We start from the raw sequence: 57671 nt of genomic DNA on the forward strand, positions 1-57671 counted from the left end.
ATATCCTTTTGCAAAAGCAGAAGTTGTAGAAGCTGCATTCACAAAATAATCAGTCGCTGTATTATATTCTGTGATGAATGAAGGAGTAGCACCAGGATACATAGCCGTTAAATTCTGTGAAGCTACCGGTGAAGACCAGAATGCATACTTATCCTGTACGCTTGTTCCGTTTTTCAAAACTTTGAATGTTCCGGTATGATTCAACACCCCAGAATCTTTGATCACTAAATTTCCTCCGTCTTCTACGGTTACATCTGCTGCATTAACAGTGTTTGTTCCATTGATTTCCAAAACACCGCCGTTTTTGATCGTGATGTTATTGGCGGTAAAGGCAGGATTTGATGTTGTTGTGTAAATCCCATTAATAATTACATTAGTTTCATTATTTGGAATTCCATTACTCCAAGAAGACGACCAAATTGTTGTTGAGAAAGACAATCCTTCAACTGTTATGTCATCAATAAAGCTTGTTCCGCCACTTGCTACTGAACCATTATTTATACTTATATCAGATGAATTTAAAATTCTAATAAATACTTGGGACTTATTATTAATTAGTGAAACGGTATCAAAATCAAATATTCTAACAGATCCAGCGACTGTAGATGAATTGTTCCAAGAATCATTTACTATTGAATAATTTCCTCCAGCTAAGTCAGTAAAAGAAATTCCATCCGTACTATACTGCAATTTAAAATCTCTAGGTCCTGTATTACTTCCTCTTTGACTTATTTTTAATCTAATATTTTTATAGCCAGTTGTAGCAAATTTTATCTGCCAATAATCTCCATTATTCCAATTTGGAACTGTTGCTGCCTTGGACGACCCATTTCCTGTACCAGTACTCCAACTACTGCTTGATGAATGATACCCTGAAAAAACTGATCCTGTTGTAAGAAGTCCGAAATTGGCTGAAACCGGATTAACATTAGGGGTATTACCAGTTCCTGTAATTGTTGTATTTTCAAAATCCCAACCAACGATGGCTACTGGAGCATTATTTATAGTTATTATTCCAGAAACTATTGTTGGAAAATTACCTGAAACTGCTGAAATTGTATAATTGTCCGCAATATCAAATTTTATATCATTAAATGTTGCAACACCATTTATAAAGTTTACACTTGAAGTTGTTCCAGACATAGTTCCCGTACCTGCTAATTTGTTTATCGTGACAAAGCCTGAATAATTTGTATCAATTGTATTATTAGGTGTTCTAGCCTGAACACTAAAAGTTCCCAAATTACTGTTTACAAATCCACTAGATGGAACATTTACAAAAACAATTTGTGTAGCAGGAATTAATGTTGTAAAAGTTTGTTCCGTTCCATATATGTAAATTCCATTTGCATCTTTTACATATGCTCTATAAAAATAAGTCGTTCCTGCTGTTAAAGAAGACAAATTAATATTAAAGGAGCCTGTTGTTACTGTTGTTCCTATAACGATTGGAGCACCATAAGAACCAGAAAAAGTTCCATAAACAAAACCTCTTTCAACCGTAGCAGGACAAGTTCCCAATGTTGCTAGATTTCCATTAAGTGTCACAGTATTATACGAAATTGCAGTTGCACTGTTTGTTGTGATTACTGCATTTGAAGTAGAATTTATTGTTACTGGATATCCTACTGTAGAAGCCCCTGACCAGCAAGTTCCATTATATGCCCTTACGTAATAAGTACCCGAAGATGTTACATCCAAAGCATTATTAGCAGGAAAACTCAAAGAGGTCCCTGCTAGACTTGTTTGCCAATATAAATTAGCGGCATTTTCACCAACTGAGGGATTATAAGTCAAAACGGTTGAATTACATGCTGGAGTAATACCTGAAATTGAACCTCCAGGATTTGAAGGTGCTACGCAATTTGATGTTCCTACTAATATAAGGTCATCAAGTCTGTGTGTAGCACTTGTTCCGGTCGATGTTATTCTAATTCTTATTGAAGTTTTATTATCATAATTCGAGCCTAATGTCGTTTGTGCTAAATTTGTAAAACTACCATTTCCAGAATTTAAACTTGTAATATTTGAAAATGTTGATCCACCTGCTGGATCACCAGTTACAGACCATATACTGCCAGATTGTGATGATCTACCACTAAAAGATATTTTTACATTTGTGTAGCCTATAGTTGAAATTGTCAATTCAAAATACTTATTCGTAGAACTGCCAAATGCTACTGCATTACCAGTCACTCCTGCAAAATACGAAACTGCACTTGAAGCAGTCAAATTCGGTGAACCAATGCTCCCTGATTCCGGAAGCAAATTATCTTCAAATTTATAATTAACGAGTGTCGTCTGCCCCCAACTCCAAACCGAGAAAAGAGCCATCAAAAATGCATATAACATTTTTGATTTCGTGTGTAATTTTAATTTCATATATAACTAATTTATTTTTCAGCAAAGCTAAAAAATATTTTCATTTGTTAATGAAACTTAAAATTACATATATATTAATTTTCAATTACCTGCAAAATAAGGTCGTATTCAAAGCCTTTACTTAAAAGATATTTAATAGTTTTTGATTTTTTTTGATAATCTTTCAATCCTTTTAGTTTACCTGCATAGTTTTCGTAGATCTTATTTATTATGTTTATATAATCATTTTCATCAATTTCATCAAAACAGGTAGAGATTAGTTTATCCGTAATGCCTTTTTGTTTTAAATGGATCTTAATTTTTGTCTTTCCCCAATTTTTCATGTAAAATTTTCCGCGGATATAACTTCGTGTAAATCTTTCTTCATTCAGATAATTTTCTTTCATCAGGTATAGAAGAATTTCATCTTTTGCTTCGGGAATTAAAACAAATTCACGCATCTTCTGCTCAACTTCAGAATGGCAACGATCCTGATAAACGCAGTAGTTTACCAGTTTCTGTTTAATTTCTTCAAAAGTGAATAATTTTTTTTCAGGATTCATTTTTTAGTTGATAGTTAAAATTACAATTTGCAAAAAAGAGGCACAAATATTTGCACCTCTTTTTATTTTAAATTAATGCCAAAAGCAAATTGCTGTTAGCTGAAAGCAATTCTTAATAATTAAACAAAGCTTTACCTTCCATTAAAGTATTAACTTTTTTTCTAACTTCGGCAATGAGTTCTTCATTTTTGATATTGTCTATTACTTCAGAAATTAGATCCGCAATCGTCTCCATATCATTTTCTTTAAGACCTCTTGTGGTAATTGCGGCAGTTCCCAATCTGATTCCGGAAGTGGTGAAAGGAGATTTATCATCAAAAGGAACCATATTTTTGTTGCACGTAATATCTGCTTTTACCAGAGCTTTTTCAGTTTCTTTTCCGTTAACCCCTTTATTTCTAAGGTCAACCAACATCAAGTGATTGTCTGTCCCGCCACTCACAATGTCAAATCCGTTAGAAATCATTGCTTTAGCCAAAGCCTGTGCGTTAGATTTCACCTGTTTTGCGTATGTTAAGAATTTATCGTCAATGGCTTCACCAAAAGCAACTGCTTTTGCTCCGATTACATGTTCCAGCGGACCACCCTGAATTCCCGGGAAAACAGCGCCATCTAAAACCTGGCTCATCATTTTTACTTCACCTTTTGGCGTTTTATGTCCGTAAGTATTTTCAAAATCTTTCCCCATCATGATCATTCCGCCTCTTGGTCCTCTCAATGTTTTGTGAGTTGTAGTACTTACAATATGGCAGTGCTCAAAAGGATTATTCAGAAGCCCTTTAGCAATTAAACCCGCAGGATGTGCAATATCTGCCCAAAGAGTTGCCCCGATTTCATCTGCCACTTCTCTGAATTTAGCATAATCTAAATCTCTGGAATACGCCGAGAAACCTGCAATCATCATTTTGGGCTTTTCTCTTAAAGCAGTTTCTCTCATCTGATCATAATCAATAAGACCTGTTTCCTGCTGAACGCCGTAAGAAACTACATCATATTGAATTCCGGAAAAATTAACCGCAGAACCATGAGTAAGGTGACCTCCCATTGAAAGATCCATTCCCATGATTTTGTCTCCCGGCTTCAAAACAGCAAGATAAATTGCTGCGTTTGCCTGAGAGCCGGAATGCGGCTGAACATTCACATAATCAACACCGAAAAGCTGTTTTGCTCTTTCGATTGCTAAAGTTTCAACCTCATCTACCACTTCGCAACCTCCGTAATATCTTTTTCCGGGATAGCCTTCTGCATATTTGTTGGTCAAAACACTTCCCATCGCTTTCATTACATTTTCAGAAACAAAATTTTCCGAAGCAATAAGTTCTAATCCGTGAGACTGTCTCGCTCTTTCTTTTTCGATAAGGTCAAAAATAATGTCCATTTATTTTTAGATTTAAAATTTCAAGTCCAAATATACGGAATTTCCTACACGATTTCAACAATGATAGGGATGATAAATGCTGTTATTTAATAAAATTTTTTCTTCAGAAATAAGCTGAACTTTACCAGAAGAATCAACACAGGAACCTCTACCAAAGGACCAATGACCCCCACAAAAGCCTGGGCTGAATTGATCCCGAAAACTGAAATCGCTACTGCAATTGCCAGCTCAAAATTGTTTCCGGTTGCAGTAAAAGAAATGGATGCGTTTTTATCGTAAGGCACTTTCATTGATTTATTGATGAAAAAACTCACAAAAAACATCAGGACGAAATAAATAATTAACGGAATAGCAACTTTTACCACGTCCATCGGTAATTCTATGATCTTTTCGCCTTTCAGACTGAACATTAAAACAATCGTGAATAATAGAGAATATAAAGTAATTGGTGAAATTTTCGGAATAAACTTACGGTTATACCATTCAATACCTTTTGTTTTTATTAAAAAAAATCTGGTTAAGAATCCTCCTAAAAAGGGAATTCCAAGATAAATCAAAACGCTTTCTGTAACATCCCGCATCGGCACCGAAACACTGAATTTTCCAAAGCCTAATTTTTGCGGCAGTACATTAATGAACAACCAAACTAAAAAACTGTAAGAAAAAATCTGGAAAATGCTGTTCATGGCGACCAGAAGTGCAGCATATTCACGGTTTCCTTTTGCTAAATCATTCCAGACAATCACCATTGCAATGCATCTTGCCAATCCGATTAAAATCAGTCCAACCATATAATCCGGTTCGTCCCGCAGGAAAATTAGGGCAAGAATGAACATTAAAACCGGACCAATAATCCAGTTGAGGATCAAAGAAATTGAAAGTACTTTTTTATCCTTAAATGCTTTTGGCAGCAACGAATAATCTACTTTTGCAAGCGGAGGATACATCATCAGAATCAAACCAATCGCCAAAGGAATATTGGTACTTCCTACAGAAAGTGAATTTGTTATAGCCGAAATATTTGGAATAAAATAACCTAAAGCTACGCCAATTGCCATTGCTAGGAAAATCCAAAGGGTAAGAAAGCGGTCGAGGAATTTTAGTTTCATTGATTATATGATTTGAAGATTTGTTGATTATACGATTTAATCACTATATCATCATATCATCAGCAAATCGTATCATCGAAAAAATATACAAACATTCCATTGCAATTTGGTTGCTTCGTTCAGTGTATTTTTCGTCCTGAAGAATGGAATTGTCGTAAGATTTCGGGTCGAAATATGTTGTTCCAATTCGCAAATCGCAACCCGGAATAAACGGACAGTTTTCATCGGCATCGCCACAAGTCATTACCGCTACAAAGTTTTCTTTAGGAAGGCTTTCATCCTCAATGGTTTTGGAAAAACAAAGATTGAATTTTCCGTCACCAAAATGTACTTCGTATTTCGGATTGTTGGTTTCGTCTGTTTTTTTCACATCAAAACCTGAATAAATTAAAGCATTGATTGCATTCTGATTGAAAGCTGTCGCTTCTGTTCCTGCGGAAAAAGTATTAACATTAAAACCAAAAAAATTAGCCGCAACTTTTGCCCAAACCTGTCCCAGATGACTTCTGCGGGAGTTGTGCGTACAAACATAGACTAAATTAATCTCCTTGTTCTCATTAATTTTCCTCTGAATATGATCAGCTAATTTTTCAAGCAAAGCTTTTCTTTCCGGATTGATTTCTTTAAAATTTTTACTGAGAATTTCGCAGCGGTCTTCTATTTTCTGAAGCATTTTCGTATACTTTTTAAATTAACAACATCCGCCACCGGGTGTGCAGGAATTAGCGGCATTTACTGTAAGTTCAGATAAATTTCTTTTTGGTTTTTCCGCAGGAATTCCGCACGCATCCTGAGCGAGACAAGCGGTGGTTTTATTTTTCAGAACAAAATGTTTTCCATTAAATTCTAAATCATATTTTCCAATGGTATCCGATTGATATTCTACTTCGATTTCAGCATCTTCGATACACAATTTCTCTTCAGAAAGCTGTATGATGTTCAGCAATTTTGCAGGTTTTAAGCGATGTTCAAAATCATCGGCATTCCAAAGCTGGAAATTCACTGTTTTTTCTTTGCGGATCACGCCACCGCAATCAATAAAGTTTTTGGTAATTTGTCCCACTTCCGTAACGTGGAAATGTTCAGGAATCATTGTCCCATTTTCCAGCTGAAATTCCACATTTTTTAATGTAGGAAGAATTTCTTTAATTTCTGTAAGAGTCATATTTTATGATGTTTTATAATTTAATATTGCAATATTGCGATTTATTTAGTCAAAAAAATATCTAACAACATTTTGATTTGGAAACCGTCTCAATAATTTTTGAGAAATATGCATTGAGAATTTCAATTGTTTTTTCATCAATACAGTAGCAGACAGAATTTCCTTCAATATTTCCTTTGATGATTCCTGCATTTTTGAGTTCTTTCAAATGTTGAGAAACTGTCGGCTGAGCCAGAGGGAGTTCATTTACAATATCTCCACAAATGCATTCATTTACTTTCAGTAGATATTCAATAATAGCTATTCTTGCGGGATGACCTAAGGCTTTTGCTATATTTGCCATTTTATTTTGCTGCTCCGTGAAATGCTCTGTTTTTGTAGCGCCCATTATCTTAACTTAATATTGCAATATTACGATATTAAATTTTGAGAAAAAAGTATTTTATAGTTTTTTCCAGAATATCAGACAAAAGTTTTTTATTATTCTTTATATTTTATTGATATTTAGTGTATTATTGGTTTGATTTTTTACGCAAAGCTTTATTTTAAAATCATTTTATTTTTGAGATACAAAGGCAAATAAATTGCTTTTCAGGCGTGAAAACATTGTTTTTTTTAAATTGATGATTCATCCTTTACTCTTTATATATAACGCAAAGTTTTATTTTTCAAACCATTTTATTTTAAGATGCAAAGGCAAATAAATTGCTTCGCAAAGCGTGAAAATTTAGCAATTTTCTTAATTATTCGTCATTACTTTATAGGTTGGATCTTCAATGATATTGACATCAATTACACTCTCTGCATTTTTGAGCAATTGTCTGCAATCCGGGCTCAAATGTTTTAAATGGACTGTTTTTCCTGCTTTATGGTATTTCTCGGTGACTTTATTCAGTATTTCAATGGCAGACATATCTGCCACTTTACTTTCTTTGAAATCTATAATAACTTCCTGCGGATCACCTGCTACATCAAACTTATCTGCAAACGCTGAAGCAGAACCAAAGAATAATGGTCCATAAATTTCATAATGCTTTACACCTTTTTCATCTGTAAATTTTCTGGCACGAATACGTTTAGCACTTTCCCAAGCAAACACTAAGGCGGAAATTACAACACCAATCAGCACAGCCAAAGCTAAATTGTGCAGAACGATGGTAATAAGTGCTACCAGAATTCCTACAAAAATATCGTGACGAGGCATCTTGTTTATGATTCTAAAACTAACCCACTCAAAAGTTCCGATAGAAACCATCATCATGACACCTACCAAAGCCGCCATAGGAATCTGCTCAATAACAGAGCCTCCTATTAAAATAACAAGCAATATAGTTAGTGCACCTATGATTGCAGAAAGCCTGGCTCTTGCTCCTGCTCCAATATTTACCAACGTCTGGGCAACCATTGCACAGCCTCCCATTCCTCCGAAAAAACCGTTGGCAATGTTAGCCATACCTTGTGCTGCAGCTTCACGATTAGACTGACCTTTGGTATTGGTAATTTCATCAACCATATTAAGCGTGAGAAGACTTTCTATCAATCCAACTCCTGCCATTACTAAAGCGTAAGGGAAAATAATTTTGAAAGTTTCCAGATTAAAAGGGATTTGAGGAATATGAAAAGAAGGTAAAGATCCGCTTACAGATGCAATATCAATCACTTTTTTTGTATCTATATTCAAAAAATAAACAATCCCGGAAACTACAATGATAGCAACCAAAGAAGCCGGAACAGCTTTGGTAAATTTAGGAAGAACAAAGACAATGGCAATTGTAAGCATCGTTAATCCAGCCATGAGGTACAGTGCATTTCCCTGCATCCAGACTTCAGTACCATTTTGAAAAATTTTGAACTGCGCAATCTGAGCCATAAAAATAATTACCGCAAGGCCATTGAGAAAGCCATACATTACCGGTTGTGGAATTAATCTTACAAATTTGCCTAACTTAAATATACCAACAAGCAACTGAAAGAACCCTGCTAAAATGACTGCAGCAAAAAGATATTCAACTCCGTGTGCAGCAGCCAATGCAATAAGCACAACAACAGTCGCTCCTGCTCCTCCCGAAACCATTCCCGGTCGTCCGCCCAGAACGGCGGTAATTAATCCCATTAAAAAAGCCGCATAAAGTCCGGTTAAAGGGGAAAGTCCTGCCAATATAGCAAATGATAAACTTTCAGGAATCATGGTCATAGCGACTGTTAATCCTGCTAAAATTTCATTTTTGTAATTAATCTTCTGTTTGAAATCAAACAAGTTGATTATTTTTTGCATAATGTATAAATTGTAGAATTTGAAATATTCCCGATCGAAATAATCAGGCACGATTGATAGCCAATAAGTAATTGGTAAAATAACAGTTTGACCTTAGATCAAGGCGGTGTAACTTGGGAAGATGTTTGTACCGTATTTTTCATAGAGCTGCAAAGCTACAAATTTTTAATAAATAGAGAAAACTTGTCGCGCCAGAGTAAAAATGATATTTAAAGACTTTATATAGTAATCAATCAAATCTCAAAATTTTCTTGTTTAAGATTAAAAAAAATCCCTATATTGAAAAATGTAAATTTGTATCATCAGAAAATAGTTAATCTGAAATTATGGGAAAGAAAAAATATAAAAAACAATTAATCAGTACCCTGAAGTCACTGGAAAATACGGAACATTACATTTTGGAAAGTATGACCAATCTGATGCTGTTTGGGGAATTGAAGAAAAGCAAGATTGAATTTAAAAACGGAGACACTTTTAGTTTCAAAGACAATATCTTTGATTACAGTGAAGATAAAAACATCAGAAAACTGGCAAAACTTCGCAGAAAAATGCTCAAAACGATGAATAAGCTGGTTAATAAAAATAAATTTAAAGATAAAGAGATTAAGTTTTTAAGCTGATTCAGAACTTAAATTATAATAATAATAAAGTCCCATATTTGGGACTTTTAATTTTTAATCAACATAATCTGTTACTGATTATTCTTAAATAGTTGAATGGTATAATCTAATAATTCTGTTCCTCCAGCATTTCCGTGACCGGGAATAATAATCTTCGCATCAGAAAACTTTGTTTTAATTTTTTCTACAGTTTCAGACCAGTTTTTTACATTGGCATCTCCAAGATATCCTTTAGTAGTGTTCATTTCTTTAATAAGACAACCGCCAAACATTACCTTTTCTTTCGGAAAATATCCTATGATATTATCTTTGGTATGACCTTCTCCCAAAAATTCAGCATACACATGTTGATTTCCAACATTTAATACCATTTGTCCGTTGAAGCCATTTTGAGGTATGTTAAAGTCATTTTTTTTGGTTAATTCAATGGTTTTATTATTAGCATAAGAAGGAATTTTGTTTTTATCAAACTCTTTCAGACCTCCCACACAATCATCATGAAAGTGGGTAGCGATCACGGCGTTTATTTTACAATGAAGCTTATCTTTAATCCAAAAAATAAGTTCAGAGGAGCTCTTATCATCTACCGGAGTATCAAAAACTATGGTTTCTTCCTTGTCTTGCACAATCATTCCGTTGCATTCAACTCTTCCGAATGACTCGGTGTTGAGATAGGAAATATGCTGGTAAACATGATTTGATAACTGAATGATTTTTAAATTTTCAGATTGATAAACAATCTTGTTTCCCTGAAAGCTGGATTTTTGCGAATGACAGCTTAACAAAATAAATGCTGAAATTAAAATCCCTAAGATTGGCTTCATAAAAATTATTATTGAACTAATATAAAAAATTTAAACAAGAAGTAAAGTAACCATCAAACTCATATCAAAAAAAATCCTGATCAATTCAGGATTTTTTTTAAAATTATAATTACTTACCAGATTTTTCTTTCAGTTCTTCTTTGTCTTTATCGGAAGGATTCCACACTTTTACCTCTGCATTTTTATCAATTCCTGAGAGAACCTGCACATTGATACCGTCACTGGCTCCGAGTTTTACATATACTTTTTTAAATTTTCCATCAGCCTGCTTTACTTCTACAAAAGGTTTGTCTTTTCCGTTGCTTTTCTCGTACTGGATAAGAGATTCATCCAAAAGAAGAGCATTTTTCTGAGAGCTTAAAACAATTTCTCCGTTGGCAGAAAATCCTGCTCTGATGTATTCATTATTAGGATTAAATACGTCACCCTCCACAGGAAATTTGATGGTTCCGTTGTTGTCTTTCCCTTTTGGAGCTATCATCGTAAGCTTTCCGGGAAAAGATTTATTCTGCAACGCTCCGATCACTATGTTCATATCCATTCCCTGTTTTAGTTTTCCGGCCTGAGCTTCATCAATCTCTCCCTGAAAAATTAAAGAGTTAAGATCTGCAATAGAGCAAATGGTTGTTCCCGCATTGAAAGAGTTCGCCTCAATTACCTGGCTTCCGACTTTCACCGGAACTTCTAGAACGGTTCCTGAAGCTTTGGAGCGGATCTGAGTGGTTGCTAAACCCTGCAATTCCGGAATAGCACCCGTTTTAGCGATTTGCAAGGCTTTTTGTGCCGTTATCAACTGTTGATTGGCGTTTTTCAAAGCCTGCTGTTGTGTGTATAACTGCTGCTGTGCTGTTAAATATTCCTGTTTTGAAATAACTCCCTGCTTAAAAAGTTTTTCAGACATAGTAAACTGCGTCTGCATATTAGAAACATTCATTTTGGCATTATTGATCTGAAGCTGCGCATTCTGCACATTTTGCTGCGCATTATTTACCTCTGCGATATTCGGAACAATTCTTACGGTTGCGATAAGCTGTCCTGCTTCTACACGATCACCTTCATCTACAAGAATTTTATCAATAATTCCTGCTATATTGGGTTTGATCTCAATTTCTTCCTTAGGAATAATCTTTCCGGTTGCCATTACTTTATCTTCCATATTCTGGACGGTTGGCTTTCGGGTAAGAAAAGTTACACTTTCTTTTGAGTTGGATTTTACGAGGTAGCTGATTCCGGCAAATAATGCAACAGCAAAAATAAGCCCGAGCAGAATGTAAATTGCTTTTTTCCAGGTAAACTTCTTTTTCATATGTTTAATAGTCTATTTTTATTTACAATTTAGAGATTTATATAATCTTATTTAATACTTATTCACTTCTTAATGCTTCAATCGGTCGGATCTTTACTGCTCTCTGTGCCGGAATCATTCCGATAATGAGTCCCAGTAAAATCATCACACCCATTGCTGAAAATACATCACCGTAATTTACTGTGGGATTGTAAAAAGGAAACGCATCCTGATTTTTTGTGGATATATCTATAATCATCAGCAAAATAATTCCGAACATAAACCCAATCAAACCTGAGACGAGAGTAATCACAACACTTTCCAGCAGAATCTGATTTCTTACTTCAGAAGGTTTGGCTCCTAAAGCACGGCGGATTCCAATTTCTTTGGTACGTTCTTTCACGGTGATAAGTAAGATATTAGAGATCGCAATAACTCCGGCAATGATCGTTAATGTTCCTACAATGATTGTTAACAGCTGCATTCCTGTAAGAAAACCGGTCATTTTTTCAAACATTTTCCCTAAATTGAATGTTCCGAATGCATTGGTATCTTCCGGAGAGACACTGTTCTTACTTTTAAGCTCATCTTTTGCCTGATCTTCCACAATTGCCAAATCTGCATCGGGCTTACTTACGATCGCAAAAAAGTCTACGCGGTCACCATCATTAAACATTTTGGTAAAAGTTGAAAGCGGGATGAAAGCGGTGGTATCATTGTTATTCGGACCTCCGGCTTTGGCTACTTTATAAACTCCTATAACGTTGAAAAATATTCCTTTAATGTTGATTGACTTTCCGATAGGATTTTCATTTTTCTTGGCATCGAAAAAGTTTTTGTAAATACCTTCTCCGATGACTGTCACGTTTTTGTTTCCTGAAATATCGGCATCGTTGAGGTAACGTCCGAAAATCAGTTTCTTTTCTGAAATTTTATTTCCTACAGGATAATCTCCGGTTAAGGTATAAACTGCAGTTTTTCCGTTTCTGCTCATCTGCTCGCCCGGATTTCCAAAACTTCCTCTGGAATTCTGAGGAGATATATAATCTATCTGCGGAATTTTTCTTTCCAGCAAATCCATATCCGGCAAATGAAGCGACATTTGTCTGCCTTTTGGAAAACCATTGTAAGGAATTGATGTATTTTGCGCCCAAAGAAATATAGAATTGGTCGCAAAACCTGAAAAAAGCTTATCGAAACCATTTTCCATTCCTTTTGCAGCACCCAAAAGACTCACATACAAAAACATTCCCCAACCCACACCAATCATGGTGAGAAAGGTACGAAGCTTATTATTCTTGAGTGAATAATAAATTTCCTGCCATGTATCTTTTCTGAATATGATGTTCATTTTCTAAATATCAATTTTTATTTACAACGTGAATTTGATTTTTTCCTGAATTTATATTACGACTGCCCACTTCTAATCATGTATAGATTCTTTGAGTATAGCGGATATTCAAAATTATCATTTCAAACTTAAAATTCACTATTTACCATTCACTATTGTCATTCCGTTCTCAATGCTTCAATCGGTCTGATTTTAGAAGCCCTGTAAGCCGGAATAAACCCTGCAATCAATCCCGAAATAACGAGACAGATAAATGCTGCAAAAATCAACCCCCATCCTACACTAGGATCTTTAATGAAATATTTCTCAAGACCGTCGCCTATCAGTTCCAGTGTCAAAACTCCAATTCCTACTCCAATAAAACCTGAAATAACTGTTATGACAATACTTTCCTGCATAATGAGCCCTACAATACTTCTCGGTTTGGCTCCTATTGCTTTTCTTACTCCAATTTCTTTGGTTCGTTCTTTTACGATATATACCATGATATTGCTGATCCCAATAATTCCCGCCAGCAAAGTTCCCATTCCGATAAAACCGACAATCATCGTAATCACAAAAAGGAAAGTGAAAGAATCTTTAAGTCCTTCTGCACGGTTGTTGACAAAAATTGCGTTTTCGTCATCCGGAGATACTTTTTTTCTTGCTTTCAGCTCTTTTTCCAGATTTTTACCGTATTCGATAGCCTGTTCAGGTTTCATATTTTCATCATACGCAATGTAAATACTGCTTATCGTATCAGAACCTTTTTTGATCTGCTGTAAAGTGGAAACCGGTAAGCTGATCATCCGCTCATCCCAGTCTCCTCCGTCGTCTGCAAAAACCCCTATTACTTTGAAGATACTGCCATTGATTTCGACTTCTTTTCCTATAGGATCACCATTTTTTATCAAATCCCGCTGAACCATTCTTCCGATTACCGCCACATATTGATTATTGGCGATATCTCTTTTTGAAATAAATCTTCCGTTTACCAGTTTTCGGTTTTCAATAAATGATTCTTCATCGTTTGCTCCCGATATCTGATAATTACCGCTTTCTTTCCCATATTTCACCAAAAAATTAGTAGAATATCTCGGTGTGGAATACTGTACCTTATCAGGCTGAGAACCAATGATGGCTTCATAATCAGAATTATTCAGGGTTATATCTCTATTTGCCTGCAAACCACCGTAAGCAATATTGGTACGTCCTGTAAAAATTGAGATCAGATTTTGTGCATCTCTTGTAAATCCTTCCTGAAAAGCATTCTGAAGACCGTTTCCGATCCCGAAAAGCACAATGAAAATATACAGTCCCAATGCTACAGTAAAACCAGAAAGTACCGTCCGCAAAATATTGCTACGGATAGAACTGAAGATTTCCTGCCAACGATCTAAGTCAAACATATTTTTTGGTTTGATGCGGAAAGCTGGATGATTGAGGTCGCCAATCTCGCCGCTGATTTTTCATTTTTTTAAATATAAACTGTAATTGTTTCCAACAATTCTTAAATCAATACATCATTCATTCTTCATGATTGATCCAACCTTACAAAACAATCTGCTCAATAAACTCATCACTCTCAATGATTCCGTCGCGGAGTATTACATTTCTTTTGGTTTGTGCAGCTACATCCGGCTCGTGTGTAACAACAATGATTGTTTTTCCTTCATTATTAATATCCTGAAGGAGCTTCATGATATCATGCGTCGTTTTGGAATCTAACGCTCCGGTTGGCTCATCAGCAAGAATGACTTTCGGATCTGTAATTAATGCTCTTGCAATGGCAACCCTTTGCTTTTGTCCACCCGAAAGCTCATTGGGAAGATGATTTGCCCATTGTCCCAATCCTACTTTTTCAAGATATTCTAAAGCTTTCTGATTTCGCTCTTTTCTGGGAACATTCTGATAATACAAAGGAAGTGCAACATTTTCCACGGCTGTTTTATACCCGATCAGGTTAAAAGACTGGAAAACAAATCCTAAAAATTTGGATCTGTACTCTGCGGCTTTTACCTCGTTGAGATGCTCAATAGGAATTCCGTCCAGTTCGTAAATTCCGGAATCTTTTTCGTCCAAAATTCCGATAATATTCAGCAAAGTAGATTTTCCCGAACCCGAGCTTCCCATGATAGAGACAAACTCACCCTCGGAAATATTAAGATTTATCCCTTTGAGAACGTGCAGTTTACTCTTTCCTGTATCGTATGACTTATGTAAATCCTGAATTACTAACATTAAGCTAAGACTGTTTTAATTTTTAATAAGTAGCTTCACAAGAGAATTTGTTACAATATTTCAAATTTCTTTTGTTTTTAATCTGTTTAATATTTAAAACTTTGATAATCATTTATTTAAATTAAATTGTTTAACTAAAATCATACCTAGACAATTATTTTAATATGTTAAATCGCTCTGATCCAATACCAAAGGGAGTTTCATGTAAATGTGGAAAACTTTTAGGGTTAAAAGTCAGCCAATTAGTCTTTAGCTCTTTCAAAATAGAGGTTGGTTTTCTAACTTTGTACGTAGTTTGTGATATGAATAACAAATTCGTAATGAATGCAAAGCCAAAAAGCTAACATTCAGATAAACAATAAGTTATTAAATAACGCAATTTTCTAAGCATAATGACCGCCGGTTTTAGTAAATAAAAAATTAAATTTTTAATATGGGAATTTTCGATAAAAGAGTTAGTTATAAGCCATTTGAATACCCTGAAGTTCTGCAGTTTGTAGAAGCGATTAACAAATCTTTCTGGGTACACTCGGAAGTAGATTTTACAGCAGATGTTCAGGATTTTCACTCTCAGCTGGAGCCACACGAAAAAAATGCAGTAAAAAATGCACTTTTGGCAATTGCTCAGATCGAAGTTTCCGTAAAATCTTTCTGGGGAAACCTGTATAACCACCTTCCAAAGCCTGAACTGAATGGTTTGGGAGCTACATTTGCAGAATGTGAATTCCGTCATTCGGAAGCCTACTCAAGATTGCTGGAAGTTTTGGGTTATAATGAAGAATTCCTTCACGTGGTAGAAGTTCCTGCCCTGAAAAAAAGAATTGAATTTTTGTCTAATGTTCTGAAGCATGCTAATTCTGCAACACCGAAAGAGTATGTTTCATCGCTTTTATTATTTAGTATTCTGATTGAAAATGTGTCTTTATTTTCTCAGTTTGCGATTATTCTTTCGTTCACGAGATTTAAAGGATACATGAAAAATGTTTCCAACATTATTGCATGGACTTCAGTGGATGAGCAGATTCACGCCAACGGCGGAATTTATCTCATCAATAAAATCCGTGAGGAACAGCCTGATCTATTAACGGATTCTGACATCGAAGATATTTATACTTTAGTTGATCAGTCGGTAGAACTGGAAGGAGAAATCCTAAGCTGGATTTTTGAGCTGGGTGAACTGGATAAATTCTCGAAAGAAGATTTGATCAACTTCATGAAATACCGAGTTGACGACAGTTTGAAGAAAATCGGTATGGAACCGAGATATAAAATTTCTCCTGAAGAATACCGTCCGTTGATGTGGTTTGAAGAAGAAGTTTTCGCCAATTCTATGGATGATTTCTTCGCCAAAAGACCGGTAGATTATACTAAGCATGATAAGAGTATTACGGCGAATGATTTGTTTTAAAAAAGGAAAAAAAATAGTAATACATTCTTGATTTAAATAATATGGAAAATTCACTTATATTTCAAACATCACCAGAAGTAACTTTAGCTACGAACAGATTTATAAATGTACCTGTGATTTTAAAGTATGAAGATACAAATTTAATAGAGATTATAAAGGATCAAGCTATTGGGTTTACCACACAAATACCAATCTACCATTCGGATGGAACTTATCTAGCAAAAGTGATAGGAAACAGAATTTACTCAACGAAAGATGGTGAAAAAGCAGGATTGAAAATTGAAAAGCATCAAAATTTGTGGGTATGTACAATGGATAATAAAACCGTATTTGAAATTCAACAGAATCAAGGAGATGCATTCAAAACTACTGCTGAATTGTATACTCCAGAGGGTTATTTTGTAAAATGTTCAGACTCCCCATCTCCCAATCTTTTTGATTTAACAGGTAGTGAATTGAGATTCCCTGGAATAGTAATGTCTGGAAACACTTTTTCAGGATGTAAAGTTGGTATTTGGCTAAAAAAGAATGGAGGTTTTCTGATTGGTGTAAATTAATCTTGTCTATCAAGAAGTTTAGTCATTTTACAACGAAAAAAACTTCAATAAGCTTTTAAGATCTAGCACCAAACAGTTAGTATTAGAGATGTCATGCTGAGCTTGTCGAAGCATCTCTACAAAAAGTAGAGACTCCTCGTTCCTCGGAATGACAAACTGTAAAATTCAATAGGAACGGGCTTTAGCCCGTTTTAAATAAAAGAAAATCCATTGGCTTCAGCCAAAACTTAGGAATTGAGTTTCTGAAATGGGATTATTGCGAAAAAAACCTTGTCAAAGTTTGGAACCTTGACAAGGTTGATTAGAAAACCAAAATTGCAGGAATAAAAAGATTACATCATTCTCTGCAATAACGAGATTCAGAAGTAAAGAAAGCAAATCGTCATTTTAGCCCTGATTGAGCGGCATGTCTGAGCTCTTTTTCTTTGCAAAAGAAAAAAGCGAGCAGCGAAAGCAGGTACACAAATGAAAAGAAAGACTAAATTTTCTGCTCCTAAAAAATAACAAAACAATGCATTGGCATTTTACAATATAAAAAATGGAAGAACAAAACAACAATATCTGGTGGCTCAACGAAGAATCTGAGCAAATGCTGAACAGAGGCTATCTTCTGAAAGGCGAAACGGTAGACGGTGCCATTGAAAGAATTACCACCGCAGCAGCAAAAAAATTATACAAACCCGAACTGCAGCCAGCTTTCAAAGAAATGATCACGAAAGGATGGATTAGTTTTTCTTCTCCTGTTTGGGCAAACATGGGAACGCAGAGAGGTCTTCCAATCTCTTGTTTCAATGTTCATATTCCGGACAGCATCGAAGGAATTACCCACAAAATGGGTGAAGTCATCATGCAGACAAAAATCGGGGGCGGAACTTCGGGATATTTCGGGGAACTCAGAAACAGAGGAACAGCAGTTACCGACAACGGAAAATCTTCAGGAGCAGTTTCGTTTATGAAGCTTTTTGATACTGCAATGGATGTGGTTTCTCAGGGTGGCGTAAGAAGAGGTGCTTTTGCAGCATATCTTGATATTGACCACGGTGATATCGAAGAATTTTTATCCATCAAAGACATTGGAAGCCCGATTCAGAATTTGTTTACGGGAATTTGCGTTCCGGATTACTGGATGCAGGATATGATTGACGGTGATATGGATAAGCGTAAAGTCTGGGCAAGAGTTTTGGAAAGCCGTCAGCAAAAAGGTCTTCCGTATATTTTCTTTACCGATAACGTTAACAGAAACAAACCTCAGGTTTACAAAGATCTAGGACTGACTGTTAATGCAAGTAATCTGTGCTCGGAAATCATGCTTCCGTCAACCAGAGAGGAGTCTTTTATCTGCTGTCTTTCTTCTATGAATTTGGAATTGTATGACGAATGGAAAGATACCAACGCTGTGAAGCTTGCTATTTATTTCCTTGATGCGGTTTTATCAGAATTTATTGAAAAAACGGAAGGGAATTATTATCTGCAGGGTGCAAGAAACTTCGCCATGCGTCACAGAGCGCTTGGTTTGGGAGTTTTGGGTTATCATTCTTATCTGCAGAAAAATATGATTCCGTTTGAAAGTTTTGAAGCGACTCAGTTTAATGCAAGAGCGTTCAGACACATCAGAGAGCAGGCTGATATTGCGTCGAAAGAATTGGCAAATATTTACGGCGAGCCGGAACTTCTGAAAGGATACGGAATGAGAAATACCACTTTAATGGCAATCGCTCCTACTACTTCGAGTTCAGCAATTTTGGGACAGACTTCTCCGGGAATTGAGCCTTTCGCATCGAATTATTACAAAGCAGGTTTGGCAAAAGGAAACTTCATGCGTAAGAATAAATATCTTGCTAAATTATTAGAAGAAAAAGGTCTTGACAATGAAGATACATGGAGAACAATTATGCTAAATCATGGTTCTGTTCAGCATTTAAATGAATTAACAGACGAAGAAAAAGCAGTATTCAAAACGTTTAAAGAGATTTCTCCGATGGAGATTATTTCTCAGGCTGCACAAAGACAACAATACATCGATCAGGCTCAGTCTCTGAATTTACAGATTCCGTCTACGATGCCTGTAAAAGATGTAAATTATCTCTATATTGAAGCCTGGAAGAAAGGAGTGAAAACACTATATTACCAAAGAAGCTCATCAGTTTCTAAGGAAATGATGGTAAATTTTGTAACTTGTTCGGCTTGTGAGGCTTAATATAAGATCAAGTAAAAAGTCAAAAGAAACAAGCAAGTTTAGCTATAAACATATTTAAACCGCAGAATTTTTTCTGCGGTTTTTGTTTAAATAGAAAGTAAAAAAAACTTTACAAATTGTAAAATATTTTTTACATTTGTGTCATTAAAATTTTACAATATGAATACATTACCACTTTTACCTAACCGCTTCAAAACGATTGGCTGGTTTATTTTTATTCCGTCACTTATTTTTGGATTAATCTCTCTTTCAAGGTTCTTTGATTTTCAGATTTCATTTCCCGTTATCTATAATTCAGGTTTTTTTAATCACGGAGAAACAGGTTTTATGAAAACCACAGAAGTTGATTTATTCCCCAATTTATTTGGTATTTTAATCATTATTGGCGGAATTCTTGTTGGATTTTCGAAAGAAAAAATTGAAGACGAATATATATCGAGTTTACGCCTAAAATCAGTTTTTTGGAGTCTGATCGTTACTTATACAATAGTTCTTCTATTATTTTTAACCGTTTTTGGAATGTTATTTTTTACCTTTATGATTTTCATTATGTTTTTGCCGTTGGTTCTTTATGTTTTCAGGTTTAATTATTTACTGATGAAAAAATGAAAAATACAATTAAAATCGCACGAGCCTTTAAAAATATTACTCAGGAAGATTTAGCTAAAGAGATAGGAGTTTCTAGACAGACTATTAATGCTATGGAAGCCGGAAAGTACGTTCCTTCAACCGTTTTGGCTTTAAAAATCGCCAAATATTTTGGTAAAAAGGTTGAGGAAATTTTTGAGCTTGAAGAGAATGATTAGTTTAAGCAGCAAAAAATTTATTAATCGTTCGTTATGAATGATGATTTTGATTTGAATGCAATTAAATAAGTGACTACGGAGAATAATAAATTATAAAAAATGAAAAAAGTCATACTTGTTTTACTGATTTTGGCGGCGAATATTGTTTATTCACAGTATAAAATTTATGCTTTTGTTGGAAAGAAAATTTCTGTGGAAAGAGTAAAATCTGATGACAGCTTTTATTTGAAATATAAAAACATTTATAAGGTTGAGCAAAGTTTCAATGAAGAAATAAAAGCAGATACGATTGTTTTCAATTCTTTTACTCACATGAATCAGATTAATTATTCTATTTACGATTATGCAATTATTTATGTAGTAAAAAATGATAAAGGAGAGATTGTTCATAAAAGAACCTATTTTACACCAATTGTTTTAAAAGAAAACGGAAAATGGTACGGATTTGAAATAAATGAAAAAAGAACTGAAAATTATTTACCGATAAAACCACATAAATTACGGATAAAAAATAGCAGAAAAGCTGCAAAGACCATTATTCCTGAGTTTAAGAAAGAAAAGCATATTGTAGAGGCATTTTATCCTCCTAAGTTCTTTGAATACGTTAATAAAAACACTGTAAAAGCCAGATTCCTTCAATCTGCTGAGAATTTAGTCAAACAAAAATTTTAATTTAAACTTTCCTCAATAGATTCATATTGAGGTATTTTAAAATCAAAATAAAAACACCGTAATGTGATTTTTTTTGTAGCAGAGAAAAAATATTTGTACTTTTGCCTTGTTGATTTTATCTCTAATTTCAATCTAAAAAAACACAAATGAAAAAAACTCTCATTGCTCTTTGTGTAAGCTTATTTTCATCGGCTTACTCTCAAAATCTGAATTTCACAGATTCCAAATTCAAAAGTTTAATCTTAAGTTCCAATCCGGGCAACAGTATTGCAAAAGACGTTAACGGAAATTCTATTGCTATTGATGCAAACGGCGATGGAGAAATTCAGCTCTCGGAAGCTCAACAAGTAAAAATATTAAAAGTACAGCTTCCCACATTTGCAAGTAACTTAGTCCCGGATAGTGTTTCTGATGCAACATTATTTGCCAATGTTGAAGAACTTTACATTTATCATGCACATTCTGTAATTCTGAATTATTTAAATAATAATTACATCAGAAAAGTAAAGTATATGCCATCAATAGACGTTAATCCAAGTATTGTTGCATTTACTTTTGATAACTGTTCCTCTTTACAAACATTGAATGATGTAATAACCTCACCTGTAAATAGCCAATATGCCACTATTACTGCTGAAAAACTGAGCATCAAAAATTGTTCTCAACTTATCCCCAATCAGATTATTGAAGGAATACTTAAAGAACTTACCATTGAAAACAGTCCTGTAAGTGATTTAACCATAATAGTTGATGGTGGTTTTGAAAAACTCAATGTCCCAAACTTGTCATCTTTAGTTAATATAAAATTATCTTCTTTAGCTTATGGAAATTTTGCATCCATTCCTGTAGAAGTGGTGGCAAATGACTGTGTCAACTTACAGCAAATTACAACACAAGATATCTTGCCATATATATCATTACTCAACGTAAACGGATGTTCTTCTTTAAAGAAAATAAAAGGTCTTAATGCTCCGAATATTGATTTATCATCTGCAGGTTTAGTGAATCTTGAAGAATTAGACTGCGGATTTTATAACAGATATATTTACACGTCATCCTCAATGGGTTCTGTTACTTTAGGAACCGCAACTACATTAAATCTTGCAGGGCTTCCTAGTTTAAAAAAACTTGTGGCTTTTAATCAGCCTATCAGTACTGTTAATTTTTCTCCTACACCATTACTAGAAGAGATTGATATTGTAAATACGGCTCGTTTTATGCCGAATCTTAATATTAGCAATTTATCTCATCTACACACTTTAAAAGCATTTAAACCGCATGAGAATAATGATGGTTTACCTCAAAATCTTGAATTGGTAAATGCGCAAAACTGCACATCGTTGGTTAATTTAAAATTAGGCGGTAATGCAGAGTTGAAAGAATTAAACTTAAATAACTGCTCTAGCTTAGTTAATTTTTTTATAGGATACAATAATAATTTGGAGATTAGCTTTGGGGGGAATTTAAACACTTTAAATCTTCTAGGTTGCACTGCTCTTAAAGATTTTATCATTCAGGGTACACAACTTAACACTTTAGATCTTTCGCAATGTAGTTCTTTAGAAAATTTAAGCATTGAATATTGCTCAACACTTACTAGTGCTACTATACCTAATAATTCATTAGCATTATCAACAGTAACATTAGTACATTGCCCATTAATCACCCAGTTTGACGTTTCCAATGCTTCAAATTTATACGGAATCGATGTTATAAACATGTCAGGTTTAGTAAAGCTGAATCTTAGAAATGGAGCATATGAAGGTACTTACTTTTCAGGTTCCTTAAACAATAACTTATCTGTATGCATAGACGATGTACAATTATCGGATGCACAAGCGGAATATCCAGATATATATTTCTCTACAGACTGCAGTAATTTAATTACTACAGTCTGGAACGGAACATCATGGAGTAATGGAGCACCTACAGCAAATATAACGGCCATCATTGATGCACCTTATTCCACTATTTCAAATTCTGCATTCACCGCTAAAAACATCATTGTTAATAAGGATGCCGTATTGGAAATAACTTCTGGAAACACAATCAATGCAGGTGATGTTACAATAAAAAATGATGGAAATCTTATTCAGAGAGATGGATCGGTTTTAAATTATTCAGGAGTGTTTACCGTAAGAAAAAAGGGAACAAGCTACGTTGATCAATATGCTTTCTGGTCATCTCCTGTTATGTCTCAAAATCTAATTAACATTTACGAAAGCGGAGGTACTCCTTCATTCATCACAGAATATAATACAGCGACTGATTATTTTGTGAATGCAGCTTCTACAACTTCTGCTTTTGCAAAAGGATATTCTATTAAAACTCCTGCAGTTTCTAATGCGGAATTCACGGGAACACCCAACAACGGCACCCAGACTTTTACTTTGTCAACGGCAGGAAACGGATACAACCTTGTAGGAAATCCTTATCCGTCAAATCTTGATTTAATAGCGTTCTACAATGCCAACTCACAAAGAATCTCAAATACGTTCTATTTCTGGGACAACACCAGCAACAGCGTAACGGTACAGGGTGGAGCTACCACTACAAACGTAGGATATGCAACCTATAACCCTGCATCTCAAATCTGGACTCCGGCTCCGAATATTTCGGTTATTCCTACGCAAAACAGCGTAAAAATAGGACAGGGATTCATCGTAAAAGCGACTAATACAGCAGATACTTCTCTAAGTTTTAACAATGATATGAGAACTGCAGCTCCGGCGACTTTTTACAACAAGAACAATTCATCTGCGGAAGGAAAATTCTGGTTGAGATTAAACTCTTCTTATAATACGAACAATACATTTGCAGTAGCTTATATCAACGGAGCGTCCAACTCGTTTGATCAGTACGATTCAAAAGCAATCGGAACAGGTTCTGATGCATTTTATACATTGGCAGGCACTCAGAAACTTGTGATTCAGGGGAGAGAAAGCTTCAATATCAATGATGTGGTTCCGGTAGGTGCAAAACATTTCCAAAACGGGAACTTCACCATTTCATTGGTTCAGAAAGAAGGAATTTTCAATAACGGACAGGCGATTTATCTTCATGATAAAGTAACGGGAACTTATACTGATCTTCAGAATAATACTTACTCATTTGCAGCCAACTCGGGAGATGTTTCCAGCAGATTCGAGATTGTTTACAAACTGGGCGTATTATCAACTTCAGAGGTTTCTAAAGATTCTTTTGAAGTGTACAGAAACGGAGATCACTTTGTGGTAAGAAACAACAAAAATATTGATAGTGTAATCGTTTACGATGCTTCGGGAAGACAGATTCAGACTGTTGAGGGAGGTTCTAAGGAAATCAGAATCACTCTGGATGCAAAAGGAGTGTATGTTGTAAAAGCAGTATCTGAAGGCAAAGAATACACGAAAAAAATAATTAAATAAGAATGATGGACTCGCCTGACTGATTTGATTAAAAACAACAGACAGGCGATACCCTGTAACTTGAAAAATGAAAATTAAGATATGAAAAAGATATTAATAACTGCTTTGTTTGCTGTTTCCGGTTTTGCATTAGCGCAGGAACAGGAAACATCAGATAATCCTTATGTACATGAAACTCAGGATGAGGTGGCAGAAGATACTTATCCCGGAAATCCCGGAGATCCAAATCCTGCTCCTATTGATGATTATATTCCTGCACTGTTTGCTTTAGCTGCTGCCATTGCTGTACGAGCTAAAATGAATAGAAAAGTGAAGGAAAGCAATTAGAAACCAACATAATCAAATGAAAAAACTCCCGAAAAGGGAGTTTTTTATTGTGCATTATTAGAGAAATTTAAAAGCTTATTTTTATATTTGTTTTAGACTAATCATCAAAATTTATACAATGAAATTCGGACAAGTTGAAGATCCTTCTCAAATAGATTTTACCCTGCCAAAAGATCATTCACGAACCAAAGCAATTCTTAAGCAAAATAAAAAAGGGCTTGAAAACATATCAATTGGCTGCGCAAAGTGGAATAAAACTGACCTCAAAGGCTTTTATCCGAAAGGAACAAAAGATGAACTTACTTACTATGCAAAGCAATTCAATTCTATCGAATTAAATGCTACATTCTACGGAATGCCGACTCCTGAACAGGTGCAGACATGGAAAGAAAAAACGCCTCCGAATTTTAAGTTTTTTCCTAAAATTACCAATACCGTTTCGCACTTTAGAAGACTTCTGAATGTTGATGATGTAGTAACACAATTTGCAACTGCTGTTTTAAATTTTGATGAAAAACTGGGAATGGTTTTTCTACAGCTGCATGATAATTTTAAACCAAAAGATTATGAAAGACTGGAGCAATTTGTCAACAAATGGCCAAAAGAAGTTCCTTTAGCTATCGAACTCAGAAATACAGAATGGTTTACAGATGAAGAAATTTTAGACAAAACCTGTCAGCTTTTTGAAGAAAACCAAATTACCAATATCATTGTAGATACAGCAGGAAGACGGGATATGCTTCATATGAGACTGACGACGCCCAATGCTTTTGTAAGATACGTTGGAGCCAATCACGAAAGTGATTACGAAAGATTAGATGACTGGCTGAATCATCTTACACAATGGAAAAAAGAAGGATTGCAGAATTTATATTTTTTTGTACATCAAAATGTAGAAAAAGCATCACCGCTTTTATCGGCATATTTTATCGAAAAAATCAACAAAGAATGGAAAACTGATCTTCCTATTCCAAGGATGGCACAAGATAATCCACCATCTTTATTTTAGGTTAGTTTCTTTTCATTAATAATCCCAGATTCAAAAAAATCAGAAGAAAACAGAGGGTTACCCAAATTCCAAGCTGCATATTTTCATAATTATGGGCTTCAACTTCTTTCCTGGCTATAGTTGATAGCTTTTCACTCTGATTTATGTAGTTCTGAACCTCAACAATCTGATCCATGTTCTTATTGGGTAAGGCATGCTGTGAAAAATAAACAAGATTTTTTCTTCCCAGAAAACCTGCAACCCAGTATTCATCAGATTTATTCATTTTCAGATACTCAATTCTATAAAATTCGGGACGAATTTTTCCAATATGCTTGGTTTCTATAGGCAAATTCTGATCAAGATTATTAAGGTTGATAACATAAAAATCCAATGTCTGAGGAAGTTTATTGATCATCTGCAAAGAAACAGAATCATTTACAATACTGACAGCTGATTTTTTCACAAACCAATAACTAAAAATTGATATGGAAAAAATAACAGACGCAAATCTGAAAATTTTTGCATACTGACCTAAAGCCCCCTTTTTAACTTTAGCTAAAAAAAGTGAAAAAATAAGTGACAGAAAAATGACAAAAATGATAAATCCCATTTGGCAAAGATAAACAATAGCAAGCTTCTACTCAACATTCCATTCCTTCAAAAACTGGTCGAGGAAAGTCAGCATAAACTGATGTCTTTCTTCGGCTATTTTTTTTCCTTCTTCCGTATTCATAAGGTCTTTCAGCAGCAATAGTTTTTCATAAAAATGATTAATGGTAGTTCCGTTGGATTTTTTGTATTCTTCTTTTGACATATTCAGTTTCGGATGAATATCGGGATGATACATCAGATTATTTTTAAAACCTCCGAAATTGAACGTTCTTCCGATTCCAATAGCACCAATTGCATCCAGCCTGTCAGCATCCTGCACAATTTTCAATTCAATTGGTAAGTTTTCAGGAGCTTCTCCCCTATTCTTGAATGAAATATTTTGAATAATAAAAAGAACCTGTTGAATAGTTTCTTCACTCACATTCTGAATTTCTAGAAATTCTCTGGAAATTTTTAAGGCTAAAGTTTCATCACCATCATGAAATTTAGGATCAGCAATATCATGCAGTAAAGCCGAAAGTTTCACAACCTCAAGATTGCATTGTTCAGTTTCAGCAATTTTTCGGGAAAGCTTCCACACTCTTTCAATATGAAACCAGTCGTGACCCGCTTCTGCTCCTTCCAGTTTTTCCTTTACGAATTTTATTGTGTTTTGTACGATGTTATTCATTATGAAGTTAAATTTAATCTAATTATTAAAGACTTGTCTGATTTGAATTTCAGATTTTATTTAAAACAATATTCCAAAGCTTCTTATTATAGCTTCTGAAAAAATTCACATGTCCAATTTCACCTTTATCAGATTCCGAGACTTTTAACAGTCTGTATTCGGGCTTTAAATTGGGATAAGTATCCCGTAACAGACTTTTTACTCCTTTTTCCGTAAGCCAGTCATCATCTTCAGCATATAAAACCAAAACTTTTTGTGATAATCTGTGAGAATAATTTTCTGTTTTTTCAAGCAGTTTATTGGTAGATTTTCGGTTCAAAATTAAGGTTCTCCAGTCATAAGCACAATTTTTAGGCAAACTTTCTCCCAAACCAAACCAATGGGCAGGAAAATATCCCAACACAAAACTTGTAATTGGCTGTACAACTCCAAATCCAAGATAAGCCTCTATTCTTGTCTTAAACCTTAAATTTCCTACAAAAGCATTTTGAGTTCCCACAAAAATAAATTGTTTGAATATATCAGAATTTTTATTCATGCCGAGTAAAAGAGCTCCCACAGAATGCCCAAGACAGAATTTTATGTAATTATTAAATTCTTTTATTACAAAATCAGTTACTGCTTTGAAATCAGAATTTCCCCACGATTTCATAGAAGCATTACAGTTTTTTATGCGATCCGGTTTAGACATCCCTATTCCGAAATAGTCATAAGTCATTACCGTAAAGCCATCATCTTTCAAAAAATGAGCAAATGCGAAATAAACCTGCTGCTTTACTCCTGTTGCTGAATTGATGACGAGAAACTTCCCGTTAGACTTTTCCGGCAGAAACAGATGTGCAGTAAGATGATTTTGCTGATCTGTAACAATCTTAATTTTTTGCATGATTCAGAAATAAAAAAATCCACATCAAATGTGGAAATTTTAGTTTAAAATTCTTTAAAATAATACGGTTTTCAATATGTACCAAATAAAGTTTACTTTATATCTTTAAGATAAGGTAAAGCTGCTTGAGCACCTTTGCCTAAAGAAACTTTCGATGAGACAAGGTTTCCGAATTTCACACAGTCTTCAATAGTATTTTTATGACACATTGCGATAGAAAAACCTGTAGTAAAAGCATCACCCATTCCCATTTTATAAATCATATTTTCATTTTCATTACGGAAATATTTCATTTCAGTTCCGTTAAAATAAAGCGTGGAATTGGTTTCGTCTCTTACAAACAGTTTATTGAAATATTTTTCGAGAATCTTTTCTCTTTCATCTTCTCCAAAGATTACAGACAGCTCATTTGATTTAGCGATAATAAAATCAACAGAATTTAAAATTTCGTCATTAAGCCTTTTTCCGGGTGATGCGTAAAGACCTACCATTTTGCCATAAGACTTTGCCTTTTTTACGGTAAATTCTACTACTTCCATAGAAATTTCAAGCTGCAGCAAAACCAAATCAGATGCTGCAATATATTTTTCTGCGTTCTTTACGTTTTCAGTAGCGAGATATTTATTGGCAGCAGGATCAACTACAATAGAGAAATCTCCGTTGCAACTGGTTACATAAGCAATTCCTGTGGGTGCCTGATCTGTTTCACAAACATAACCTACATTTACATTTTCATTCACAAGATTACGCATAATCTGCTGTCCTAAAGGATCTATTCCCACGCAGCCCACAAAATAAACATTAGCGCCCAATCTTGCGGCTCCAACAGCCTGATTGGCACCTTTACCTCCAAAAAAATTTTCGGAATGGTGAGCCATTACGGTTTCATTACCGCCCGGAATTTTATCTGTATACAAGACTAAATCAAGTGAACAGCTTCCTATGACTACGATTTTTGGTTGTTGTGATGAGAATTTCATTTATAAAAATCTTAGCTTGTTAAAATATAAAGTTTAAATGTAAGTAATTTTAATTTACCAATATCTCTATAAATTCTGTAATTACCTTTACAGGCTCATTTTTTTCGTTAAAACCAATATAGCTCGCATAGAAGCCTTCTCCGTAACCTGTTTCAAAAGCAAAAATATTTCCGGGGGTTTCTTCATTTGGTTTTAAAAATGCAAACTGATCAATCGCTCCGTTTTCATCGAAAAAATGTCCGTGAAAAAATTCTTCATAAATTCCCATAAAATCATCTCCCTTTCTGCGAAAAAGCTTCTGCTCCAAAAGGTTAAGCTGTTCCTGTGTCTCAAAATCCATAAAACATCCCATTCCGCTTTCTACAGGATATCCAAAAACCTCTCCTTCGGCTAAATCTTCCGTATGCTGATTTTCGGTTGTTGCCATTTTCCATGACGATATTTTTTCGTCACTGAAAACGATTTCAACATACGCAACACAATTGCTTTCCCGCTCTTTGTGAAGTATGACCTGAAAATCTCCTTTTGGAAATTCAGTAGAAAACGGCTGCATATCATTCGTAATCAAAGGATCACAAGCCACCAGTTTTCCGGTCGAAAGATATATTTTTCCGACTTCAAAACTTTCCAGTAACGGACTTTCTACAAAGTCTTTGGAAAAAAGTTTTTGTATATTTTCTAAGTGTTGCATTTTATATTAAGATAGGATTAAAGCTATATTACGTCTTTAATTTTTAATTTAAATTTTTTATTTCTAATTCTATTTTCAGCCTTTTCTCGCTCCAATAATTTATTCTTTCTATTTTATCAGGATATTCTTCAAAACTAACATTCTGATAAAATTTAATAGAATCCTGATAATCTGTTAAAACTTTTTCCAAATAATCTTTGTAGTCTCTTTCATTTTGTGGAATATATCCAATTCCGTCACATCCACAACTGAAAAAGGTTTTACCAATTCTATAAAGTCCTTCTATAATTTTCCATTCTTTTGTAGCAGATATTTTCGGAGCTTTAAAATCTTTTCCCAAATTAACCATTAGATTACTACATTCAGGACATTTTATAGTTCTATTTTCAATTTCGTCACTTAATTCTTTTAAATTATTAATCTCTTTTTTTGTAAATACCTGTCCAACTTTTTTAATGGATTTTCCATTCAGTTCATGATATACTTTGTCTTTTTTTATTCTTAGTAAAATATCATCCACAGGAGTTTGTTTAAATGTTTTTTTACATCTAAAACAAACATAATGGAACTTATATATTTTAAAAGCATATCTACACATCTTTGGATATAAACCTAAAGCGTTTTTAATTTTTCTTCAAGAATCGCAATTTTGTCCAGAGCATCTTTTTGTTTTTTGCGCTCTACTTCTACAATTTCTGGTTTTGCATTGACAACAAACTTTTCGTTTGAAAGTTTTTTGTCTACAGAAATCAAAAATCCTTTCAGATACTTTAGTTCTTCTTCTGTTTTTGCTTTCTCTTCTGCTAAATCTAAGTTTTCACTTAGAGGAATGGAAATTTCCGTTGCACCTACCAAAAATGTAAAGCTTGGCTTATCTGTTTTTGTCCCGAAATGAATATCATAAACATTTGCCAGTTTTTTAATAACATCTTCATTCTTAAATTCTGCAGCATTTGTATAAATTTCTGCTCCTTCTCTTGAAGAAATTCCTTTTGTCTGGCGATAATTTCTAATGCCCGAAATGACTTCGGATGCTATTTCAAAGTTTTTAATAATTGTTTCGTCAAACGATTCTGCTTTTTTCTGCTGAGCGATAACTAAAGCCTCATCAATATTTCTTTCAGAAATAGCCTGCCACAATTCTTCAGTTAAGAACGGCATAAACGGATGAAGCAATTTCATTAATTCTTCAAAGAGCTCAATTGTTTTATTGTAGACCTCTTTAGAAATACCTTCACCATAATTTGGTTTTATTGCTTCAAGATACCATCCGCAGAAATCATCTTTAATTAGTTTTTGAATTAAATTTAAAGCATCAGATATTCTGAATTTGCTGAATTGGTCATTAATTTCAACGATTGATTTATTCAGTTGATTTTCAAACCATTCAATTGTCTGAATTTCAGTAGAATTTGCAGGCTTATCTTCATGATTCCACAAATTGATTAATCTAAAAGCATTCCAGATTTTAGTTCCGAAATTCCTTCCCAAATCGCAAAGAGGCGAAGTATAAATTGGATCTCTACCTTCATCCATTCTTTGTTTTATCTGTTTTTCTGTAAGAACATTCCCCTGTTCATCAATTTGTTCGGAATCAAATTTCAGATCATTTCCAGCAGCAGAACTCATCATAATTCCTACTCTTACAGCATCAGCTCCATAACGTTCCATTAAATCCAGCGGATCCGGAGAATTACCAAGAGACTTAGACATTTTTCTGCCAATTTTATCCCTTACAATCCCCGTAAAATAAACATTTTTGAAAGGAACTTCTTTTCTGTATTCCAATCCTGCCATAATCATTCTGGCAACCCAGAAGAAAATAATATCCGGACCTGTCACTAAGTCTGAAGTCGGGTAATAATAATTAATATCTTTATTTTCAGAATCAAGCAATCCATCGAAAACCGACATTGGCCACAACCATGATGAGAACCAGGTATCAAGAGCGTCTTCGTCTTGTTTTAAGTTCTCAGTTGTTAGTTGATCGTTGTTGGTTTTTTGCTTTGCAAGTTCTAATGCCTCTTCGATGCTTTCAGCAACGACAAAATCATTTTCTCCGTCACCATAATAATACGCAGGAATTTGCTGTCCCCACCAAAGCTGTCGGGAAATATTCCAGTCGCGGATATTTTCCATCCAGTGTTTATAGGTATTTTTAAACTTTTCAGGATAAAATTTAACCTCATCATCCATTACAACATCCAAGGCTGGTTTTGCAATTTCAGACATTTTCAGGAACCACTGAACAGAAACTTTAGGTTCAATGACCGCACCAGTTCGTTCTGAAGTTCCTACTTTATTCATGTAATCTTCTGCTTTCAGCAAAAGATCTTTTTCTTCTAATTCCTTAGCAATCTGCTTTCTTACCTCGAATCTGTTTTTTCCTGCGTAATGTAACCCGTGATCATTCAGATTTCCGTCATCATCCAAAGCATCAATCATCTGAAGATTGTGTTTCTGTCCTATTTCGTAGTCGTTGATGTCGTGTGCAGGCGTAATTTTCAAAGCTCCTGTTCCGAATTCAATATCTACATATTCGTCTTCGATGATAGGAATTACTCTGTCAACAATCGGTACGATAACGTTTTTACCTTTTAAATGAGCATATCTTTCATCATTAGGATTGATGCAAACCGCAGTATCCCCGAAAATGGTTTCAGGACGCGTTGTAGCTACAGAAAGGAATTCCTCAGATCCTTCGATTTTGTATTTTAGAAAGTATAATTTTCCGTTTTGTTCTTTAAAGATTACTTCTTCGTCAGAAATATTGGTTTTCGCTTCAGGATCCCAATTGACCATTCTGTACCCACGATAGATTAGTCCTTTATTGTATAAATCAACAAAAGATTTGATGACCTGCTGAGAAAGTTTTGGCTCCATGGTGAAACGGGTTCTGTCCCAATCGCATGAGCATCCTAATTTTTTCAACTGCTCAAGAATCGTTCCTCCATATTTGTCAGTCCAGTCCCAAGCGTGTTTTAAGAATTCTTCACGAGTAATATCAGATTTATTGACTCCTTCAGACTTCAGTTTAGCAACAACTTTAGCTTCTGTAGCAATAGAAGCATGATCTGTTCCCGGAACCCAACAGGCATTAAAGCCCTGCATTCTTGCACGACGAACCAGAACATCCTGAATGGTATTATTCAACATATGCCCCATGTGCAAAATCCCCGTTACGTTTGGCGGAGGAATTACAACAGTGTAAGGCGGCTTGTCATTCGGTTCTGAATGGAAATATTTGTTTTCCAACCAGTAATTGTACCACTTTTGTTCTGTTTCCTTTGGATTGTACTTTTCTGAAATCTGCATAAATTCTTAATTTCTTTTCTTTACGATTTGCAAAAATAGTTTAAAGTAAAAAAATGTAAGCACTAATTAAAATAATTTTTAACTTTGTTCCTCAAAATTTATCTAACAAACATATTAACATTCAAGAATATGAAAAAATTAATCGCAGGAATTGCATTATTCGGAACTTTTGCATTAGCATCTGCACAAACCATTACTTTTGACAGAACAACGTACGAATATGGTCAAATAAAGCCAAATTCTGACGGAAATAGATTTTTTACAGTAACTAATACAGGTGACAAGCCTTTAATTATTTCCAATGTAAAACCTTCTTGCGGATGCACAACTCCGGAATTCAGCCAGGATCCTATTTTACCCGGAAAATCTGCAAAGATAAAAGTGGGTTACAACACTGCGTCTCCAGGTGCTTTCAATAAAATGATTGAAGTTTTTTCTAATGATCCTGTAAACAGCAGAAGTGTAATTTACATCAAAGGTGATGTAAATCCTAATGCTCCTGACCCTAAACCATTAACTCCCGCCGAGCTAAAAGCTAAAGCTAAGGCTGATAAAAAAGCAGCTAAAATAGCAAAGAAAGCAGCTAAATAGTGTTCAGATTAAAAAAATAGTAGAAACCGTCTCAATTGAGGCGGTTTTTTGTTATTTTAGATAAAAAAAATATCAATGGATAAGAATTTTTCAGATAATTTTAAAGTGACAGAAAATTTTTCGATTAAAAAAACACCCACTCAATATGAAGGTCCGCTTACAAAAGATGATGGTATTATCATTCTTAATGAAGAGAAACAAAAACTTAGAGAACTTCAGGAAAAACTCTATGCAGATGGAAGCAAATCTTTGCTGGTTGTACTTCAGGCAATGGATGCAGCTGGAAAAGACAGTCTTATAGAACACGTTTTCGGCGGTGTCAATCCACAAGGATGTAGCGTGACGAGTTTTAAAACCCCAAGTTCAAAAGAATATTCGCATGATTTTTTGTGGAGGCATTATCTGGCTTTACCTCAAAAAGGAATGATAGGAATTTTTAACCGTTCGCATTACGAAAGTGTTTTGGTTTGTAAAGTACATCCTGAATATAATTTGAGCGAAAAAACCTGGGATTCTGTAGATGATTTTGATGATAAATTCTGGGAAAACCGTTACGAAAGCATCAGAAATTTCGAAAAGCATCTGGCTCAAAATGGAACAACCATTATTAAAATTTTTCTTCATGTTTCAAAAGATGAACAAAAGAAAAGACTCCTTGACCGCATCAACGAACAGGATAAAAACTGGAAATTTTCTGCTTCTGATCTTCCTGAAAGGGCTTTATTTAATGAATATATGAAATGTTATGAAGAAGCCATCAACGAAACCTCAAAAGATCACGCACCATGGTATGTAATTCCTGCCGACAACAAATGGTTTGCAAGACTTTCTGCTATACAGATCATTATTGATACTTTAGAGAAAATGGATTTAAAATTCCCGGAACTTTCAGAAAAAGATAAGGCTGAATTAGATAATGCTAAAAAACAATTGGAAAGTGAATAAATTAGGACGGAAGATAGGAGTTAAAAACTTTATATTAAAACTTCCAGCTTCAAACTTCTGCCTTCCAGCTTAAACAAAAATCACGAGAAAATCTATAAGCCGGATTTTGTACTTTAAAAAAGTGCCTGTTATTTATCTGCGTTTTACATTGCTGCAAAACTTGAGCTGATTACCCCTCGGCTTTCAGGACGAGCCGCCCCTATTTTCATTACTGAAAAGAACCGATATACTTATCATTGCACCGCAAAGAGTTTACCTGGTTTCACTACAGCCGAACTGTACCTGCTTTCTGTTGCACTTGTCCTATCCTCACGGATGACGGATGTTATCCGCTTTGCTGCTCTATGGTGTCCGGACTTTCCTACCCTCAATTGAATGAGAATCAACAAGCCGATTTTCTCGTGGATACAAAGATATGTAAAATGAGAATAGTAAATCATATTTTGTGAATGATGAACAGTCAATTCACTTTGTTGTCAATTTTGAAACTTTTCAATTAAATTAAAAAATAAAATTTACAATTCAGTTACGAAGTAAAATTCACAATTGACTAATAATTATTATCTTCGTGCAGTTATAAAATTTGTTTTGATTTCAAAAGAAAAAGAGTTTGCGCAGCTTGTAAAAGATAATCAGGGATTGATTATCAAAGTTTCGCGTCTCTATACCAACTCTCTGGAAGATGAAGAAGATTTGTTTCAGGAAATCGTACTTCAGCTTTGGCGGAGTTATGACTCTTTTAAAGGAAATTCAAAAATTTCAACGTGGATGTACCGTGTAGCACTCAATACTGCAATTACTCTTTTCAGAAAAAAAACCAAAAGCATACAAACCAATGAGCTGGACATCAATCATCGGGATTTTGTAGAAGATGATGATGAAAAACAACAGCAGATTTCACTTCTTTACACTGTTATAAAAACTTTACCCAATGTAGAACGAGCCATCGTAATGATGTATCTGGATGATTTACCATACAAAGATATTGCAGAAAATTTGGGAATTACTGAAGTCAATGCGCGTGTAAAAATGAACCGACTCAAAAAAGTTCTTAAAGAAAAAATGGAAAAACATGCCTGAATTTGATTTAGACAGCTTTAAAAAAACCTGGCAGGAACAGTCTGTACAGTCCAAATATGATCAAAATGAGATCCTGAAGATGCTCAATAAAAAATCGCGCAACTATATGAAATATATTTTCTGGATCAGCGTGGCAGAGTTTTTATTTTTTAGTATTTTGGGATTATTTTACATTGTTAAAAGCAATGATTCGCAAAGTTTTCTTTCAATTTTGGAAAAAATGGGCGTTCAGAAAGATGTGGAACTCGAAAATAAGCTTGATAATATTTATTTATTAATCAAAATTCTAAGTCTTCTGGTAACCGGATTTTTTGTAGTAATATTTTATCTGAATTACCGAAAGATAAAAGTTGAAGAAGATCTGAAGAAATTTATTATAAGGATTATCACATTCAAAAAGACAGTTAATGCTTTCATTCTCACGAATATTGGCTTGCTGATTATCTTAATTTTGGTTTTAACGGGATTTGTATTTTATATCCTCAACACACAGCACATTGAGCTGAGCGGCTCGGAATTCACCGGATTTATCGTTGGAATTATCGCAAGTACGGTTTTGTGTGTAATGCTGATCTGGATTTATTACAGACTGGTGTACGGAATCATTATGGGAAGATTGGACAAAAACCTTAAACAGCTTAAAGAAATTGAGTCTCAGGAAAATATGTAACAAAAATGTGGTTACTAATCAAAATTTTGGGGCGGCGTTTTATCGTCTTTCCCTCTGTTCATAATAACTAAACCTAAAGACAATCCTACAACACCTGCTCCGGCAATCATAAGCGCTCTTTCCAGTTTATCGGCTTCATTATTCCCTAAGTAATTCATCAAAAAAAGAATAACAAAAGTGATTGCAGAAATGATAAGATGATTTTTTCTAAATAATTTCATTGTAAATTTATTTTAATTAGTGATATAGAATTATTTTAGACGGTAAGAAATCATTATTCCGCCGCGATAAGGCAGTATTTCTCCGCTTCTGTTGTATCCGTTAGGTTTTTCGTCATATCTTTTACCTGATATTCTGTCGTAACCTTTGTAAAAATCCTGTGACGAACCAACCGTTCCGTAAACGTCCATTCTCCAGTTTTCAGACAGCTTAAACTGATACCCTAATGTAGCACCAAACAAAACAGAATAGCCTTTTTGGTAGAGATTTGATTTAATAAAAGTTACGCCCTCCTCGTTTTTACTCGGAAAAGGCTCATCACTCCAGTAATTCCATTTTTGAAGCACAAAAGATGATGCCGCAATATTAGCTCCAACATACCATCCCTGAAAAGCTTCTTTAAAATAATAACGCCCTTCCAATGACAATGAATAATACTGAAGCTCATGTCCTGCAAAAGATTTCCACGGCGAAACCAGAATATCACCCTGCATCGTAAATTTCTGATTCAGCTGATATTCCAAGCCTGCATTCACAATTCCAATCGGAATAAATAAAGCATTACCTTTTATATAAAGTTTTTTCTCTGAATTATCAATATTTTGAAAATCAGAATTTTCCTGCGCCTGTAATCTAAAAACAGAAAGCAGTACAAAAAGCAGGGTAAAAAATTTAATCTTCATTATCTATTTACTTTATCTGGTTAAGAATACCTTGAGCTAGACCTGAATCTTTTCCAGTTCTTGAAGCAATATCTTTCGATAGTTCGGCGAAGTTTTTAGCCAGATCTTTATTACCTAAACTTAAATAAATTTTTGCCAGAATATAGGTGTTTTCGGAAGTTTCTCCTCTCATAACAGATTTTTCTGCCCATTCTGCTGCTTTTTTCAGAGATGATACATTTTTAATATGATCAGAAAAAATCCAAGCTGCTTTTAATAACTCATTAGCATCAAAATCATCTGCATTTTTATAATACTCCAAAGCTGTTTTTTCATATTCCTGAAAATCGGCATTTTGTTCATAATACGCAAGTTTTGTCTGATTAAGCTTCAGTTGTGCTGTTTCTCTTCCTACAAGAGGTTCTGCTGTTTTCAGAAAATAATCATCATTGATCTTTTTCTTCTTTTCATCAATAGATTCCTGAACTACTTTAGCCAGAACAAGCTGATTTTTAAAATCATTATAATTCTGCTCAGGAAAAAACTGCAGAATATCTGATTTTCTGTCTAAAAACATTTTATAATTAGGATCTTCGGTAGATTTTAGGAAGAAAAGTAAATAGCCCACTTCATCTTTCGTAAGCGATTCGCTTTTGGATTTGTTGGAGAAATATCTTTCAGAAGCTTTTTTGGCAAAATCAAAATCAGAATTGGAGTTGAGTTTCATAATACTGACCAAAAATGCGGGATCTTTTTCTCCCTTAGCAAACCTTTCTTTCAATGAACCTTTTTTATTCGAAGGAGAATCAATATTCTCAGCCATTGCCAGAAACATACTTTCCTCCATATATCCATAATTCTGAGAAACCAGTTCACCATCGCCATTCAGAAACAGATAGGTAGGATAAGATCTTACGCCGTATTTGGCAGCAATTTCTCTTCCTTCACCTTTTTCCATATCAATACGGGCGTTCACAAAGTTTTTATTGTAAAAATCACCAACAGATTTTTGAGGAAACACATTTCTTTCCATCATTTTACACGGACCACACCATGAAGCATAGGCGTCAACAAAAACAAGCTTATTTTCTTTTTTTGCTTTGGCAAGCATATCTTTGAATGGAATTTCTTCGAATTTAATTCCTTCCTGAGCCAATATAAGAACAGTAAAAAAAACAAATAATCCGGAGATTAATCTTTTCATTTCTAAAGTATTTTAAAAAGCGAAGATACTTATTTTTTGAATTTATATGAATAATGAAGAGGATAAAGAATATAATGTAATTGAAATAAATAAAAATCCTCTGATAACAATAGTTTCAGAGGATATTTTGTACCCAGGACCGGGATCGAACCGGTACTCCTAAGAACTGGTGTTTGAGACCAGCGCGTCTACCAATTCCGCCACCTGGGCTGCTGTAAATTGGTGTGCAAATATAGAAACTTTTTTTACTATTCAAAAACTTTTTATCAAATTTTCTTTAAAAAATAATCTCCAAACCATCGTAAGCAAGGGAAATTCCATCAGGAAGCTCTTTATTTTCAACATCATGCAGCCCAAAATGATGACTGATGTGCGTTAGAAATAATTTCTTAGGCTTCAGCTCTTCAAACAACTCTAAAATATCCGGCAGAATAAAATGAGCAGGATGAGGATCAAATTTGCGTATGCAGTTTAAAATTAAAACATCCAAATTTTTAAGTTTCTCTTTTTCCGCTCCGGAAATAGAACCTGCATCTGTAATGTATGCAAGGCTTTTAAATTTATACCCAAAAACAGGAATTTTGTAATGAGTAACCTCAACAGGCTGTATTTCTGTATTAGCTACGGTAAACTTTTCATTTTCTATTATGTGAAGATCAAATGCAGGAGCTCCGGGATATTTTTCATCTGCAAAAGCATACGGAAATCGGTTTTTAACCTCACCTCCTACTCTTTTCATACAATACAGCGGCATATTTTCTCCACTTTTGAAAATCAGCGGACGCATATCATCCAATCCGATAACGTGATCGTTGTGCTCATGCGTTAATAAAGCAGCATCAATATGATTTTCATGATTCAGAAGCATCTGCTGTCTGAAATCTGGACCGCAATCAATAAGAATCTTCCTGTTTTCTTCGGTGGTTACCATTACTGAAGCCCGGAAACGACTGTCCTTCGGGTTTTCTGATGTACAGACCTCGCAAGTGCAGCCAATTACCGGAACACCCTGTGAAGTGCCTGTTCCTAAAAATTTCAACTTCATTTCTTTTGAGGTTGTTTTAATTTTGGTAAATTTACGAAAAATTTAATGTCCTAATGTATCAGAAACTAACTCCTAAACAAAAAGCATTAACAATTAACTTAGATCCTACTATTTATGGTACTTTCGCAGAAATTGGAGCAGGACAGGAAACCGTTCGACACTTTTTTAGAGCTGGAGGAGCTTCAGGTACAATTGCAAAAGCAATGTCGGCTTACGACAAAGATTTCAGTGACGCTATTTACGGAAAAGAGGTAAAAAACAGATATGTTACCCAAAACCGACTCAGAAAAATGCTTCGTTATGAAGTATCGCTTATTGAAGAAAGAATCTCAAGAGACAGCAATCCCGGAAGAAAATATTTCTCTTACGCCAATACCGTTACCACCATCAATTTTGATAAAACAGTAAAAGGTCATGGCTGGGTAGGAATCCGTTTTCAGGTAAAAGAAAATGAGGATTACAACGAAATCGTTATCCATGTAAAATTTAAAGAAAATGACGCCACTTTACAGCAGGAAACTCTGGGAAATCTTGGTGTGAATCTTATTTTCGGGGCTTTTACCTATTATGACAATCCAAGAAGACTCATTGAGTCTCTTTACGATGATATCGCAACAGATAATCTGGAGATTGATATGATTGACTTCAGCGGACCGGCGTTTGCCTACGTTGACAACAGGCTGATGTCTTTACAGCTCGTAAAAAATAACATGACCGATGCTGTAATTTTCAATTCTGAAGGAAACAATATGCTTCCGGCAGATATTTTATACAAAAAAAATATTTTTGCAGTAAGAGGAAGCTTCAGGCCCGTTACAAAGGTAAATATTGATATGCTGCGCAATGGCATGGATATGTTTCTGAAAGATGCTATCTGCACTCATGAAGAAACCGAAATCCTTATAGAAATTACCATTTCCAATCTAAGAGCAGACGGAGACATTGATGAAAGAGATTTTCTTGATCGTGTGGATGTTTTGGGAAAACTGGGCTATACCGTAATTATTTCCAATTTCTCTGAATATTACAGACTGATAGATTATTTTTCTCATTATACCAACGGTGATATTGGAGTTGCAATGGGAGTAAATAACCTATTAATGGTATTTGATGAGAAATACTACAAAGATCTTTCAGGAGGAATTCTGGAAGCATTCGGAAAGTTTTTCCGAAACGGAATGAGAGTGTATCTCTATCCTTACAAAGATCCCGAAACACATGAGCTTCTGGACTCTTCCAATCTGAAAGTAGAAGAGAATCTGAAAGAGCTGTACAAATATTTCAAACTCAACAACCGTATTGTAGATATTAAAAATTACAATCCGCAGTTTTTGGAAATTTATTCGCGGGAAATTCTCAGAAAAATCTCATGCAATATGAACGGATGGGAAAATCAGGTACCGGAAGGTGTCGCAGAAATGATTAAAGAAAGAGGAATGTTCGGCTTTAAAAACGAACTGTCCCTTAAACAGTTTTCATAAAAATTATAAAAATGTCTGAATTAAAAAAAAGACTTTCGTCTATTCTGGAAAGTCCGAAGCATAATACTGAAGAAAAACTTCAGAAAGTTTGTCATTTACTGGATCAGGAGATTTCATATTTCAACTGGACGGGTTTTTATTTCAAAAACGGGGATAAAAACGAGCTTAAACTAGGTCCTTATGTAGGCGCCGAAACCGATCACACCATTATTCCGTACGGAAAAGGAATCTGCGGACAGGTAGCTGTTTCCAACGAAACATTTGTAGTTCCTGATGTACATTTGCAGGACAATTATCTAAGCTGCTCTATTGATACAAAAGCGGAAATTGTAGTTCCGATTTTTAAGAATGGAGAAAATATCGGGCAGATAGATATTGATTCTCATACTTTAGATCCTTTTACAAAAGAAGATTTAGAACTGTTGGAGTGGCTTTGTAATGAAGTTTCAAAGATTTTGTAATTCATTTTCTCTCAATTCTAAAATAAATGAAAGCCGCAGATAGATAATTTCTGCCGCTTTTTTTATTTAATTATTTTTAAGATGCAAAAAAAGAGATTCAATCTTTTTAATATATTGACCATAAAATTTGTTGAACCACCATTTCCCAAACACGAAAAGCAGAACAATACCTACAACTAAGGTAGAAATCAAAGTAACAGCAATTTTCATATCAGACAATGGTATCTGCCGCGGAATAAACTCCAGAACAATCAGCAGTTCGCATACTAAAAAAGGAGCAAATGCAACATAAAAAGACAGATAATACTGTTTGTTAAGCTCAAGCTGATGCAAAAGATCTTTCAGTCCCTCAAGCGTATTAAGATTCATATCGGTCATGTTTCTGTAAAGTTTAAAAAACTTATCGAAAAAAAACATGGTAACAAAAATCATTGAAGCAACAAGAATGGAGATATAAAATTTAAATTTGAACGGAGCTTCACAAACAGCAATTAATGCAAAAGCAAAAATAAAAATACCCAGAGTAGACCAAAATTCCATCCGCATATTTTTTCTTATCTTTTCCAAAGGAAGATGAATGCGTTTTTTATCTTCCATATTAATTTCCGGAATCTTTTCAGACTGATCGTCATTCCACATATTTTTCAGTTCATCTATATTCATAGCAAAATTTATTAAGATTAACTATAATTTTTAGTTTAAAAGTTCTTTAAGTTTATTTTTCGCCCGGTTCATTTTTACCCGTACATTTCCCTCCGAAATTCCCATCTGTTCGGCAATTTGTTTTCCGGAAAAATTTTCCAGATAGTAAAATATAAATGCTTTATCAATGGGATTAAGTTTATTGATCGCAGAATACATTTTTGAAAGTTTCTCTTCTTTTTCATCATCATATTCCTCATTTTTAATTCTATAGTCAGAAAAATCATCATTGGTGGTTATGAAACTTCTTCTTTTCTCAGATCTCAGAAACATAATGGCGGTATTGAGAGCAATTCTGTAAAGCCAGGTAGAAAACTCGCTATCCCCTCTGAATGTAGAATACGCTTTCCAGACCTGATAGGTAATTTCCTGAAAAAGATCTTCCCGATCGCTCTGGTTATCCATATACATTTTGGAAATCTTATAAATGATTCCCTTATGTTTTTCAATCTTTTCTAAAAATTCCTTTTGTTGTAAAGTCATTTGATTGTACTCTATAGAGTTAGTATCTCTTGAATAAAAATGTTACAAATTATTATAAAATTAAAAATAAAGACAATAAAGATTAAAAATAATACCTCAGCTGGCTCAAAATTTGTTTTGAATGTGTTACACCAAAAAATATAGATATGCCTTACATTACAAAGCAAAATGACAAGAGTTTTGAACTTTATTATGAAGATTTCGGATCAGGACAGCCTATTATTCTCATTCACGGATGGCCGTTGAGCGGAAAATCCTGGGAACTTCAGGTTCCTGTACTTCTTGATTTGGGTTACAGAGTCATTACCTATGACAGAAAAGGTTTCGGGAAATCTGCACCTACGTTAGACGGTTATGATTATGACTCTCTTGCAGCAGATCTTCATGAATTAATTTCTCAGCTTGAGCTAAAAAATGTAATTCTTTTTGGCTTTTCTATGGGTGGCGGAGAAGTCGTACGTTATCTTACTAATTATGGTTCTGAAAATATTGATAAAGCAGCATTAATTTCATCCATCATTCCTTTGGTTAAACAAAAAGAGGACAATCCGCACGGAGTTCCACCTGAAGAATTGGCTGAAATTATGAAAAATTTGAGGCTAGACCGAATAAACTTTTTGGAAACTTTCCACAAAAATTTTTACAACTATGGAATGCTTTCTCCTACCGTAAGTCCAAAACAAATGGATTTCGATTGGGCTATTGCATCATGTGCCTCGCCTATTGCCACCATCAAGTGTGCAGAAAGCTGGGCAGATACAGATTTCAGGTCTGAACTCGCCAATGTTACCGTAAAAACACTTATCGTTCATGGCGACAGCGACCAGATTGTTCCTATTGAAACTTCCGGTCAACAAGCAGCGCAAGGCATTCCGGACAATCATTTTGTAACCATTGAGGGTGCTCCGCACGGTCTGAATGTTACTCATGCAGAGGAACTCAATCAAATAATTACTAAATTCTTATCCTAGTTTTTTCAGTTTATAGTTTTTATTAAGTGAAGCCGCAGTTTTTTACTGCGGCTTTTTTCTTTAATATGCTAATTTTACAGAAACCAAGATCTATAAATTATAATATAAAAAAAGACAGACCTTCACAAATCTGTCTTAAAATATATTGTCGTATTTTTTACTCTACATTTACTACCTTTTCAATTTCGGGAGCGTATTGTTTGATGGTGTTTTCTACGCCTAATTTAAGAGTAGAAAAGTTAAGAGAACAACCCGAGCAATTACCTAAAAGCTTAACAAAAACTGTTTCGTCTTTTACATCAATCAGCTCAATATCTCCACCGTCTTTATTAAGAAACGGACGAATGCTGTCTAAAGCCTCCATCACCCTGGTTACTGTATCTTCGTGTGTTGTTTTTATTTCCATATTTGGTTTGGTTTTCAAAATTTATTTGAAATTACATTATTTTTTGGGCGAGCAACCAGCCATTGTGGTAATTTTCACTGCTTCAGTCGGAGGAAGAAATTTATTTCTCTCTACCAGACTTTCTACCATTTTTTGTGCCGTTTCAGTATAAATTTCAGCAATTTTAGAACCTTCCTGCAAAGCAGCCGGTCTTCCGACATCGCCCGCTTCTCTGATGCTCTGAATCAAAGGAATTTCTCCTAAAACCGGAATATTTAAATCATCAGCCAAATACTGCGCTCCCTGATTTCCAAAGATATAATACTTATTCTCAGGTAACTCTTCAGGCGTAAAATATGCCATATTTTCTATCAATCCCAAAACCGGAATGTTAATACTTTCCATCTGGAACATAGCAATACCTTTTCTTACGTCTGCCAAAGCAACATGTTGAGGTGTACTTACAATTACTGCTCCCGTTACCGGAACTTCCTGAATAATAGACAAATGAATATCACCGGTTCCCGGAGGAAGATCAATTAACAAGAAATCCAGTTCTCCCCAAGCTGCGTCTCTGATCATCTGGTTCAAAGCTTTTGAAGCCATTGGTCCTCTCCAGACAACCGCCTGATTTGCCCCTGAAAAATATCCTATCGAAAGCATTTTTACTCCATAATTTTCAATAGGCTTCATTAAATTTTTTCCGTCAACTTCTACAGAAATTGGCTTTTGTCCTTCCGTATCAAACATCGTAGGAACTGAAGGTCCGTAAATATCGGCATCTAATAAACCTACTTTAAAACCCATTTTTGCTAAAGTTACAGCAAGATTGGCGGCAACCGTAGATTTCCCTACTCCGCCTTTTCCTGATGCAATAGCAATAATATTCTGAATTCCGGGGATCTGTTTTCCTTTAATCTGACTTAGCTGAACTTCACTCGGTTCCGGAGAAACTATTTTAAGTTTTAAATTAATTTCTTCTCCAAACTCACTGGCAAAAGCCTGCTTCATTGCCGCCTCAAGCTTCTTCTTTTCATGCATTGCAGGAGAATGAGCAGTCATATCAATATAAACATCATTTCCCATAATCTGAAAATTATTTACCAGATCATCTACTTCTATTTCTTTAAGGAAATTCTGAACCTTTTCTTTAGTCAACATAAAATATAAATTGACTACAAATTTACGCAATTTTTAATTATTTAGAATCAATAAACTTATCTATAGATAAATTCTTTTACATCCTAAAATTTATGTATTTTAGGACGATTTTTTTAAATTGATATCCATGAAAAAAATAGTAATCATTCTTTTAGGATTTATTGCTCATAATTTGTTTTCACAAAACTTTTCACAATACGTAAACCCTTTTATCGGAACCGGCGGTCACGGTCACACTTTTCCGGGAGCAATCGTACCTTTCGGGATGGTTCAGCTTTCTCCGGATACAAGAATTGACGGAAGCTGGGACGGCTGCAGCGGTTATCATCATTCCGATTCGGTGATTTACGGGTTTTCTCATACACATCTGAACGGAACCGGAGTTTCAGATTACGGAGATATTATGCTGATGCCGACCATGGGAAAAGCGGGTTTAACACCGAAGGAATATTCTTCTAAATTTTCTCATAAAAACGAAAAAGCCACAGCAGGATTTTATTCGGTAAAATTAGATAAAGATAATATTGATGTTCGGTTAACCACAACAAAAAGAGTGGGCTATCACGAATATAAATTTAACAAAGCCGGAACAGCGAACATTATTTTAGATCTCAATCACAGAGATAAATTGCTGGAAGGTGAAGTAAAAATTATCGACAGCAAAACGATTGAAGTTTTCCGCAGAAGTGAAGCGTGGGCAACGAATCAATATATTTATGCGAGAATTGAGTTTTCAAAACCGATGTTTGAAGCTAAATCGTTGGTTGAGAATCTATCACAACCTGGTGTTGCTCGTACAAATTATAACGGAACAAAAATTCAAATTGCATTTTCAAATAAAGTAAAAAAAGGTGAAAAAATTCTTGTAAAAGTGGCAATTTCACCGACAGGTTACGAAGGTGCTGCAAAAAATATGCTGGCTGAAGGAAGTTCAAATGATTTTGATTTAATTAAAAAACAGGCAGAAACCGACTGGAATAAAGAATTGTCTAAAATTGAAGTTAAATCTGACAATAAAGATAAACTGACGATTTTCTACACCGCATTGTACCATGTTTTCACACAACCCAACATCAATATGGATGTTGACGGAAAATACCGAGGCAGAGATAATAAATTTTACATGGCGAAAAACTTTGATTATTACACGGTTTTTTCGTTGTGGGACACATTCAGAGGAGCGCATCCTTTAATGACTTTGATCGACAGAAAAAGAACGGCAGATTTCGTCAATACTTTCATCAAACAACGTGAACACGGCGGAAGAATTCCTGTTTGGGAACTTGCTTCCAACGAAACTGAATGTATGATTGGCTATCATGGCGTTTCTGTAATTGCAGATGCGATGGCAAAAGGAATTACAGGATTTGATTATGAAAAAGCTTTTGAAGCTGCAAGAAATTCGGCAATGCAGGATATTTTTGGATTAAATGCTTACAAACAGAAAAACTACATCAGCATTGATGATGAGCATGAAAGTGTATCAAAAACACTGGAATATGCTTACGATGACTGGTGTATTGCTCAAATGGCAAAGATTTTAGGCAAAAATGATGATTACGAATACTTCATGAAACGTTCTCAGAACTGGAAAAATCTTTACAATCCGAACAACGGTTTTATGCAGGCAAGAAAAAACGGAAACTGGTACGAACCGTTTGATCCGAGAGAAGTTAACAATAATTACACAGAAGGAAATTCATGGCATTATTCTTATTTCGTTCCACAGGATATTCCAGGATTAATTCAGGCTCATGGCGGAAAACAGAAATTTGAACAGTTTATTGATGCTATTTTTTCAGCATCAGACAAAACAACAGGGAGAGAACAGGTAGATATTACCGGACTGATCGGACAATATGCCCAAGGAAATGAGCCAAGTCACCACATTGCTTATCTCTACAATTTTGTTGATAAACCACAGAAAACTGAAGAAAAAATAAAATACATTCTTGATAATTTCTATAAAAATGCTCCCGATGGTTTAATTGGAAATGAAGACTGCGGACAAATGAGCGCATGGTTTATTTTGAGCTCGATGGGAATTTATTCCGTAACTCCGGGAAAACCGGAATGGGAAACCGTAACGCCTTATTTTGACGAAATTAAACTTCATCTGGAAGAAGGAACAACTAAAACCATAACCAAAAACACTCCAAAAAGCGAGCTTAAAACTTTAGGTCTTGAAAATGTGAAAACGGCTAAAGATTTAAAATATTCTGAGCAGACCGCCTCACCGGTAATTGCTGCAGACCGAATTTTTGATTTTACAACTCAGGTAAAAATAACACCTCTCAACGAAAAAGATAAAGTGTATTATATGACACTGGATGAAGATGATAAAAATGTAAGAAAAACCTTTAAAATCTATAAAGAACCTTTTACGATCAGTAAAACCACACAGGTTTCTGCCTATGCAGAGAGAAATGGTGAGAAAAGCGGAATTACCATTTCAGATTTTAACAGAAGACCCAATCATTGGGATATCACCATCAATTCAAAGGTAAATCCTCAATATACAGCGGGAGGAAAATTTGCTTTGATTGACGGAATCAACGGTGATGTGAACTGGCGAAAAGGAGAATGGCAGGGTTATCAGGGACAGACTGTGGAAGCCATTATTGATTTTAAATCACCTCAGCAAATTAATTATATTTCCTCCACTTATTTACAGGACAGCAGAGCATGGATTTTGATGCCTAAAAAAGTAGAATATTATGCTTCTATGGATGGGAAAACATATATTCTTCTGAAAACTTTAGAAAATAACATCGATGCAAAAGATGAAAAAGTTCAGACGAAAGATTTCTCTACCGAAGTTCTTCCTACTGAAGCCCGCTATCTTAAAGTAAAAGCTTATCATTTCGGAAAACTCCCGGAATGGCATCAGGGAGCAGGCGGAGATTCTTATATTTTTGTGGATGAGATTTCCGTGAAATAGAAATTTGCAGTTTAAAATATGAAACCTCTTTCGACTGGAAGAGGTTTTTGTTTTTTTTTAATTAAATCTTGAAAATTGGAATCTAAAAACGCTGAGTTTTTCATCCAGTAGGAATTTCTACGTTGTTATTTAAATATAAAAGTTGTTGAGATTCCTCCGTAATGACAAAGATACCGTGAAACTTACATTTTATTAATCATGAGCAACTATTAATTCATCCTCTCCGACCAATTCAGTTCTTCCGGCAATTCTCTATCCGAAAACTCAATATGAATCACTCTCCTTTTCTTGCCGTTGGTTGTTCTGTTTGAACGGTGGAGAAGTAAAGGCTTTATCAACATGATTCCGCCTTTTTCTACATTACAGATGGTTTCTGTTTCCACATCCCAATCAATCGTTTCAGGTCTATAAATACCTTTTGCGTGAGACTTCGGAACCACTTTTAAAGCTCCGTTGTTTTCGTCTGTATCATCCAGATGAATTCTTATGGTAAAAATATTTTCAAGAATATCTAAAGGTGGCTGTACTGCAAATTGATTTTGTTTGGTTGTCCAGGGTCCGAAATTTTCCAGTTCTAATTTCTTATCAACTGAAATTGTTAAATCCTGATGATAAGCTACATACCAATTCGATTTTTCAGGCTTATCAAAATAAATACTCTTTACGGCAAAATAATTTTCACCAAAAATTTCTTTGATAATCGTTTTTAAATTTTCATTAAAAATCAAATCTTTTACCTCAGGAATTTCTTTTAAAAACTGTCTAATCGCAAAAAGATCTTCCGATTTCCTGAAGGTGTCTTTTGAAGAATCTATATTTTGAATTGCTTCACTTATTTTCTCGACTTCTTCTTCAGAAAAGATATTATTGATTACAGCAAAACCGTTGTCAGTAAATTCATTTTTATAAGTCTGCAGATTTATCATATTGAACATTAGTATTTAGATTTGATTATAAATCAATACGTTTTTTCTAAATTTATCTACTAAAGTAATCATAATTTTTAAATCATGCTTAATTTTAATTACTTTTGAGAAATGTCAAAAGAACTTAAGATTCTATGGTTTTTTTTCAGGAAACTTCTGATTCCGGGAGTTTTATTTTCTTTTTTGCTATCATTGATGGTTGGATTCAATATCAAAATTTTTGGCTTAAGTTTTATGTTGCTTTTCCCGTTTCTTCATTATTTTATTTATGAATTGCGGTTTAGAAATGAATATGTTTTTTATGCCAATTTCGGATTTTCCAGAATTTTTCTATGGACAATTACCGTCATTATTTCTGTTGTTTTACAATTCGTAACATTTTTATTATGAGTACGCTTCACATCGACAGCATCACAAAGTCTTACGGTAAAAAAGATATTCTGAGAGATATTTATTTGAGCTGCGAAACAGGAAAAACTATTGGGATCTTAGGAAGAAACGGCTGCGGAAAATCTACTTTGCTACAAATTATCTTTGGAACAGTAAAAGGAAAAAGTCAATACATAAGGTGGAATCATAAAATTCTGCAAAAGCAATCTGACAGAAAAAATATCATTGCTTATTTACCTCAAAGCACCTTTCTTCCGAAAAATATAAACATCAAAAAACTCATCATCCTTTTCTGCAGTCATCAAAATACCGAAAAGCTATTTCAAAATGACTTAATGAAACCGTTTCTTGACGAAACTCCAAAAAATCTTTCTGGCGGAGAAGCCAGAATTATAGAAATCCTGCTCTTACTGTGTTCAAATGCTGAGTTTATCTTGCTTGATGAGCCATTTCAAAATCTATCTCCCAAAATAGTCTCGGAAATAAAAACAATTATCAGACAGCAAACTCAGAATAAAGGATTTATAATTTCTGATCATCAATACCAAGACGTTATTGATATTGCAGATGAGCTGCATCTTCTTTCTGAAGGCTGTTTACGACCAGTAAAAGATTTATCTGATCTGAAACAATTTAATTATCTTCCAAAAAATATTTAATTTATATCTTTGGACTATAATATTCTCAATAAAAATGAAATTTATCAATAAACTAACATACTTATCTATATTCAGCATTTTTTCAATGTGTTTGATTCAGGCACAGAATAAAATTCCGTTTGGTGTTGTAAAAGCCACGGAAGGATATGCAATGGTGCGTGTACACAAAGAAGATTACCGAAAAATAGTAGACAAAATAAGAATGAAGAAAGGCGATGTTTTTGTATATGTGAAACCCGCTCCCGGAGAAACCGACTGGATCTGGATAAAATATCCTGAAAAAGACGACATCCCAAAACCATTTGTAAGATATGACAGTCTTACAAAAGAAGGCATGGTAAATAAAGAAAGAATTGCATTTATTGACCAGCTCCCAAAATTCACACCTTCAAAATCAAAAAACGGGAGGTCACTTATATTTACAGATGATACCAACCAAAAAATCCCCACCAATGAACGTACAAAAGTGATCATTGATGTATATCCTTCCAGCGCAAAATTCAAAAAGCAGGAAAAAGATACAGAAGGAAATATCATCAAGATTGATAAGCAGAAACCATGGGGAATCGGCAAAGAACTGCCGGAAGGACTTACTGAGGTAAAATCTATCAGAGTACAGCAGCCGGGAAGAGGATCTGTTTTTGTAAGAGAAGCGATCAAGAATATGTTTGAGCCTACAATGGATTTTGATAAAGCCGGGGTTTCTTCTATTGATAAAGATCATATTTTCTTGTACATGATCAACGGTTCGGGAGCAAACAGATATACTACATTCTGGACGATCAAAGAAGGAAAAGTAATTAGCCAGATTGTATATCATAATCCTGAATAAAATCTGAATTTTAATTCTTATTTTTGTCCTCAGAAAGTGCATAAGCTTTCGGAAAAATGGTTGTGCTTAACCGCAGATGAAAAGGGAATCGTGTGAAAATCACGAGCTGTCGCGCAACTGTAAGTAACGCTAATCTTTATCACAAAACCACTGTGCAAAGTCATGGGAAGGAGATAAAAGATAGTTATCAGCCAGGAGACCTGCCAATTTTCTTTAGAATAAAACTTTCGCGATTTGAAGTTTTTGATTAGCAGATTTTCGGAGATTTTTATCTCTGCTTATTTTCTGTTGTTTTAAACTTTCATTTTGCCTTAAATTTATAATGAAATGACAACAGAAGAAAGAATTGAAGCTTCCGAAACCAGAATTTTTAAAGCCGTTTTCCCGAATACAACCAACCATTATGACACCCTTTTCGGTGGTACTGCCATGCAGCTGATGGATGAAGTAGCTTTTATTGCAGCCACCAGATTTGCCAGAAAACGTGTTGTAACTGTAAGCAGCGACAAAATTGACTTTAAAAAGCCAATTCCCGCAGGAACAATTATTGAACTTATCGGAAAAGTTTCTCATGTAGGAAGAACCAGCATGAAAGTAAACGTAGAAATCTACACCGAACAGATGTACTCCTATGAAAGAGAAAAAGCGATTACAGGAGATTTTACTTTTGTGGCAATTGATGAGTTTAAAAAACCTATTCAGATATTGTGAAAAATCGGCGGGCTTTGCCCGCCGATTTTTTTTATATACTATCTTAATACTTTTTCGGTTTCCAGATTAAGATTCAGCAGTTGATGAAAAGCCTCTCCCATTTCATCGGATGCTCTGCATATAGCATTTTCAAGCATATTTCGGATCTGAAGCTCTGTAACTTTAGCTTCTGTCCAGCTTTTTCCTGAGGTATGGGAATTTAATATAAAAGGCATAATTCTGTCAATAGCACACGCAAAGATAGCATCCGGAGTCTGCTCTTCTTCAAATTCCAGCCAGAGATTAAAAAATTCTGACCGAAGTGGCTCATCCAAAATTCCGAAAATCTTCTGAGCAGAATTTTTTTCCCTTTCAAATTTGCCAACCATGGCTGCTTCGTCAAACAGAAAAGTATCGCCGGCTTCAATTTCAACCAAGTCATGAATGGAAAGCATTCTGATTACTCTCAGCAAATCAATATCTGCTCTGTTTTTTGCATAAGGAAAAAGGATCTGAGCCAGAATAATGATCTGCCACGAATGTTCCGCTGTATTTTCTCTGCGGGAATCATCGGCGTTGTAATTTCTTCGCTGAACATTTTTCAATGCATCTACAGCGATAATAAAATCTATTTCTTTTTGAATTTTCATGCTGTAAAATTACATTATTTAGACGAAAATTTAACTTTAATTAAAATCTACAAATTACAAAAATAATTTTATTATACTGAAAATCAATATTTTAAAGTAAATAATAAAAATATTTTACTACTTTGTATTGCATAATACCATTTTAATTACATATCTTTGTAATATAAAATCAGAACAAGTTCATCTAGCTAGGAACTTTAATCTGAAATGATGATAACTAATTAATAAAACCAATTAACAATGAATACCGAAAATACCAAAGCGCAAATGCGAAAAGGGATTCTGGAATTCTGTATTTTAAGTCTTATCAATTATCGCGAAATGTATGTTTCTGATCTGATTGATGAGCTCAAAAAAGGAAAACTGGATGTAGTGGAAGGAACACTCTACCCTCTTTTAACAAGATTGAAAAATGGAGAATTTCTCTCTTACAGGTGGGAAGAATCAACGGGTGGACCACCAAGAAAATATTACCAGATTACTGAAAAAGGCAAAACTTTTCTTACCGAACTTCAGAATACATGGAAAGAACTGACAGATTCTGTAAACCAAATCACTCAAAAAAATTAAAAACAAAAAGCTATGAACAAGACACTCTCAATAGGACTCGCAGGTTTTTCTTTTACCATAGAAGAACACGCATATATAAAGCTCAGTGATTACCTGAACGCTCTGAGAAGCTCTCTGGATATTTCGGAAGCAGATGAGGTAATGCATGACATAGAAATAAGAATGGTTGAAATCTTCAAAGATTCTTTAGGAAGACGCGAGGTGATCAATGACGCTGATGTAGAAAAAGTAATTGCACAGATCGGCTCACCTGAAAAAATTGAGGAGCAGGAAGAAGCATATTACTCAGAAAAGAATTCTAAAGCAAAAACCTCAGGAACTTATTATACCGATAAAAAACAACTGTTCAGAGATCCTGAAAAACAAAAAATAGCAGGTGTATGTGCTGGTTTGGCTGCTTATTTTGGTCTGGAAATCAGCTGGATGAGGTTGATCTGGGTAGGAGCATTTATCCTGTTATGGATCGCACCAGGATCATCTTTCTTAGTGATCATTCTTTATATCATTCTTTGGGCAGTATTGCCAAAAGCGGAAACTGCATCAGATTTTTTGAAAATGAAAGGCAAACCGCTCAATTTTGATAATTTGAAGGAAGAATCCAGCAAAATTGTACAGTTTGCCAACGAAACCACAACAAGAGCAGGAGAAATCTATATTGAAAATAAACCTTACGTTAACAAAGCTGGAAGCGGAATCTGGAATGTTTTGAAATACATCATCGGGATTTTCTTCGCCATCATGGCAGTAAGCAGCATTATCGGGGTATTCGTAGTTTTTGGACTTTTCGGCATTGATTCTAATTTTCCGGGAGCCAATGAAATGAAATTTTATTTTGACGATAATGGTCTGTATAATGTTCTGGCTGCATTAATCATCATCGGGTCTTTGATTCCTGCAATTCTATTCAGTTTACTGAGCATCAAAATTTTTTCTCCGAAAACAAAGTTGAGAAATATCGGATGGGTTTTAGGGGCTTTATTTCTTACCGTGATTGGATTGGGAACCTATTTCGGAATTAGCATGGCAAAAAGAGAGATGCTTTTTACGGGTCATAAGGAAGATACAGAAGAAATTGCCATCAACACTCAGTCTGATACCCTTTATGTAGATGTAAAACAAATTACCATCCCACAAAATTTTGTAGGCTATGATGATGATCTGTACTCTGATAAAAGCTATGTTTATAAAAAAGACTGGATCAATGTAGATATTACCAGAAAACCAGATGTTAAAACTCCTTATCTTATCATTAAAAAAGATGCGAAAGGATACAATATTCCTCTGAATGTACATATTCCTGTAGAAATCATGGACAATAAAGTAATCCTTCCTAATTATGTAAAATACCCTTACGATCATCGTTTCAGAGAATATCATATTGATTACGAATTAGTTATTCCAGAAAACTCAGTAATCATTTCATTGAAAAAGAACGAAATTAATATGAATGGTGATGCAGATGGAAATGGGATTAATGATGATGACGAGGATAATGAGCATGAAGAAGAAAGCGAAAATGTGATTAAGATAAATGGTTCTACTATAGAGTATAATTCTGATGATAAAGACAGTGTAATCATCAATGGCAAAAAATACCCTAAAGGCGAAGCAAAGCAGGTGATGGATACGATGAAGAAAAAAATCGGTGAACTAGAAAATGTTGACATCAAAATAAAAGACGGCAAAAAAGAACTATCTATTAAAACCAAATAATTAAACTTTAGAGAGTGCGGAAGGTGTGAATGGAAGGCAATCGTTTGAAATTCACACTCTTCTTCTCTCAAAAAATTAAAATAATTTTCAATCTAAAGTGTTTTATTACAGAAATAATTCTTATATTCGTACTTTAAAATATCACAAATTATAAACACAAAAAAAATTAACCCATGGTACAAGTAGTTTTAGAAATCGCAGTAAAAATCGCAGATTTTATCAGCAGTTTATTTTAAGAGCAACAATATTTCAATATATTTGTAGAGTATAACCATTTTTTGGTTATACTTTTTTGTTTTAAATCGAAAAAAATGAGAAAACTGATTGGCAAACTTATGCTGAAAATTCTTGGCTGGAAAGTTGTACTGCAAGGAAACGTTGATAATCTTGACCGCTGCATCCTTGTCGTAGCTCCCCACACCCATAATATGGAATACCTGTTAGGAAATCTTGCTTATTGGTCTTTAGGAAAAAAATTAAAAATAATTATCAAAGATGCTCATACCAAATCGTGGTATGGATCTATTGTAAAGAGTTTGGGAGGAATAGGAATTGACAGAAGCCAGAAAAATGATCTTGTTAATTTTGTTGCCGGACAATTTGCCAAAGAAGATTTCAGTCTTGTAATTACACCGGAAGGAACAAGAAGCTGGGTTCCAAAGTGGAGAAAAGGTTTTTACCATATGGCATTGGCGGCAAAAGTACCAATAGTTTTGGCAGCCGGAGATTTTAAAAGAAATATCATCTATTTGGGCTATCAGATTTCTTATGAAAGATTAGAATCTGCAAGTTTTGCTGAAATTATGAAAGAAATTGAGGATTATTACATTAAAAATGATATTGTCCCAAAAGTTCCTGCCAACTGGAATCCTAATATTATGGGAAATGAAACAGAAGTTAGAAGTTAGAAGTTAGAAGTTAGAAGTTAGAAGTTAGAAGCAAAATTACTTTTTACTCTTTTACTTTTTATCATTTTCTATTCATCATCCATTAATTATCATTCATAAAAATGTATATACAAAATAAATCTAAAGAAGAGATTCTGGAATTTTTAAATAACTGGGGCGGCGAAATTACTTTGGCCAAAACTCTGGAAATAAAATTTACAGATATTGATCTTGAAAAAGAAATGCTTACCGCAACCATGCCTGTACAGCCTAAAGTACACCAGCCGTTCGGAATTTTACATGGTGGTGCAAGCTGTGTTTTGGCAGAAACATTGGGATCAAGCCTGTCTAATCTATTTATTGACGGCAGCAAATATTACGGTGTGGGAACTAATATTAACTCCAATCACCTCAGAAGTAAAAAAGACGGTACAGTGACGGCAGTTGCCAGATTCATCCGAAAAGGAAAAACCATGCATGTTTCAGAAATTGAAATAAGGGACGAGAAAAATCAGCTCATCAATCATACCACGATGACCAACAATATCATCAACCGATAACTTCACATTAAAAAAAAATTAAGGACTCAATAAAAATTTGAGTCTTTTTTTTATGTTTTGTTGCAACCTTTTGATTTTTTTTCATCATATATACAGAAACCCTTAAATTTATAGATCATGAAAAAACTTCTACTCTTTTTGTTAATCTCAGTTTTATTTATCAATTATTCCTGTAATGATAAGGATGAAAATATTGAAAGTAAAACACAAATTAATTTCCAGTTAATCGGAAAAGGAGAACTCATTGGAAACAGCCTGACACAGCAAAATCTTGTCATCACCAATTCTGCACAATGGACTACCCTTCTCAATACTCTGGATGCGAACAATGATGTATCAGGAGGATTTACCGAAACGAATATTGATTTTAACCAGTACATGGTAATTGCGGTTTTTGATCAGACTTACTTAAATGGTGGGCATTCTATTGATATTATTGCAGTAGATGAAACAGCATCAAATCTGGAAATAAATGTAGAGAAATTATTGCAGGGCAATGTAACGTCAATCGTCACCCAGCCTTATCATATTGTAAAAATACCTAAAATTGCAAAACCTGTAACATTTTATTAAAATTCACTGCAACCTTTTAATAATTCTTCATCTTAATAGAAAATAATAACCATGAGAAATTTAATTTTACCTTTTATTTTGTTGTTAACTTTTGTATTTTCTTGCAGGGAGAATGAAACTGAAGATCTGGAAAAAAATGTTAATTCTGTAGACCTTTATGTTGCTGGTGCAGAAAACAATCAAGCTTGTTATTGGAAAAATGGGCAAAAGGTTATTTTACAAAACGGAACTGGACTGTATGCTCACCAGATTATTGTTGAAAATAACAACATCTATGTTTTGGGCTCAAAAACTAGTGAGTACATGCTGGATTTACCCTCAAAACATCATTATTTATGGAAAAACGGAAACAGATACAATTTGGATGAATATTTAGAAGATGTTCCAAATCCAGGACCAAATAGTCATTTCGGAATAAATTCTAAAATGATTGTTGAAAATGGTAATATTTATTTGTCTGGTTATATCACAATTTATAATGCTTCTTCAGCATCTCCAATTACAAGCTATTATTCTTGGAAAAACGGAATTAAAACTTTAATTTCAAATGATACTGATGTTGCTTTTCATTCATCTTATGATTTAATAAATAATGAAATTTATTATAGTATAAGAAAAAATTATCAATATAATCCTCCTACCTGGGAAACGGGTTTTTTTAAAAATAACATATATTATTCTTTAGCTACCAACTCTGATGTTAAAAGCTTACATGTTGATAATTCAGGAACATACGCTCTAATTAAAAATGTAATGAATGGTGAGAAATATTTAAAAAATATAAATACAAACGCTATTTTGCAATTACCTTCAAATCCTCCTGGAGAAATCTTGGATATGCTTTGGATAGATAACGATAAATATTATATTGGAAATAATTTTTACTACAAAAACAATACTTTAATCCAACTAAATGACCCAAATGGATATAATATTATTCGCGGATTTAAAGTAAAAAACCAACAAGTATATACAATTAGATATAAAGATGGGATAAATATTGGAGATTATGCTAAAGTATTTATTAATGATATTGAATTTCAAAATATGGCTCAGACATTAACATCAACAGCAGATCCGAATGTAGGAGGTCTTTTATCAATATTTATAGATTAATTGTAAATGCAAAAACTCAACTGGCAAAAAATTTACCTCAACTATTCCCCAAAACTCTTGGGGATTTGCCGGCGTTATGTAGCAGATCTTCAGGCTGCTGAAGATATTGTTCAGGACAGTTTTATGACAGCCATTGAGAAAAACCAACAGTTGAAAGATGAAAAGGCTGTTTTTGGATGGCTCAGAAAAATTGTTATCAACAACGCCCTGCAATACATCCGAAAAACAAGTGCAGAAAATTTTGCAACCACAGAAATATCAGAAATTGCCGAAATAACCGATACCCATCCCGCAATGGACGAAAAAAAGCACATCCTAATATATGATTTCACGAGAGAAGAGCTGTTGAAGTCTATCGACAGCCTTCCCTCTCATCACAAATCTGTTTTCAATCTCTATTTTATTGAAAACTACACCCATTCAGAAATTTCAAA

General features: G+C 34.4%; 58 protein-coding genes, 1 tRNA gene, 1 other RNA gene and 1 riboswitch (1 of these 61 running past the window's edge). Of the genes, 28 read left to right on the top strand and 32 right to left on the bottom strand.

The features are described from left to right. The 8 genes from FNE73_RS16125 to FNE73_RS16160 form a co-directional block, all read right to left on the bottom strand. On the bottom strand, positions 1–2382 hold a 2382-nt coding region (locus tag FNE73_RS16125; protein ID WP_228430172.1), incomplete at its 3' end, for a beta strand repeat-containing protein. A 74-nt stretch (positions 2383–2456) separates the two neighbouring features. Further along, positions 2457–2924, bottom strand: coding sequence for a regulatory protein RecX (locus FNE73_RS16130; RefSeq protein WP_143885586.1), 468 nt, complete (start codon positions 2922–2924; stop codon positions 2457–2459). 112 nt (positions 2925–3036) lie between these two features. Continuing rightward, positions 3037–4302: a serine hydroxymethyltransferase gene (glyA, locus tag FNE73_RS16135; protein ID WP_143885587.1), complete on the bottom strand. Its 1266-nt coding sequence runs from the start codon at positions 4300–4302 to the stop codon at positions 3037–3039. Positions 4303–4388: 86 nt separating this feature from the next. After that, positions 4389–5411, bottom strand: coding sequence for an ACR3 family arsenite efflux transporter (gene arsB, locus FNE73_RS16140; protein ID WP_143885588.1), 1023 nt, complete (start codon positions 5409–5411; stop codon positions 4389–4391). A 43-nt stretch (positions 5412–5454) separates the two neighbouring features. Continuing rightward, on the bottom strand, positions 5455–6084 hold the full coding sequence (locus tag FNE73_RS16145; protein ID WP_143885589.1) for a low molecular weight phosphatase family protein: 630 nt from the start codon (positions 6082–6084) through the stop codon (positions 5455–5457). A gap of 18 nt (positions 6085–6102) precedes the next feature. Then, positions 6103–6576, bottom strand: a complete 474-nt coding sequence (locus FNE73_RS16150; protein WP_143885590.1) for a DUF6428 family protein — start codon at positions 6574–6576, stop codon at positions 6103–6105. A 61-nt stretch (positions 6577–6637) separates the two neighbouring features. Next, positions 6638–6964, bottom strand: coding sequence for an ArsR/SmtB family transcription factor (locus FNE73_RS16155; RefSeq protein WP_143885591.1), 327 nt, complete (start codon positions 6962–6964; stop codon positions 6638–6640). A gap of 351 nt (positions 6965–7315) precedes the next feature. Then, on the bottom strand, positions 7316–8851 hold the full coding sequence (locus FNE73_RS16160) for a SulP family inorganic anion transporter (RefSeq protein ID WP_143885592.1): 1536 nt from the start codon (positions 8849–8851) through the stop codon (positions 7316–7318). A 326-nt stretch (positions 8852–9177) separates the two neighbouring features. Here FNE73_RS16160 and FNE73_RS16165 point away from each other — a divergent pair, with 326 nt between their 5' ends. Then, positions 9178–9471 (top strand): hypothetical protein, encoded by a 294-nt coding sequence (locus FNE73_RS16165; RefSeq protein ID WP_089745721.1) that lies wholly within the window; start codon positions 9178–9180, stop codon positions 9469–9471. Between the two features lie 71 nt (positions 9472–9542). Here FNE73_RS16165 and bla read toward each other — a convergent pair whose 3' ends face one another. From bla to FNE73_RS16190, 5 genes are all read right to left on the bottom strand, one after another. Further along, the gene (gene bla, locus FNE73_RS16170) at positions 9543–10295 is read right to left on the bottom strand and encodes a subclass B1 metallo-beta-lactamase (protein WP_143885593.1); all 753 of its coding nucleotides are present in this window, start codon (positions 10293–10295) and stop codon (positions 9543–9545) included. A 109-nt stretch (positions 10296–10404) separates the two neighbouring features. Then, entirely contained in the window at positions 10405–11601 is a 1197-nt protein-coding gene (locus FNE73_RS16175; protein WP_130915299.1) for an efflux RND transporter periplasmic adaptor subunit, read from the bottom strand. 58 nt (positions 11602–11659) lie between these two features. Beyond that, positions 11660–12931, bottom strand: coding sequence for an ABC transporter permease (locus tag FNE73_RS16180; protein WP_089745727.1), 1272 nt, complete (start codon positions 12929–12931; stop codon positions 11660–11662). A 158-nt stretch (positions 12932–13089) separates the two neighbouring features. Further along, complete coding sequence (locus FNE73_RS16185; RefSeq protein WP_143885594.1) at positions 13090–14319, bottom strand: ABC transporter permease; 1230 nt, start codon at positions 14317–14319, stop codon at positions 13090–13092. 142 nt (positions 14320–14461) lie between these two features. Further along, entirely contained in the window at positions 14462–15151 is a 690-nt protein-coding gene (locus FNE73_RS16190; RefSeq protein WP_143885595.1) for an ABC transporter ATP-binding protein, read from the bottom strand. A 433-nt stretch (positions 15152–15584) separates the two neighbouring features. Between FNE73_RS16190 and FNE73_RS16195 the strand changes: the two genes are divergently transcribed. From FNE73_RS16195 to FNE73_RS16235, 9 genes are all read left to right on the top strand, one after another. Next, entirely contained in the window at positions 15585–16559 is a 975-nt protein-coding gene (locus FNE73_RS16195) for a ribonucleotide-diphosphate reductase subunit beta (protein ID WP_089745735.1), read from the top strand. A gap of 41 nt (positions 16560–16600) precedes the next feature. Beyond that, positions 16601–17116: a hypothetical protein gene (locus FNE73_RS16200; protein WP_143885596.1), complete on the top strand. Its 516-nt coding sequence runs from the start codon at positions 16601–16603 to the stop codon at positions 17114–17116. A gap of 538 nt (positions 17117–17654) precedes the next feature. Further along, entirely contained in the window at positions 17655–19313 is a 1659-nt protein-coding gene (locus tag FNE73_RS16205; protein WP_143885597.1) for a ribonucleoside-diphosphate reductase subunit alpha, read from the top strand. A 159-nt stretch (positions 19314–19472) separates the two neighbouring features. Then, complete coding sequence (locus FNE73_RS16210; protein WP_143885598.1) at positions 19473–19922, top strand: hypothetical protein; 450 nt, start codon at positions 19473–19475, stop codon at positions 19920–19922. Further along, the gene (locus FNE73_RS16215) at positions 19919–20119 is read left to right on the top strand and encodes a helix-turn-helix transcriptional regulator (RefSeq protein ID WP_143885599.1); all 201 of its coding nucleotides are present in this window, start codon (positions 19919–19921) and stop codon (positions 20117–20119) included. Before FNE73_RS16210 ends, FNE73_RS16215 begins: the two co-directional genes overlap by 4 nt. A gap of 99 nt (positions 20120–20218) precedes the next feature. Then, positions 20219–20791: a hypothetical protein gene (locus FNE73_RS16220; protein ID WP_143885600.1), complete on the top strand. Its 573-nt coding sequence runs from the start codon at positions 20219–20221 to the stop codon at positions 20789–20791. Positions 20792–20937: 146 nt separating this feature from the next. Then, complete coding sequence (locus tag FNE73_RS16225) at positions 20938–24198, top strand: T9SS type A sorting domain-containing protein (RefSeq protein WP_143885601.1); 3261 nt, start codon at positions 20938–20940, stop codon at positions 24196–24198. Positions 24199–24279: 81 nt separating this feature from the next. Then, entirely contained in the window at positions 24280–24525 is a 246-nt protein-coding gene (locus FNE73_RS16230; RefSeq protein WP_143885602.1) for a hypothetical protein, read from the top strand. Between the two features lie 118 nt (positions 24526–24643). After that, complete coding sequence (locus tag FNE73_RS16235) at positions 24644–25534, top strand: DUF72 domain-containing protein (RefSeq protein WP_143885603.1); 891 nt, start codon at positions 24644–24646, stop codon at positions 25532–25534. Position 25535: 1 nt separating this feature from the next. On the opposite strand, the gene FNE73_RS16240 is transcribed toward FNE73_RS16235, so the two are convergent. From FNE73_RS16240 to FNE73_RS16270, 7 genes are all read right to left on the bottom strand, one after another. Next, a complete protein-coding gene (locus FNE73_RS16240; protein ID WP_228430175.1) occupies positions 25536–25979 on the bottom strand; it encodes a hypothetical protein in 444 nt (147 codons plus the stop codon). Positions 25980–26153: 174 nt separating this feature from the next. After that, on the bottom strand, positions 26154–26798 hold the full coding sequence (locus tag FNE73_RS16245) for an HD domain-containing protein (protein WP_143885605.1): 645 nt from the start codon (positions 26796–26798) through the stop codon (positions 26154–26156). A 49-nt stretch (positions 26799–26847) separates the two neighbouring features. Then, positions 26848–27684, bottom strand: a complete 837-nt coding sequence (locus FNE73_RS16250) for an alpha/beta hydrolase family protein (RefSeq protein ID WP_143885606.1) — start codon at positions 27682–27684, stop codon at positions 26848–26850. A 92-nt stretch (positions 27685–27776) separates the two neighbouring features. Then, positions 27777–28664 (bottom strand): ribokinase, encoded by an 888-nt coding sequence (locus FNE73_RS16255; protein ID WP_143885607.1) that lies wholly within the window; start codon positions 28662–28664, stop codon positions 27777–27779. A gap of 49 nt (positions 28665–28713) precedes the next feature. Beyond that, positions 28714–29355, bottom strand: coding sequence for a DUF4241 domain-containing protein (locus tag FNE73_RS16260; RefSeq protein WP_143885608.1), 642 nt, complete (start codon positions 29353–29355; stop codon positions 28714–28716). Positions 29356–29398: 43 nt separating this feature from the next. Next, positions 29399–29875, bottom strand: a complete 477-nt coding sequence (locus FNE73_RS16265) for a hypothetical protein (RefSeq protein WP_143885609.1) — start codon at positions 29873–29875, stop codon at positions 29399–29401. 92 nt (positions 29876–29967) lie between these two features. Further along, positions 29968–32670, bottom strand: coding sequence for a valine--tRNA ligase (locus FNE73_RS16270; protein WP_143885610.1), 2703 nt, complete (start codon positions 32668–32670; stop codon positions 29968–29970). 129 nt (positions 32671–32799) lie between these two features. Between FNE73_RS16270 and FNE73_RS16275 the strand changes: the two genes are divergently transcribed. Both FNE73_RS16275 and FNE73_RS16280 read left to right on the top strand, forming a co-directional pair. After that, positions 32800–33261 (top strand): DUF1573 domain-containing protein, encoded by a 462-nt coding sequence (locus tag FNE73_RS16275; RefSeq protein ID WP_143885611.1) that lies wholly within the window; start codon positions 32800–32802, stop codon positions 33259–33261. A gap of 75 nt (positions 33262–33336) precedes the next feature. Further along, positions 33337–34206, top strand: coding sequence for a polyphosphate kinase 2 family protein (locus FNE73_RS16280; RefSeq protein ID WP_143885612.1), 870 nt, complete (start codon positions 33337–33339; stop codon positions 34204–34206). Between the two features lie 79 nt (positions 34207–34285). Here FNE73_RS16280 and rnpB read toward each other — a convergent pair. Further along, an RNA gene (gene rnpB / locus FNE73_RS16285) (RNase P RNA component class A) lies at positions 34286–34608 on the bottom strand. A 186-nt stretch (positions 34609–34794) separates the two neighbouring features. Between rnpB and FNE73_RS16290 the strand changes: the two genes are divergently transcribed. Both FNE73_RS16290 and FNE73_RS16295 read left to right on the top strand, forming a co-directional pair. Next, complete coding sequence (locus FNE73_RS16290; protein WP_143885647.1) at positions 34795–35286, top strand: RNA polymerase sigma factor; 492 nt, start codon at positions 34795–34797, stop codon at positions 35284–35286. After that, entirely contained in the window at positions 35279–35956 is a 678-nt protein-coding gene (locus tag FNE73_RS16295) for a beta-carotene 15,15'-monooxygenase (RefSeq protein ID WP_143885613.1), read from the top strand. Before FNE73_RS16290 ends, FNE73_RS16295 begins: the two co-directional genes overlap by 8 nt. 14 nt (positions 35957–35970) lie before the next feature. On the opposite strand, the gene FNE73_RS16300 is transcribed toward FNE73_RS16295, so the two are convergent. The 5 genes from FNE73_RS16300 to FNE73_RS16320 all read right to left on the bottom strand — a co-directional run bounded on the left by FNE73_RS16300 (position 35971) and on the right by FNE73_RS16320 (position 39086). Further along, on the bottom strand, positions 35971–36177 hold the full coding sequence (locus FNE73_RS16300; protein ID WP_143885614.1) for a hypothetical protein: 207 nt from the start codon (positions 36175–36177) through the stop codon (positions 35971–35973). A gap of 30 nt (positions 36178–36207) precedes the next feature. Continuing rightward, positions 36208–36858 carry a DUF3575 domain-containing protein gene (locus FNE73_RS16305; RefSeq protein ID WP_143885615.1) on the bottom strand — a complete coding sequence of 217 codons (651 nt, stop codon included), beginning with the start codon at positions 36856–36858 and terminating at the stop codon, positions 36208–36210. A 7-nt stretch (positions 36859–36865) separates the two neighbouring features. Further along, positions 36866–38041 (bottom strand): thioredoxin family protein, encoded by a 1176-nt coding sequence (locus tag FNE73_RS16310; RefSeq protein ID WP_143885616.1) that lies wholly within the window; start codon positions 38039–38041, stop codon positions 36866–36868. A 130-nt stretch (positions 38042–38171) separates the two neighbouring features. Then, positions 38172–38251: transfer RNA gene (locus tag FNE73_RS16315), tRNA-Leu, on the bottom strand. A 67-nt stretch (positions 38252–38318) separates the two neighbouring features. After that, positions 38319–39086, bottom strand: coding sequence for an MBL fold metallo-hydrolase (locus FNE73_RS16320; RefSeq protein WP_143885617.1), 768 nt, complete (start codon positions 39084–39086; stop codon positions 38319–38321). A 53-nt stretch (positions 39087–39139) separates the two neighbouring features. On the opposite strand from FNE73_RS16320, the gene FNE73_RS16325 reads away from it, so the two are divergent. Beyond that, on the top strand, positions 39140–40567 hold the full coding sequence (locus tag FNE73_RS16325) for a TonB-dependent receptor (RefSeq protein WP_143885618.1): 1428 nt from the start codon (positions 39140–39142) through the stop codon (positions 40565–40567). Between the two features lie 11 nt (positions 40568–40578). After that, a complete protein-coding gene (locus FNE73_RS16330) occupies positions 40579–41028 on the top strand; it encodes a GAF domain-containing protein (RefSeq protein ID WP_143885619.1) in 450 nt (149 codons plus the stop codon). 66 nt (positions 41029–41094) lie between these two features. Here FNE73_RS16330 and FNE73_RS16335 read toward each other — a convergent pair whose 3' ends face one another. Both FNE73_RS16335 and FNE73_RS16340 read right to left on the bottom strand, forming a co-directional pair. Beyond that, positions 41095–41691 (bottom strand): hypothetical protein, encoded by a 597-nt coding sequence (locus FNE73_RS16335; RefSeq protein WP_143885620.1) that lies wholly within the window; start codon positions 41689–41691, stop codon positions 41095–41097. A 30-nt stretch (positions 41692–41721) separates the two neighbouring features. Next, positions 41722–42213 (bottom strand): RNA polymerase sigma factor, encoded by a 492-nt coding sequence (locus FNE73_RS16340; protein WP_143885621.1) that lies wholly within the window; start codon positions 42211–42213, stop codon positions 41722–41724. A 146-nt stretch (positions 42214–42359) separates the two neighbouring features. Between FNE73_RS16340 and FNE73_RS16345 the strand changes: the two genes are divergently transcribed. Beyond that, the gene (locus FNE73_RS16345; protein WP_143885622.1) at positions 42360–43184 is read left to right on the top strand and encodes an alpha/beta fold hydrolase; all 825 of its coding nucleotides are present in this window, start codon (positions 42360–42362) and stop codon (positions 43182–43184) included. A gap of 157 nt (positions 43185–43341) precedes the next feature. On the opposite strand, the gene FNE73_RS16350 is transcribed toward FNE73_RS16345, so the two are convergent. Then, complete coding sequence (locus FNE73_RS16350; RefSeq protein ID WP_089742603.1) at positions 43342–43590, bottom strand: NifU family protein; 249 nt, start codon at positions 43588–43590, stop codon at positions 43342–43344. A 36-nt stretch (positions 43591–43626) separates the two neighbouring features. Then, positions 43627–44730 carry an Mrp/NBP35 family ATP-binding protein gene (locus FNE73_RS16355; RefSeq protein ID WP_143885623.1) on the bottom strand — a complete coding sequence of 368 codons (1104 nt, stop codon included), beginning with the start codon at positions 44728–44730 and terminating at the stop codon, positions 43627–43629. 127 nt (positions 44731–44857) lie between these two features. Here FNE73_RS16355 and FNE73_RS16360 point away from each other — a divergent pair, with 127 nt between their 5' ends. Then, positions 44858–47671 carry a GH92 family glycosyl hydrolase gene (locus FNE73_RS16360; protein WP_143885624.1) on the top strand — a complete coding sequence of 938 codons (2814 nt, stop codon included), beginning with the start codon at positions 44858–44860 and terminating at the stop codon, positions 47669–47671. Between the two features lie 209 nt (positions 47672–47880). On the opposite strand, the gene FNE73_RS16365 is transcribed toward FNE73_RS16360, so the two are convergent. Next, positions 47881–48606 (bottom strand): phytanoyl-CoA dioxygenase family protein, encoded by a 726-nt coding sequence (locus FNE73_RS16365; protein WP_394366303.1) that lies wholly within the window; start codon positions 48604–48606, stop codon positions 47881–47883. Between the two features lie 377 nt (positions 48607–48983). On the opposite strand from FNE73_RS16365, the gene FNE73_RS16370 reads away from it, so the two are divergent. The 3 genes from FNE73_RS16370 (at position 48984) to FNE73_RS16380 (ending at position 51189) form a co-directional block, all read left to right on the top strand. Further along, positions 48984–49646, top strand: a complete 663-nt coding sequence (locus FNE73_RS16370; RefSeq protein ID WP_185147372.1) for an ATP-binding cassette domain-containing protein — start codon at positions 48984–48986, stop codon at positions 49644–49646. 85 nt (positions 49647–49731) lie between these two features. Beyond that, positions 49732–50478: a hypothetical protein gene (locus FNE73_RS16375; protein WP_228430178.1), complete on the top strand. Its 747-nt coding sequence runs from the start codon at positions 49732–49734 to the stop codon at positions 50476–50478. 40 nt (positions 50479–50518) lie between these two features. Continuing rightward, positions 50519–50700, top strand: a riboswitch (cobalamin riboswitch). Between the two features lie 105 nt (positions 50701–50805). Further along, positions 50806–51189, top strand: a complete 384-nt coding sequence (locus tag FNE73_RS16380) for an acyl-CoA thioesterase (RefSeq protein ID WP_143885627.1) — start codon at positions 50806–50808, stop codon at positions 51187–51189. A gap of 38 nt (positions 51190–51227) precedes the next feature. On the opposite strand, the gene FNE73_RS16385 is transcribed toward FNE73_RS16380, so the two are convergent. Beyond that, entirely contained in the window at positions 51228–51818 is a 591-nt protein-coding gene (locus FNE73_RS16385) for an HD domain-containing protein (RefSeq protein WP_143885628.1), read from the bottom strand. 240 nt (positions 51819–52058) lie between these two features. On the opposite strand from FNE73_RS16385, the gene FNE73_RS16390 reads away from it, so the two are divergent. The 7 genes from FNE73_RS16390 to FNE73_RS16420 form a co-directional block, all read left to right on the top strand. After that, positions 52059–52388, top strand: coding sequence for a PadR family transcriptional regulator (locus tag FNE73_RS16390; protein WP_089742584.1), 330 nt, complete (start codon positions 52059–52061; stop codon positions 52386–52388). 12 nt (positions 52389–52400) lie between these two features. Further along, the gene (locus FNE73_RS16395) at positions 52401–54101 is read left to right on the top strand and encodes a PspC domain-containing protein (RefSeq protein ID WP_143885629.1); all 1701 of its coding nucleotides are present in this window, start codon (positions 52401–52403) and stop codon (positions 54099–54101) included. Positions 54102–54412: 311 nt separating this feature from the next. Further along, positions 54413–55009, top strand: a complete 597-nt coding sequence (locus FNE73_RS16400; RefSeq protein ID WP_143885630.1) for a 1-acyl-sn-glycerol-3-phosphate acyltransferase — start codon at positions 54413–54415, stop codon at positions 55007–55009. 107 nt (positions 55010–55116) lie between these two features. Next, positions 55117–55548, top strand: a complete 432-nt coding sequence (locus tag FNE73_RS16405) for a PaaI family thioesterase (RefSeq protein ID WP_143885649.1) — start codon at positions 55117–55119, stop codon at positions 55546–55548. Positions 55549–55665: 117 nt separating this feature from the next. Beyond that, entirely contained in the window at positions 55666–56121 is a 456-nt protein-coding gene (locus FNE73_RS16410; RefSeq protein ID WP_143885631.1) for a protease complex subunit PrcB family protein, read from the top strand. Between the two features lie 51 nt (positions 56122–56172). Continuing rightward, positions 56173–57237 (top strand): hypothetical protein, encoded by a 1065-nt coding sequence (locus FNE73_RS16415; RefSeq protein ID WP_143885632.1) that lies wholly within the window; start codon positions 56173–56175, stop codon positions 57235–57237. Positions 57238–57243: 6 nt separating this feature from the next. Continuing rightward, positions 57244–57671 carry the beginning of an RNA polymerase sigma factor gene (locus tag FNE73_RS16420; RefSeq protein ID WP_143885633.1) on the top strand. The gene runs 649 nt beyond the window's last position, so 428 of the gene's 1077 nt are visible here — the first part of the coding sequence; the start codon lies at positions 57244–57246; its stop codon lies beyond the right edge, outside the window.

This window comes from Chryseobacterium binzhouense (assembly GCF_007474545.1).
Classification (GTDB): domain Bacteria; phylum Bacteroidota; class Bacteroidia; order Flavobacteriales; family Weeksellaceae; genus Chryseobacterium; species Chryseobacterium binzhouense.

Excerpts from the sequence above, each read along its gene's own strand:
- FNE73_RS16205 (WP_143885597.1), top strand. The coding sequence starts at position 17,655 with ATGGAAGAACAAAACAACAATATCTGGTGGCTCAACGAAGAATCTGAG.
- FNE73_RS16390 (WP_089742584.1), top strand. The coding sequence starts at position 52,059 with ATGAATACCGAAAATACCAAAGCGCAAATGCGAAAAGGGATTCTGGAA.
- FNE73_RS16340 (WP_143885621.1), bottom strand. The coding sequence starts at position 42,213 with ATGACTTTACAACAAAAGGAATTTTTAGAAAAGATTGAAAAACATAAG.
- FNE73_RS16395 (WP_143885629.1), top strand. The coding sequence starts at position 52,401 with ATGAACAAGACACTCTCAATAGGACTCGCAGGTTTTTCTTTTACCATA.
- FNE73_RS16345 (WP_143885622.1), top strand. The coding sequence starts at position 42,360 with ATGCCTTACATTACAAAGCAAAATGACAAGAGTTTTGAACTTTATTAT.
- FNE73_RS16275 (WP_143885611.1), top strand. The coding sequence starts at position 32,800 with ATGAAAAAATTAATCGCAGGAATTGCATTATTCGGAACTTTTGCATTA.
- FNE73_RS16410 (WP_143885631.1), top strand. The coding sequence starts at position 55,666 with ATGAAAAAACTTCTACTCTTTTTGTTAATCTCAGTTTTATTTATCAAT.
- FNE73_RS16230 (WP_143885602.1), top strand. The coding sequence starts at position 24,280 with ATGAAAAAGATATTAATAACTGCTTTGTTTGCTGTTTCCGGTTTTGCA.
- FNE73_RS16355 (WP_143885623.1), bottom strand. The coding sequence starts at position 44,730 with ATGTTGACTAAAGAAAAGGTTCAGAATTTCCTTAAAGAAATAGAAGTA.
- FNE73_RS16400 (WP_143885630.1), top strand. The coding sequence starts at position 54,413 with ATGAGAAAACTGATTGGCAAACTTATGCTGAAAATTCTTGGCTGGAAA.
- FNE73_RS16155 (WP_143885591.1), bottom strand. The coding sequence starts at position 6,964 with ATGGGCGCTACAAAAACAGAGCATTTCACGGAGCAGCAAAATAAAATG.
- FNE73_RS16225 (WP_143885601.1), top strand. The coding sequence starts at position 20,938 with ATGAAAAAAACTCTCATTGCTCTTTGTGTAAGCTTATTTTCATCGGCT.
- FNE73_RS16255 (WP_143885607.1), bottom strand. The coding sequence starts at position 28,664 with ATGAAATTCTCATCACAACAACCAAAAATCGTAGTCATAGGAAGCTGT.
- FNE73_RS16335 (WP_143885620.1), bottom strand. The coding sequence starts at position 41,691 with ATGAATATAGATGAACTGAAAAATATGTGGAATGACGATCAGTCTGAA.
- arsB (WP_143885588.1), bottom strand. The coding sequence starts at position 5,411 with ATGAAACTAAAATTCCTCGACCGCTTTCTTACCCTTTGGATTTTCCTA.
- FNE73_RS16330 (WP_143885619.1), top strand. The coding sequence starts at position 40,579 with ATGTCTGAATTAAAAAAAAGACTTTCGTCTATTCTGGAAAGTCCGAAG.
- FNE73_RS16210 (WP_143885598.1), top strand. The coding sequence starts at position 19,473 with ATGAATACATTACCACTTTTACCTAACCGCTTCAAAACGATTGGCTGG.
- FNE73_RS16375 (WP_228430178.1), top strand. The coding sequence starts at position 49,732 with ATGTGTTTGATTCAGGCACAGAATAAAATTCCGTTTGGTGTTGTAAAA.
- FNE73_RS16165 (WP_089745721.1), top strand. The coding sequence starts at position 9,178 with ATGGGAAAGAAAAAATATAAAAAACAATTAATCAGTACCCTGAAGTCA.
- FNE73_RS16300 (WP_143885614.1), bottom strand. The coding sequence starts at position 36,177 with ATGAAATTATTTAGAAAAAATCATCTTATCATTTCTGCAATCACTTTT.
- FNE73_RS16195 (WP_089745735.1), top strand. The coding sequence starts at position 15,585 with ATGGGAATTTTCGATAAAAGAGTTAGTTATAAGCCATTTGAATACCCT.
- FNE73_RS16260 (WP_143885608.1), bottom strand. The coding sequence starts at position 29,355 with ATGCAACACTTAGAAAATATACAAAAACTTTTTTCCAAAGACTTTGTA.
- FNE73_RS16150 (WP_143885590.1), bottom strand. The coding sequence starts at position 6,576 with ATGACTCTTACAGAAATTAAAGAAATTCTTCCTACATTAAAAAATGTG.
- FNE73_RS16325 (WP_143885618.1), top strand. The coding sequence starts at position 39,140 with ATGTATCAGAAACTAACTCCTAAACAAAAAGCATTAACAATTAACTTA.
- FNE73_RS16415 (WP_143885632.1), top strand. The coding sequence starts at position 56,173 with ATGAGAAATTTAATTTTACCTTTTATTTTGTTGTTAACTTTTGTATTT.
- FNE73_RS16270 (WP_143885610.1), bottom strand. The coding sequence starts at position 32,670 with ATGCAGATTTCAGAAAAGTACAATCCAAAGGAAACAGAACAAAAGTGG.
- FNE73_RS16350 (WP_089742603.1), bottom strand. The coding sequence starts at position 43,590 with ATGGAAATAAAAACAACACACGAAGATACAGTAACCAGGGTGATGGAG.
- FNE73_RS16215 (WP_143885599.1), top strand. The coding sequence starts at position 19,919 with ATGAAAAATACAATTAAAATCGCACGAGCCTTTAAAAATATTACTCAG.
- FNE73_RS16385 (WP_143885628.1), bottom strand. The coding sequence starts at position 51,818 with ATGAAAATTCAAAAAGAAATAGATTTTATTATCGCTGTAGATGCATTG.
- FNE73_RS16370 (WP_185147372.1), top strand. The coding sequence starts at position 48,984 with ATGAGTACGCTTCACATCGACAGCATCACAAAGTCTTACGGTAAAAAA.
- FNE73_RS16380 (WP_143885627.1), top strand. The coding sequence starts at position 50,806 with ATGACAACAGAAGAAAGAATTGAAGCTTCCGAAACCAGAATTTTTAAA.
- FNE73_RS16365 (WP_394366303.1), bottom strand. The coding sequence starts at position 48,606 with ATGTTCAATATGATAAATCTGCAGACTTATAAAAATGAATTTACTGAC.
- FNE73_RS16360 (WP_143885624.1), top strand. The coding sequence starts at position 44,858 with ATGAAAAAAATAGTAATCATTCTTTTAGGATTTATTGCTCATAATTTG.
- FNE73_RS16280 (WP_143885612.1), top strand. The coding sequence starts at position 33,337 with ATGGATAAGAATTTTTCAGATAATTTTAAAGTGACAGAAAATTTTTCG.
- FNE73_RS16145 (WP_143885589.1), bottom strand. The coding sequence starts at position 6,084 with ATGCTTCAGAAAATAGAAGACCGCTGCGAAATTCTCAGTAAAAATTTT.
- FNE73_RS16130 (WP_143885586.1), bottom strand. The coding sequence starts at position 2,924 with ATGAATCCTGAAAAAAAATTATTCACTTTTGAAGAAATTAAACAGAAA.
- FNE73_RS16245 (WP_143885605.1), bottom strand. The coding sequence starts at position 26,798 with ATGAATAACATCGTACAAAACACAATAAAATTCGTAAAGGAAAAACTG.
- glyA (WP_143885587.1), bottom strand. The coding sequence starts at position 4,302 with ATGGACATTATTTTTGACCTTATCGAAAAAGAAAGAGCGAGACAGTCT.
- FNE73_RS16235 (WP_143885603.1), top strand. The coding sequence starts at position 24,644 with ATGAAATTCGGACAAGTTGAAGATCCTTCTCAAATAGATTTTACCCTG.
- FNE73_RS16305 (WP_143885615.1), bottom strand. The coding sequence starts at position 36,858 with ATGAAGATTAAATTTTTTACCCTGCTTTTTGTACTGCTTTCTGTTTTT.
- FNE73_RS16190 (WP_143885595.1), bottom strand. The coding sequence starts at position 15,151 with ATGTTAGTAATTCAGGATTTACATAAGTCATACGATACAGGAAAGAGT.
- bla (WP_143885593.1), bottom strand. The coding sequence starts at position 10,295 with ATGAAGCCAATCTTAGGGATTTTAATTTCAGCATTTATTTTGTTAAGC.
- FNE73_RS16175 (WP_130915299.1), bottom strand. The coding sequence starts at position 11,601 with ATGAAAAAGAAGTTTACCTGGAAAAAAGCAATTTACATTCTGCTCGGG.
- FNE73_RS16160 (WP_143885592.1), bottom strand. The coding sequence starts at position 8,851 with ATGCAAAAAATAATCAACTTGTTTGATTTCAAACAGAAGATTAATTAC.
- FNE73_RS16250 (WP_143885606.1), bottom strand. The coding sequence starts at position 27,684 with ATGCAAAAAATTAAGATTGTTACAGATCAGCAAAATCATCTTACTGCA.
- FNE73_RS16310 (WP_143885616.1), bottom strand. The coding sequence starts at position 38,041 with ATGAAAAGATTAATCTCCGGATTATTTGTTTTTTTTACTGTTCTTATA.
- FNE73_RS16180 (WP_089745727.1), bottom strand. The coding sequence starts at position 12,931 with ATGAACATCATATTCAGAAAAGATACATGGCAGGAAATTTATTATTCA.
- FNE73_RS16185 (WP_143885594.1), bottom strand. The coding sequence starts at position 14,319 with ATGTTTGACTTAGATCGTTGGCAGGAAATCTTCAGTTCTATCCGTAGC.
- FNE73_RS16295 (WP_143885613.1), top strand. The coding sequence starts at position 35,279 with ATGCCTGAATTTGATTTAGACAGCTTTAAAAAAACCTGGCAGGAACAG.
- FNE73_RS16320 (WP_143885617.1), bottom strand. The coding sequence starts at position 39,086 with ATGAAGTTGAAATTTTTAGGAACAGGCACTTCACAGGGTGTTCCGGTA.
- FNE73_RS16200 (WP_143885596.1), top strand. The coding sequence starts at position 16,601 with ATGGAAAATTCACTTATATTTCAAACATCACCAGAAGTAACTTTAGCT.
- FNE73_RS16220 (WP_143885600.1), top strand. The coding sequence starts at position 20,219 with ATGAAAAAAGTCATACTTGTTTTACTGATTTTGGCGGCGAATATTGTT.